Raw genomic sequence first — 57,671 nt, forward strand, 5'->3', positions numbered from 1 at the left:
TCCGCCCGACTTGCATGGCTAAGACACGCCGCCAGCGTTAGCCCTGAGCCAGGATCAAACCCTCCATAAAACAAAATAAATATCCCAACCTCAACCTCCTAAATATACCCAACCCACCCTGATTTTCAATTAGCCATCTTCTTTTATATTATAACATATAAATTTCATTTTTTCAAGTTTCATTTTAGCTTCCCTTTCCCTCTTTTATAGTTTTAACAAAGATTTTTTCGGCTATATCCCTATCAATAGAAATTATTGTCTCGTCTAATTCAATCATATATAAGGGTTTAGTCCTTAAAACCCTAATCTTTACACCTGATATTAAACCGAAACTTGCAAGCCTATGTAATACTCTTTTATCTTCACTTTTTATTGAGATAACCTTTACACATTCTCCCTCTTTAACATGGACAAGTGGAACATGAATTGGTTTAATCATATCTATTTCTTTATTAACACAGCACTTTCCCATTGGAATAGGCTTACCATGAGGGCAAAATCTTGGATGCCCTAATAATGTACAGATTTTATCAGTTACTTCTTCATTTAAAATGTGCTCAAGTTGACAGGCGGCCTCATTCGAGAAAACCTTTTCACTTTCAAAAATTTCTATAAAAAGCCATTCTGCAAGCCTTAACCTTCTTATTATTTCTGAGGCAAAATGTCTGCCCTTTAAAGTTAATTGCCATTTTCCACCCCTTTTTTCAACTAAACCATCTACCTCAAGTTTTATATAATCTTCCTCCTCTAATTTATACTTTTCAACAGGAAATAACTCCTCTTCATTTAAACCCTCTTCCTTAAACCACAAAAGTTTTAAAGCCTCCTCTACTTTTCTCTCCATTTTATTTTCTTTAATAACTTACCTAAAAAACTTACGTTTCCGTCATTAAAAATATTTATGTTTTCATAAAAACAGTAGGGACATCTAACAAATTTACAAGAGTTTTTAGAGAATTTAAAAGGGCAAATTTTACAAATGGAGTTTTCGTAGCTAACTGAAAAAAATTTCCCACACATTTTGCATTTTATTTTTAAACTGGCCATTTTTCAAGTAACATCCTAATTAAAAATCCAGCTGTTATTGAATAAGTTATAATAAATAGGGAAATATAAAAGCTTACTTTTAATCCTCTTTCTTTTATAATAACAAGTAGATTAGCAATGCAGGGCATAAAAAGAGTAATTGTTACCGAACTGACTATTATCTGTGAAACATCTAAAAGGCCCTTTTCTTTTAAAATTAAAAAACCTGCAGCTCCATAGTCTCTCCTTAAAAAACCCATGATAAAACCAATTGCAGCTTCCTTAGGTAAACCCAAGACGTTTGTCACGATCGGTTTAAAGATTTCTTCTATAAATTTTAAAAGGCCAGACAAATTGATAATAAAAAGTATAAAGGTGCCTATTATAAAAACTGGTATAACCTCCTTTAAATACCATTCCAGTCGATAAATTGTTTTATAGAGAATATTCTTAAAGCTCGGAATTCTTAGGGGGGGAATTTCCATAATAAAAAATGACTTATCTCCGGGTAAAAAACGTGAGGCTAAAAAACCTACAACAAACAAACTAAAGAGTACATTAGATCCCCAGATTATTAAAGCTAAAAAAGAAACACCTGACATTAATGCAAAAATTACCCCTAACTGAGCTGAACAAGGAACTGCTAAGGCTAAAAGCAAAGTGACAACAATTTTTTCCTTCTTTGTTTCTAGGGTTCTTGTAGTTATTGTAGCCATTGTATCACAGCCAAGACCAAGTATTATTGGTAGGATCACTTTACCGGAAAGTCCTATTTTTTTAAAGAAATTATTAAGAAGAAGGGCAAGTCTTGGAAAGTATCCCGAATCCTCAAGTATACCAAAGGCAATAAAAAAGATAAGGACAACTGGAAAAATAATGGCAAAACCATAAGTTAGAGCCATTGTAAAAATCCCAAATTCTCCTACAAATAAGTCCCTCACTATATTAGGAAGGGGTAAAAAATTAAATATTCTTATCAGAAAGGGATTTATAATCTCACCAAAAAGTTTATTCTCAAGTAAATCAACCAAAATACCTGCACCAAAATTGCCTACAAAAAGATGTAACAAAAACAGAACGATCATTATAAAAATAAAACCAAATATCGGATGGATCATAAAGTTGTTGAGGAAATCACTAAAGAGTGTAGTTTTTGGTGCAGTCTTTCCTTTGGTTACATATTTTGAAACTATTTTTTCAACATTCCTTGTAATATCTGAAAGTGCAAAAAATTCAACAGGTTCATATAAAGAATTTTCAAAGTCTTCTCTAATTCTTAAAATCTCTTTATATTCTTCTTCTTTTAAAATTTTTTTAAGTGTAATTTCGACATCTTCATCCCTTGTTAGAAAAAGTTTTATAATTCCCTCTTTGCGTTTAAACTTACCGTTAAGCCTTATTCCAATTTCTTCCCAAAAATTAGTTATCCTTTTATCCATAGCGAAATTAAAATTTGGCAAAGAGGCCTTTTCAAGATTTAACATAAGTTCTTTTATTCCTTTACCATGTATTGCAACAGTCTTTATAACAGGTATACAAAGCTCATTACTTAACCCCTTTTCATCAATTTCAATTCCCTTTGATTGAGCTTCGTCATACATGTTTAAAACTAAGATAGTCTTGAACTTTAAAATAGATATTTGATATAAAAGAACAAGTGCTCTTTTTAAATTTTTTGAATCTGATACTAAAATAACCACATCTGGTTCTTCCTCTAATAAAATTCTTAAAGTAACTTTTTCTTCATCTGTCCTGGGAAGTAAGCTTTGAACCCCAGGTGAATCAATAATTAATACATCTTTTTTTCCCTTAAGAAAACCCCTTGAGACTTCAACTGTTGTTCCTGGATAATTTGAAACATTTGCATACTCACCTGTTAAATGGTTAAATATCAAAGACTTACCTACATTAGGATTCCCAACAATAACAACCTTTTTTTTAATTTTCTTTTTAGATTTCACAGATTTAAAATCTTTATCCAATGTTAAATAATAATACAAATTTAAAAAAATTTCAAATTTTTAATTTTTCTTAAAAATTTTTAAGAGAAAGTCGTAGGCAATCGGATTTCCGGCTATTATATTACCACTTCTTAAATGGTTTCTTTCTCCTTGCATATCGCTAGTTTTTCCTCCAGCTTCTTCTACTAACAATACACCTGGTATTACATCCCAGGGAGATAATCCAAACTCAAAAAAGCCATCATATCTACCACAAGCTACATAGGCAAGATCCTGAGAAGCAGAACCAGGCCTCCTTAGATCATCAGAGTTTTCAAAAACCTCCTTTAATTTCTTATAGTAGATTTCCCAATACTCCCTCCTTCTAAACGGAAAACCCGTCCCTATTAAAAAACCACTCGTTTTATTTGAAACTTTTATTAACCTGTCATTTAAATAGGCACCCCTATTTTTTATAGCATAAAAAAGCTCATTTAAAAAAGGAATATAAATCACACTAACTAAAGGCTCACCCTCTTTAACATAAGCAATAGAAAAAGAAAAAAATGGAATTTTCTGAATAAAGTTTCTCGTCCCATCAAGAGGATCACAAATAAAACCCTCTTCTATAAAATCTTTACCCATCTCCTCACCTAAAAAAGGAATATCCCTAAACTTTTTCTCTAAAACTTTCCTCACCTCTTCCTCTACTTTTAAATCTGTTTCCGAAACAAAATCTCTCTCTATTTTCTCTCTATAACTTAAGTCATCTCTTTTAAACTCCCTCAGAAGTATACTTCCTGCCCTAAAGGCACATTCTTTAAACCCTAAAAGAATCTTATCCAGAAAATCACCCATAAATCTTAAAAATATTTTTTTGGAAGTTTCTTTTTTAACACCTCTAAAAGATCTTTTATTTTCTGGGACTCTTCCTTAGGAAAAACTAAAATTAAATCCTCTGAGTTAACGAGAGTAAGATTTTCAACTTTATAGAGTACTACCCTCTTATTTTTTGAAAAAACGATATTATTCCGAGAATCTACAGATAAAATTTTTCCAACAGAGGAATTTCCATTTTCATCTCTTGGAAAAATGTTTTCAAATGATAAAAATGAACCAAGATCTTCCCATCCAAAATCAGAAGGTATACATAAAATTTTATTAGTTTTTTCTAATAGCGCATAGTCAATAGAAGTTTTGGGAACAATTTCAAAGAATTTTTTGATGTTATTTTTTCTTAAATAAAAAAGTAATTCATCGAAAGAAGAGTTAACCTCTTTGAGTATATTAAAGAAAGAATTAGCCCTCCAAATGAACATACCTGAGTTCCATAAAAAGTTTCCCCTTTTTAAATAGTCACTAGCAAGTTCTTTATCTGGCTTTTCATGGAATTTTAAAACTTTTCTTATTTCGTAATTTTTCTCCCTTAAAAAAACATCACCAATTTCTATATAGCCATAACCTGTCTCAGGTCTTGTAGGTTTTATTCCAAAAGTTAAAATGTTATCGCTTACATTTTTAAAGGCAAAAATCATAATTTCTTTAAATTCATTTTGATCCCTAATGAGATGATCAGCAGGAAATATTCCTATAACAGCATCTTTTGATTTTTTTTGAATATAAAATGTACTAAAAAAACATGTAGCAAAAGTGTTTTTTAAAAGCGGTTCCCTTAATACTTTAACATTTCCAAGTATTTTTCTTACAAGAGAAGAAAGATAACAGGGAACAATAACTATTATGTTTTCTTTAGGAACAATCTTTTTTATTCGTTCGTATGTAATTTTAATAAGGGGTTTTCCCAAGATATTAATAAAGGGTTTAGGATTTCTTTCTCTAGAGAGAGGCCAGAGCCTTTCTCCCTTTCCCCCTGCCATTATAACAGCATAAAAATTCTTACTCATAAACCCCCTTTTTTACAAGAAACTCTCTAAACCTAAGAGCATCTTCCCACATATAGATATTATTAAACATAACAAAAACATAACTTTTTGACTTTTTTATTAAATTAAATATTTCTTCGAAATCTTTGTCTTCAAACTTATATTTATACATTTTTCTTCCATGCAATCTCAAATACATAATATCATCAGTTAATATTTCTTGATGAAAGGGGTCAAGAGCCTGATAAATCTTAAAGTCTCTATAAATTTCTCTCACAGTTTCACTTTTCCATTTCCCCCTACACTCCCAAAAGAAAAGTAAATTATTTTTATCTTTAAAAAAATTTTTTATGTTCTTTATATTTTCTTCGGTTTCGCTAAAAGATGAGGGGGTCTGAAAAACAATACCCTTAGCTCCAGATATTTCTGCAAAATTTCTTATATCTTTCCAAGCTAAATCAACTTCTATAGTATTTTTAAAAAAACCATAATTTTCTTTCTTTCCATAATCTTTCTTTGATCTTCGATAAGTTAATGAATTACAAGGATGGGTTATATGCTGAGGAGCCTTCAAAAATAAATAAAAATCTTTCAAATCTTTAATTTTTTCTCTCAGATTTTTAGCCTTTTTTTCACCTGGAACAGTATAAAAGGTTTGCTGAATTTCTACAGCATTAAAAAAATCGAAGTAGTTTTTCTTAGAGGGCGAAGAACATAAACCTATATAAATTTTCATTTATCTAATTTCTTTTTTAAGATCTTCTTAGAAATTTATTTGAAATTCTGCTAACTAAGAAACCTAAAAATAGACTTATAAGGAAAGCAGGGAAAAGTTCATAAAGATACTTCGTCAATTTAAAAACATCTTTCCACAGAATTGTTATAGTAGGACCTGTTATAAGGCAAGTTATGGCACCGTATATATTAAATTTACTATAGTAAAGAGAAAGGATAATAACTGGAGAAAAGGCTGAACCAAGGGCACTCCAGGCGTAAAGAACAAATCTATAAATAAACCTCACTTCAACCAGGGCAAAAAATAGGGCAAGTAAGGACAAAATGAGTATAACAAGTCTTGTCCCTAAAATTAAAAACTTCTGCTGTGGCCTTTTTCCCCTCAAAATAAGATATACATCATTTAAAATTGTAGTTGAGGAGTACATAAGCTGTGAATCTGCTGTTGACATAATTGCAGCCGTTACAGCCGATAAAACAATACCTGCTAAAACTGGATTTAAAAAGGTTATAACAAAGAGTGGCAAAATTTTTTCTGGATCACCTGGACTTGAAAGTTTTCCCATCTCAACAAGAACTCTTCCAGCAATTCCAAGAGTACAAGAACCAAAGTAAGCAAAAAAGCCCCATAAAATCGCTATTAATCCTGCTCTTTTACCCTCTTTTACATCCTTGACAGTAAAGTATCTTATTATAACGTGGGGCATTCCTGGATAACCGAAGGCAATACCTATTGCCTCTCCTATTAAAAAGCCTAAAACAAAAAGAGAAAACTCACTTGGACCCCAAAGGTGTGTTAAACCTAACTCTCCAGCCTTTTTAAAAAACTCAAGGGGACCTCCTATTATGAAAATGGCAATTATCGGAAATACAGCAAGAACAAAAACCATTAGAATACCTTGAATTAAGTCAGTATAGGAAACTGCAGCATAACCACCTAAAATAACATAAATAGCTATCATAAGTCCACCTATTAAAACTCCTACTTTGTATGAGGCAAGACCCATACCCTCAAGTTGTTTTCCCGAACCTGTAAATTGAGCTACCACATAGGCTGTCATGAAGAAGGTCACAATAATTGCAGAAAGTATTCTAAAAATGTGATGTTTGTCGCCAAGCTTACTTTCTATATAGTCAGAAATTGTTAGGCTGTTATACTTATCGGTATCTTTTTTTAATTGAGAAATTATAAATAGGGCATTAAACCAATAACCTAAGATTCCACCCAAAGCAATCCAGTATGAGCCAAAGCCGTAAACAAAGCCGTATCCGGAAAGACCAAGGATTAACCAAGCACTTTCGGCTGAGGCAGAAGCTGAAATCGCAGTAACCCACTTGCCAAGAGTTTTACCAGCTACAACAAAATCCTCATAGGTTTTAGAAAACCTCCTTTGTGCAAAAAATCCTACAAACAAAAGAAAAAATAGGTATAAAACAAATACTGTCCATATTATAACATGTTGGGGAATCATTACTATTCCCTCTTTGTGTTTAGATAAACAGAATAAATCATTAAAATGGACGGAATAAGTATGAAAACTACAAACAGCAATAAATCTACCAAAGGAGACATTTTGAATTTTATATTAAAAAATTTTCAAAAAGCAAAGAAAAGAGTCAAAAGATCTTCAATTCTTTTATAAATTTTGCTGTCATTTTTCACATAAATTATATCCTCTTCTTCAGTAGGTTTTTTATACTTCTCTATTTGTTTTAGATATATTTCCCATCTACCGTCAGAAACATCGCTTTTTCTTTTTTCCAATCTTTTTTTAATTAAAAGAGAGGGGGCCTCAATCCAGAGAATAAAAAGTTTAACATCTAAGGCCTTTGCAAGGGCTCTTAATCTATCTCTTTTTTCTTTATCTAAAAAAGTAGCATCAAGAATAACATTCTTTGAATTTTTTAAAGCTAACTTTGCCCTTTCGAATAGCTCAGTATATACCCTTTCTGTCATTTCTTTACTATAAATACCTTTTTCAAAATCATCATAAACATGAGTAGATAGATCAATACCTGCAAGTTCTTTTCTTATAACATCTGACCTTAAAATAACACAATCTAACTTTTCTTTTAAAAGATTTGCTACAAAGGACTTACCTACCCCAGTAAAGCCACAAACTGCAATTATAAAGGGCCTATGCATTTAAAATAGAAATCTCTTATCCTCTTATCTCATTCAGATAACTCTCTAATTTTCTAATTGGGTCTTCAGAATGGGTAATAGGTCTACCAACAACAATAAAATCTGCTCCCTTTCGCTTTGCTTCAGCTGGAGTTATTACTCTTTCGTGATCAAAAACAAAATCTTCCTTAATTCTTACTCCTGGAACAATTGTTAGAAAATCTTCTCCACATACCTTTTTAACAGCTTCAAGCTCATTACCAGAAACTACAACACCATCAAGACCTGCTGATTTTGCAAGTCTTACAAGATTTATAATCTCCTCATCAATTGACTTTTTTGTCTCAGAAATATCTCTCAAAGTAGCCTCAGACATACTCGTTAAAATTGTAACTCCTATTAAAAGAGGCCTTTTTTCTCTTTCAACTTCCCACAAACTTTTACAGGCTGACTCAAGCATCTCAAAACCTCCAAGTGTATGAAGAGTTAACATATCTACCTTTAACTTATTAACCTCTCTAACAGCCAGAGATACAACAGAAGGGATATCAAAAAATTTTAGATCAAGAAAAACTTTAGCCCCCTTTTCTTTAAGATCTTCTATAAATTTATTACTACCTGTTATATACAGTGGATAACCTACTTTAAACCATTTTACGTATGGCAAAAAAAGATTGACCCACTTTTTAGCTAACTCCACATCACTTGTATTTAAGGCAATAATAAGCTCTGTCATCTTTACTCCCCCTTTTTAACTTTTTGCATGCATCCAATTATTTTTTTTATATCATCTATTTTGTGTCTCCTCATATAATCTTTGGTATCTCTTATTATTTTATTTATTATTCCTGGTTCTACAAAAATCATAGAACCTATTTGAACAGCCTTAGCTCCTACCATTAAAAATTCAATTGCAGATCTATAATCATAGACTCCTCCAACACCAATTATCGGAATTTTAACTTCCTGATAAACCCTATAGACTATATAAAGAGAAATAGGGTGAATAGCTGGACCTGATAGGCCCGCTACACCTCTTGAAATTAAAAATTCTCTTTTTTCAACGTCAATTGCCATCCCCATGATAGTATTTATTAAAGAAAGTCCATCAGCTCCCTTTTTCTCACATACCTTGGCAACCTCTATAATATTAACAAAGTTTGGGGCCAACTTTACAAAAACAGGACCAGCTTTAAATTTTCCCTTTACTATTTCCACTATTCTACCTGTAACTTTTCTATCCTGTCCAAACTCCATCCCTCCCTTATCTACATTGGGACAAGATAAGTTAACTTCAAGAGCGTGAACCTTAGCCCTATCCAGTTCTTCTGACAAAATTTCAAATTCCTCTTCTTTCTCACCAAAAATGTTCACTATTACGGGCACGCCAATTTCTTTTAGTAGTGGCCACTTTTCCTTTAAAAATCTCTCAAGTCCAATATTTTCAAGACCTATTGAGTTAAGAAGCCCACAGGGAACCTCTGCAATTCTTTCAGGTGGATTTCCAAATCTCTCCCTTAAACTTATTCCCTTAGTAACGATGGCTCCAAACTCTGTTATATCAATTTCATCTTTACGATCTAAAAATTCAACTCCATAAGCAAAAGTTCCCGAAGCAGGCATAAAGGGATTTTTTAACCTTAAACCGGCAAGATTTACTTCAAGATTCATAGTTCTATATCTAATAATCTAAAAATAGTTCCATCAGTGCAAGTTCTTAAATATCCTTTTCCATCTCTTCTTTTTACAGCACAACCCATACAGACACCAAATCCACAAGCCATTTTCCCTTCCATCGAGACGTAGGTATTTTCAGGCGGTAAAAATTGAAAAGATTTTAACATAGCAAGAGGACCACATAATATAAAAATAGACTTTTGGGGATCAATATATCCATCCCTTATCAGCTCCTTAACGTAATCCACAACAAGACCCTTAAACCCCAAAGAACCGTCTTCAGTACTAACTAAAAAATCACCTATTATTTCTCCTAATCTTGAAATCAAGTAGTCAGGAGGACATGTTTTTGCACCATATATAAACTTAAAATTAGTTAATGAGTAATACTTAACGTAGAACATAAGAGGAGCTATCCCAGTTCCACCACCAATTAACACAGTTTCGTTATCACCAAAATTTGGCTCAGGATAGGCTCTTCCCAAAGGTCCAAGCAGATCTATCTTTCCTCTTTTTCTTTCTGAAAGTAATCTTGAGCCTAGTCCACTAACTTTTATTAGAAATTCAATCACATCCCCCTCAGCACTCCAGATGCTGTAGGGCCTTCTTATAAAGGGGCAAAGTGTGTCAAGAATTCTTATATTCACAAATTGACCTGGTTTTGCTCTCTTTGCAATTTCCTCAGCAGAAACAATAAGATGGAACATACCTTCTCCAAGATCTATGTTATTTAGTATCTCGCCTTCAATTTTTTTCAAGAAGATTTCTTGCGATAACATGATAAAAACTTCCCTTGTACTTTGTTTCTAAAATCTTATAGTAACTTTCAATTTTATTTTTATCATTAAGAAAATTTTTACAAATAAACACAATAAGATATAAAACTCTGGGGGTCTCTTTCTCATTAGGAAATCTTTTTACATAATCCTCAAGAATCTCTATGGCTTTCTTGTATAAACCAACATCGACATAATAGGATTCGCCAATCCTTAGGAGTTCTCGTTTTAAAATATCTCCGTCTATGTTTTTTAGTTTTTCTTCACTTTCGATTAAGCTGAACCAAACATTTGATTTTCTTCCAAAATCTGTTGAGGGTGAAATCTTTCTGATCTCATTTAAAATATCTTTTAAATTTTGTAAACTATCCTCCTCAAAATAGATATTTGCGAGCTCAAAACCAAGCTCCTGTCTTTTAAGATAATCCTCTCCCTTTAAAAGAAAATTCTTCAAAACTCTTTTCGTTCCCAAAGTATTTTTTTCTTTACTATATATTTCCTTTAATAGCTTTACACTTTCATAATTTTTATTCTCTGAATCAAAATTTTTTAAAATCTCCTTTGCCTTCTCAAGTTCTCCACTTTTTATATAAACCTCTGCAAGCAAAAGAGTTAATTCCTTTCTTTTTTCTAAATCACTTTTAAAATTAAGAGCAGAGTCTAACATGCCTATTTTAAGTGCTGACTTTATGTACACAGAAAGAGCCTTCTCCCTCCAAAAGGGTGAACCGGTTCTTAAAACTTTTTTTGCATAAAAAAAAGATGAATCGTAATCTTCTTTTATCTCAAATAGTTTCGCCTTAAAAAAGTAAAAATTTTGGCTTTTCTTTAACGGATATAAAGTTAAAACGTACAGATAATTTTCAAGATCTTTTTTCAGAAGAAGATAAAAAAGAATCGAATCAGAAAAAAAAGCTGTAAAAGTGCTTTTCGGAAAATACTTTACAAGCTCTTCATACTTTTTAATAGCATTCAATTTATCATCGAGCCTAATGTAAATCATTCCAGAATAAAATATAGCATCCTCAAGAAAAGGTGAATCAGGAAAATACTTTATTACCCTTAAGAATTTTTCTAGGGACTTATCATACAAAGCTCTAACATCAGAAGTAACCTTTCTTTTATTCTGGTAAAATTTTTTTTCTGCTTCCCTATAATACTTCTTTGCATTATAAAAGGTATTAAAATAGCTTCTAAAAGTGGCACAGTAAAGGAAAGTGAAAAAGATAAAAATTAAACTTTTAATCAAATATTACTACTTTATAGAGCCTGATCCAAAGTTTACTTTTCTAAATCTTGCAGGAGGAGAGGCATGACCAACATGCATAGTTTGACCCGGCTCCCCTTTTCCACAGTTTAAAAGGCCATAAAGGACTTGATTTTTTCCTATCCCATCACAGGAATTCCAAAATTCCGGTGTTATCCCATAATAAAGAGGATCCCTTACAATTTCACCCGTTAACTTTCCATTTTCTATTTTATAACCTATTTCACATACAAATTGAAAATTAAGCCTTTTTTCATCAATACTCCAAGACTTATTAACATCAATTAAAAAACCCTCCTTTATATCAGAGATAAGTTCTTCGAGATCTTTTTCTTGCGGTTCAAGGTTTATATTTGTCATCCTCACAATGGGTATCCTATTCCAACTCGAAGCTCTTGCACATCCTGAGGACTCAGAATTTATATGAATAGATGTATCTCTGGATGAAAGAAATCCACTGAGTATACCATTTTTTATTAGGTAAACTCTTTTTGCAGGTGTTCCCTCATCATCGTAACCAAAGGTACCAAGACCCCGAGGATAGGTGGCGTCTGCTACTATATTAACTATCTCTGAGGCATACTTAAAATTAAAGAGACTATCAAGAGTTAAAAAACTCGTACCTGCATAGGAGGCCTCATATCCTAAGACTCTATCAAGTTCTGTAGCATGACCTACTGATTCGTGAATCTGTAAAACCATCTGTCCTGGCATGATAATAAGATCAAAGACTCCGGCGGGTGCTGGTTTAGCAAACAGAAGCTTATCTGCCTCCTCGCTAATAACATAAGCTTTTTCTAAGAAATCTTTTTTATCTATAACCTCGAAACCACCTTGAAGATAGTTTCCTCCATGGCTTTCAGGATAGGATCTTACCTGCAAAATGCCGTCTTTGAATGTGTAAACTGAGTAGCCTCCACCTGAATGATAAATTTCTTGATAAATATCATGACCCTCTGTAGAAGCAAAGTATTTTTTTTCTTTAAAAAAAGCTAATACAACATTTCTTAAGATATGATACTTTGAGCTTTTTAGTCTTTCGTCAATTTCTCTCATAAAGTTTAATTTCTCTTCAACAGAGACTTCAAAGGGATCGATTACGATGTTAGATTTATAAGTTCCCTTACTTACTTTTTCTTGGCTTAGTTTATACTCGAAAGAAGAGTATCTATAAGAAGCTTCGCATAATTTTTTTGCTTTTTTTACGGTTTCAAAGATTTTATCTTTTGAAAAATCGTTAGATGCGGCAAAACCCATTCCCCCATTTTCAAAAATTCTTATCCCATAGCCTCTATCCTCGCTTTTTGAAAAGTTCTCTACTATTCCGTTTTTTAGAAATATGATTTCTGACTCTTTATCTACGATTCTTATTTCACCGTAGGAAACTTTTAGAATTTCAAAGGCGTTTAGGGCTTCATTTATTATTTCTCTCATGTATTTTTATTTTGGAGCCGAGGGGATTTGAACCCCTGACCTTCGGAGTGCGATTCCGACGCTCTCCCGGGCTGAGCTACGGCCCCTTCCTAAGAATTATTATAAGATCAGAGTTTAAATAAATGTAAAATATATTAAAAGAATTTCAAAAAGAACCCTAAACCTTGCCTCACCCAAAACACCAGTCGAAAAAATTAAAGGAAAAAGAATTAGGAAAATAAGAAAAAATTCCTCTCTCTTTTTTAAAGCTTTACATAAGAACAATAAAATTAAAGTTGAGTTGTAAAATAGCGAAAAAAAGAGTATTAGTAAGCCATCTAAACCGAAAAGGGCAATTCTCTCCGAAAAGAATTTACGAAAACCCTCTAAAAAATTTCCGCTAAGGAGTAATTTAAAAAATTCCTGCTGAAAAGGCTTCTTAATCTCTTCTCCCCTTAGATACACTATTAAAGGCCTAAAAGATATAGGGGAGAAAAGTGTATTAAGTGAAAAAATAGTATGAGATACTAAAAAGGAGGGAAAAGTCCCTTTTAACTCATCAAAGGATAAGCTTAACATTGCATAGTAAAGATCTTTAACTTTGTAATTAGGAGGAAGTCTTTTAGTTAGCTTTTCACTTAATTTTTCTCTTGCTTCACTAAAAGAAATTTTATCTTTAAGTGAAACAGCAAAGGGAACATAATAGGCAAAAAAGTTAACAGGAACAATACCTGAAAAGCCAAAATAACCTGTTTTTATATAAACATTTATAACCCAGAAAAAAGAAATAAAGGTAGGTAAAATTAAGACAAAAAGAGCATGTTTAAAAGATTTTTTTAAAAGAAAATAAAGAGAAATAACGGGAGGGAGTAAAAGACCAACAGGTTTTAAATAGGGTAAAAGTGAAAGAATTAAAATTATAAAAAAAAGTTTTTGCTTAATAATAGAGGCATAAAGAAAAAAAACTAATACACCAAATAAAAAATCTGCAGTTGGAAAAAGAGAGTTAAAATTCAAATTCGGCGAAAAAATAAAAAATAACGAAAAAAAATAAAACGACTTTCCCCTTAAATTATTATATGCATAAATCAAAATTAAAATTGAAAATAGGATATTTAAGTAAAAATTGATAAAAACTGATGGATTAAATTTGTAAAAAAGAGATAAAAGAAGGGGTAAAAGAGGGGTTCTTACCGTTTCAAAATCTCCATCCCTTTTAAAACCCTCCCCTAAACTTAAATTAACTGCTAATGCATGGTACTCAGCTGCATCTGGAATCGATTTCAAGAGCCTCTCACTTTCCTTTATTCCTTTAGTAGCATAAAAAAACCTAATTAAAAGAAGCAGAAACAATAGTAAAATAAATTTAAAATTCAATATCTTTGTAACCATCTTTATTTTTTAAACAAAAAGTTAAAAAAGCCTCATAGGTCCAGGGCATCTTTTCTTTAAAGATTTTTAATATAACCTTTGCATACTCTCTTATTTCGTATTGAGCACTAAGATCAAGTCTTAGTCTCAAAAAATTCATTAAACTTCTTGCATTTACTGTCCAATAAAACTCTGTGTAAAGTGATAAGGGGCAAACAATTCTTGCAAGCTCACGGGCAACATTGTTCTCAATAAGAATTTTATAAACTTCATAGGCCTTTTCCTGAATCTCACGAATCTTTTCTATTAGTTCACTCTCATTTTCTATAAATCCAAACTCACCAACCTGCTTGTTCTTTTTTGATTGAATTCTCAACTTTTCTGGTAAATAGAATTCTTCTTTATATTCTGTGTATCTACCAGAAATTTCATTAAAGGATCCCCATCTGTGTCTGAACCATTGTCTTGCAACAAATATGGGGCATTTAACATGAAATTTAAAAACTGAATGTTCAAAGGGAGTCATATGCTCATTTTCCAACAAAAAAAATAAAAGTTTTTTATCCTTTTCTTCACCCTTTAGTCCACTTCCATAAGAGACTCTTGCAGCCTGAATTACAGCTTTATCCCCACCCATAAAATCAACAAGTCTTAAAAAGCCTTTATCAAGAACTTTAAATTCCATATTTTAGAATTTATTGTGTTTTACTCTCTAAAATTTTTCTTTCAATTAAATAGGCAAAAATATGGAGAACAAGTCCATGAACCTCCTGTATTCTAGGAGTAGAATTAGATGGAACCTTTATTACTACGTCACAGAACTTATGAACAGGTGGATCCTCACTACCTGTAAGGTATATAACTTTAATCCCTAAATCTTTTGCCTTTAAACAGGCCCTATTTACGTTTTCAGATTTACCGGATGTTGAAATTGCAATTAAGACGTCTCCCTTTTTTCCTAGGGCTTCAACTTGTCTAGAGAAAATCTCTTCAAAGCCTATATCGTTAGCTATAGCAGTGATATTAGAGGTGTTAGTGGTAAGAGCTATAGCAGGAAGTCCCTTTCTTTTTTCATCTTTATATTTACCTACAAGTTCAGCCACAAAATGCTGGGCATCAGCAGCTGATCCACCGTTCCCACAAACTAATATCTTACCAGAATTAAAAAGAGTTTCTTCAAGAATTTCTAAAGCATTCTTAAGAGTCGGAGCAAAACTTAAAAAATTCTTTTTAACTTCTATTGATTCTTGAATTTCTGAAATTATTAAATCTAACATCTTTCAAAAAAATTTAAGGATTTGAACCTTTAAACAGAAAAACTTTATAAATCTCTCCCATAGCTTCAGGATTAACAAGATAATTTAATTGGCTAATGAGCTTTACTTTGTCTCGTGGGCTTAACTTTTTTTCGTAGTCCATTATAAAACAAAGATAATCTTTTAGAAAATCACCTAAGTTTTTCATTCCCAAAAAAGTATAACCAGAAATTTCAATTTTTTTTAGCAAAAATTCTATATTTAAGGTCCTTGTTATGTCTCTTTGTCCCTCTTGAGCGTATAAGTCATCAAAAACTTTGTGTCCCTTAAATGTTCTTGCTGTCCCCCTTTTTTTTCTTAATATATCCGCTAAATTCTCAGCATAGTCTATTAGAATAATATAGGCACTCTTCAACTTACCTTTTAATTTTTTTAAAAAATCTATAATATCTTCAGAGTATTCAAAAATGGAATCTTCTGTGATATCATCTGCAAAAAAATTTAGGAAATTATCTTCAAAACTTCTAAAAAATTCTTTTTTAGTTTCTAAATCAACCATTATTTCATAAAATTTATTTTTTCTTTTAAAAAGTCTTCTAAATGGAAAAGCATCAAAAACTTCTATAATAATTATAAAACCTACAAATTCTTTTATCTCATCAATGGAATTTAGAAAAATAACCTCTTTGAAGCTATTTAATCTTTTCTTTGCGAGCTCTTTTCTTGAAGACGATGGTTCAACAAAAAAATACTTAGAAACTTTATTAAACCTTAAGAAGCTTTCACAAAAAATCCCTTCACCACCCCCTATTTCCAATATATCATAATGGGGCATATCTTTACTTTTTTCTTCAATAAATCTTTTAATAGCAAGGGAAAGGGGTAAAGAAAAGTTTGAAGGTGTTACAAAATCCAAGTTTATTGAAGTTTTTTTTGTATAATAGCCATCCTCGCCGTAGAGAGCTTTTTTCATAAATTCCTTAAAAGATACTACTTTACCTTTAGATCTCTCCATATAAAATCTCTCGCTTTTTTTAAATCATATGAAGAAAAGACTTTTCCGTGTCCAGGATAAAACTTTCCCTCAAATTCAAATAAAAGTTCAAGAGTCTTTTTTAAAACATTTTTATCTTCAATTAAAAAAGAAAGTCTTGGTCTTTTTATAAAAGGATTGGGTCCTATTAAAATATCACCTATAAAATAATTATCTTTTATCTTATAGGTGCAGGATCCGTGTGTATGACCTGGAGTCTCGATTATCTCTACCTCTTCTATATTCTTTAAATCATCTTTCTCAAAATACTCAACTTTTGCAAACTTTTTTAGAAAATTTAAAGTATAAAAAAGAAAATAGGAATATAGACTTTTTCTTGGAGGAGGTACATGAATAATTCTATTTTTGATTAAAAAGAAATCTTTCTCATGGATAAAGATTTTGGCTCCCTCTTTTTTTAGAAAAAGTGCATTTCCAGCGTGATCCCAATGTCCGTGAGTTATAAAAATGTAATCAATTCTTTTAACTTCTTGTTCAATCCTTTTCCTATCAAAGGGTGAGCCACAATCGATAAGAAATCTTTTTCCTTTCCATTCAATAGCATAAAAAACAGAATAAAATGAGGAAAACCTCTTTATTTTCAATGTTTAAAGTTCTATAAATCTTTGATGATAGACCCTTAAAAAACCAAGATTTACACTCTTTCTTGCAATTGTAATAAGAAAGCCCTTAAATTTTGAGGGATTCTTTGAAAACATAACTAGTTTATCCCTTGTAAACACATAAATTATAGTTTTTTTATCATCATTAAATCCTTTAAGGAAATCTGCAATTTCTTTTTTCTCTACAGGTGATATACTAAAAATCACTTCCTCGAATACAGAGTTACCACTTTCATCTAAGACAATTACACCATGAACATCAGGATTTTTTATAATTTCTTTAAGATAATAAAAACCTTTTCTTCCTTTAGTTACTTCTTCCATCTTAATTTTTTAACTACCCAACTCAAAGTAACAAAGTTTGTATTTTTCTTGAAGATAAGAAATTTCCAATCGTTAGAAGTTCTGATTCCAACTTCAGGGAACTCAGATTCTACAATAATTTCCTGTGGATCACCCAATCCCCATTTTTTAAAATATGTGTCTAACAAGTTAAGAAAATATAAAAGCTTATCATCTTTTTCTACCCTTTCAAACCCCTCAATTCCTTTAAGAAACTCAATAAGTTCTTCCTCATATTTTTTCTTCTCTTCTTTCTTTAAGATCTCTTTCCTTTCTAATACTCTTGCTTCTTCTAAATCCGTTTTTTCACCTTTCTTTTCCCTTATCTCTCTCAACTTTTCTCTCAAATAGGCTTCTTTCTTTTCGTCCTTTTGAATCTCTGCAATTCTTATCCAGAGTAAAAGAGCTCTTTCCGAGAGAGGACTTGATCTTAAATAGTCTTTTAGGAGAGTTTCAGCCTCAGTTATTAAATTATGATCAATATATTCCTCAACAAGCTCAAGAAGTAAACTTGATCTTGGATCGTAAAAAAGTTTTTCCTCTTTCATATAGGCATTTTCTTTGTATCAATTTCAATCAAAAGGGTCCTTAAAAGTGAAATAAGCCTTTCGATCTTACTTTTCAAATCACCACTTGCATATTCAAAAGCTTTCTCCCATGCTTTTAATGCACCTTGCAAATCTCCAAGTCTTACTCTTACAAAACCCATACCATAATAGCCAAGTGGATTATGAGGATCTTTTCTTATAATCTGATAATATTGCTGGGAAGCCAGTCTATAATTTTTCTGAGAATAATAAAGTTCTGCAAGGAGCAAATGAGCCATTATGAAATCAGGGTAAAGAGATATAGATTTTGTTAGAAAAACCTCTGCTTCAAGATATTTGCCCTTTTTTAACATTTCTCTTGCTTTTAAAAATAATTCTTCAGCTTCAACCCTTGCTTTCTCTTCAAGAGTTCTATCTATTTCCTTAAACTCTATAATACCTCTTTCATAAAGTTTCACAATCTCTTTAGCAACTTCAATTGAAGGTAATTTAAATTCCTCTATTATATCCTCGATTTTTCTTTTAGAATCAACTAGTGAAAGAATTTTCCATTCAAGCGGTGAAAGATCAAGTGAAAAAATTTCTCTGTTTAACCATCTATCTGATAAAACTGGTATAAGAGAATAGGACGGAATTTTTTTTGAAATTTCCTCCCATTCATCTAATCTTCTTGAACTTTCAAGTAGAATATCCTGTATATCAAAGGAGTAAAGATCGGGTAAAATTTCATTTTCATTCTTTAGTTCTTCAAACCTAAATATACCTACTTTCCAGGAAAGAATTTCAAACATTCTTGTCTCATTTACACTTCTTAAAATTTTCTGAATAATAGAAACATCTTTACTTTTCTCGGTAGCTAATATTAAAATTTCTTTTTCATTAAACCTTAAATCTTCTTTTAATCCCCTTAAAAGACCTGTTTGCTTGATTTTTATGTATAAAAGGTCATCTCCCAAAATTGTAATTAACTGCAAGTAACCCTTTTTAATTATTATCTCTGCACTGTTTTTTTCTTTTTTTAGTTCATTTTCTACTTTTATTTTTCCTGTTTTTCTATTTAAAGCAAGAATCTGTAAAAAATCAACTAGCGAGAGTTCCTCAAGTTTCCCTTCAATTGGCATTTTAAACTTTAACCTCCCTTTCAAGCATCTTTAACCATTTTAAAGCTAAGTTTGAATATTCCTTTGCTTTTTTTGCCAAGGGAGAGTTCTCAGAAAGTTTAATAAGTTTTGACCATGACTCTATTGCTTTTGCGTATTTCCCTATCAATGCGTAACACACACCTTGATAAAAATGAAGTTCTTCTTTTAAAAATAAGTCTCTCTCGCAACTTCTAAAAAGCTCTATGGCTTCTTTATATTTACCCCTCATCGTGAACTCGATAGCTTCCAAAAGATCCGCGTGCTTTTTAAAGCCTCTATCTTTTAATTCTTTAATAGCTCTTTTAAATTCACCTTCTCTTTTTAACTTAAGGGAACACAAAGCGTAAGAGTAAATAGCTTCCTTGTTATTTCTGTCCTCCTTGATAATTCTTTCGTACTCCTTTATGGCTTCTTCATATCTTCCTAACTTTTCAAGTAACTCAGCAAACCACATAATCATCTTTAAATTAGGCTTAAATCTTTTAAAGACTTCACTTAGAATATTTAAGGCTTCCTCTAATTCACCTTTTTTATCCTTAATTTTTGCTTTCAAAATTAAAACATCAATGTATCCTTTACTTTTTGACAAAATTTTATTTACTTCCTCCTCAGCTTTTTCATACCTTTTTGTCCGATAGAATACATGAGCAAGACGAAATCTTATTTTATCATCCTCCTTTTCCTTTAAAAGTTTTAAATAAAACTGTTCAGCACTCTCATAAAGTGATAGGTTTTCGTAAACCAAAGCAATTAAATAGCCTATTTCACTATCATCTGGATACTTTTTATTAAGGGGAATAAGAATTTTAAGAGCCTCTTCAAAATTTCTGTTTTTGATTAAAATTTTCACCTTCTTCAGCTCAAGAGTTTTATCTCCCTCAAATTCAGGAATTTTTTTGTATGGAAAAAATCTTGACTCAATAGGTCTCGGTGAACCTTCTATTGAGAAAAGATACTGAAAAACATGATACTCTTTTAAATCAACCTTTACCTGGGTTTCCTCTCCAGAGAATTCAGCAAGCAATGTTGCCGCAAAAGAGAAATCAGGTTGAATTCTTAGAGCCTCCCTTAAAAGTTCTATAGCTTTGTCTTTAACTCCCCTTTCTCCTAAAATTTTTGCGTAAAGTGTTAAATAAATAGGGTTTTCCTTTTCTATTTCATTTATTTCTTTTAAATAATTTAAGGCTTTTTCTAAATCATTCTCTTCAATAGCTATTAATGAAAGATTGTAAAAAGGGACAATAAATCCTGGTTCAATCTGGGAGGCTCTTAAGAAGTAATCCTTTGCTTTCTCCTTATCATCATTTGCTATTAGACACCCCAAATTATTTAAAGCATAGGGATAATTTTTTATACTTTCAAGAATTCTACGTGCCTTTTCAGTTTCCCCCTTTCTTAAAAGAGAAATAGCATACATATTCCAGGTATGAAAATCTTTTTCTTTAATTGTCTCTATTATACTTATAGCACTATCCCACTTTTCCTCCAAAATTAATAACTCAGCTTCGATCTTTTTTAGTTCTAGCCTACTTTCTTCCATCCTTTTAAGCTCCTCAAGAATACTTCTTGCTTCTCTTATAAAAAACTTATTTTTGTAAGCTTTGAGAAGGTGCAACTTTGACTCAAAGGGATCTGCCTTTATCTCTGAAACACCTATAGATTCTTGCAATAACTCCTCAACTGAGGGAACTTCCTCCTCAATTCCAAGAGCTCCTTGAATTCTTGAAATTCTGGGATCAAGCTCTTTTGCTTTTAAAGCTTCCTCTAAAGCCTCTTCTAGATAACCCTTTTCACCATACGCAAAAGAAAGAAATAAATGAGCCTTTGCATTCTTAGGATCCTTAGAAATTACCTCTTTAAGAACCTTAATAGCTGCATCGTAGTTACCCTGATTGTAAAGAACTTCTGCAAGATCCAAGCTAATTTCAACATCATCAGGCAAAATTTTTTGAGCCCTCTTAATTGCTGCTGTTGCCTCTTGAAATTTTCCCATTTTTTTATAACTTTTTATCATTCCCTTGAGAGCTTCTTTATTTTGTGACTCTCTTGAAAGTACCTCTCTATATTCCCTCAGAGCATCAGCATATTTACCTAGCTGATATAACGTTTTAGCAAACTCTAATCTTGAATTAATATCGTCTGGATTTTTCTCCACAACTCTATAATATTTTTCAAGCAGATCTTCTCTTTTTTTTGTCTTTTTTAAGATTATCTCAAGATTAATCCGTGCAATATTAAAATCAGGGTCAATATCAAGTGCCTTTTTAAGCTCACTAATAGCTTCATCATACAAACCCCTATTAAAATAAACAACCGCCAAGTTATTATGGGCAGCTGGATCATTTGGATCAATTCTACTTGCAAAAGATCTTAAAATTTTAATCTCTTCTTGAGTTGGCAATTTCATTCAAAAAATGCCCTTAATCTTTCTTGAATGGTGCCAATTGCATGTTCATCAGGCAAAAAGAAAAAGGTTGCTTTAATTTGTACCCCGTCTTCAATCTTTAAAATAGATTTTATACATAGAGCAAAACCCCTCTCAACCTCAATCTGAAGAAAGGCGTCTGAAAGTATCACTCTCATACTATCATTTTTAAAATAAGGAACTGTTGGTAAAGCTAAAAGTCCAAGAAAATCAGATAGTGCTGTCATGTAAGCACCTGTTATTATATTACCAACCTCCTTTAAAGCAGACTCCTCATGTTCTTTTATTTCTGTAATCCTTTCACCAATCAAAATAGAAAGCAACGTAAGAGCCTCGTTTTTAGAAAGTAAAAGTAAAGTAAGTCCAGTAAGATCTCCAACAAAATACAAAAGAATACCAATTGCATCTTCTTCGTCCTTATTTACAACCTTCTCAAAAACATCCTCAATTTTGCCAATAAACACCTCTGGAACAGTCATGAGTACTTTTCTGTTTAGAAGTTCTGAAAGAGCTGTAGCTGCATGTCCGCAACCTATATTTGCTACCTCCCTTAAACCATCCATTCCGAAGATTTCACCCTTTTTCATTTTAACTTTCTAAAAATTTTGAAGGATCAATTATAATAGCTACAGTTCCATCACCAAGAATTGTTCCTCCAGAAACATAAGGAATTCTCATCAAATATATATCAAGAGGTTTAACTACAACATCCATCTGAGTTAAAACTTTATCAACTAAAAGTAAAGCTCTTTTTCTTTCACTTTCTACTAAAAGAGCTGAAAATCTCTCAGATTTTTTTCCGTTCAAATTAAGCTTTTTATTCATCCATATACAGGGAAGAACTTCATCCCTTACTAACATGTAGTCTTTTCCCATCATCTTTTTTATATCCTCATATTTACCCTCTATAATTTCTTGAACAAAAATTAAAGGAATAACGAATTTGTGTTCAGCCACACTAACAACGACACCCTTTGTAATAGCTAAGGAAAGAGGTAACTTAAGCTTTATTGTTGTTCCTTTTGTAAATTTACTCTCTATTTCAAAAACTCCACCCATCTTAGTAACAAACTGTTTAACGATATCAAGTCCAATACCTCTTCCTGACATTTTAGTTGTATCCTCCCTAGTTGTAAATCCTGGTATGGCTATAAGTTCTAATATCTCTTTATCTGTCAAAACTTTAGCCCTTTCCTCAGAAATTATACCTCTCTCAATTGCCTTTCTTAAAACACTTTTTTTGTCAATACCTCTCCCGTCATCAATAACAAAAATTGTAACGGAATTTTTTTCTCTCTCAAGCTTTATTACTATTTTCCCTCTAGAGGGCTTTCCCTGTCTAATTCTTTCTTCAGGAGGTTCTATACCGTGATCAATTGAGTTTCTTATCATATGTAAAAGAGGTTCCCTCATTTCCTCAAGTAAAACTCTATCAAGCTCGATGTTTCCACCTTCCACTATAAATTCTATTTCCTTTCCCATTTCCTTAGCCTTATCTCTAACAAATCTTTTAAACCTTTCAAGGATCTGTATTGCTGGAATTAAACGAATTGACATTACTTCATCCTGTAGATGAGAAATTATTCTCTCAAGATTTTCAATCAAATCTTCAAACTCCCTATCTTTTTGCTCCCGTAATTTAGAGAAAAGCCTTTCCTTCTCGATGACCAATTCTCCAACTATATCCATCAACCTATCAATTTTTTCAGATCTAACCTTTATTTCTTCCAGAGGTTTTATTGTGATTTCCTTTTCTTCAATCTCAGACTCTCTTTTTTCCTCTATAAAATAATGCATAATATCCGTGAAACTCTCAAGAATTTCATTTATGTACTTATCCTTTTCATCTGTTTTAATAACTACTTTCAGAACATTTTCAACCTCCCCCTTTAACATTTCTTCCTCTAAAGGTTCGGATGAAAGAATCTCAAATTTATCTTTAAGAGTTTTAAGAATAACAAGCATTCTTGCAGCCAAAAACTGCGTTTCTGGATCAAGATATATTTTTATTTCATAGATTCTTTCTGTTTTTTGAATTTCTTTAGACGACTTTATTTCCTCAAAAGTGAATTTTTTTTCTTCTTTTAACATTATCTTTAGAGAGTCAAGAGCTCTAAAGAGAAAATCAAAATCTAAATCCTTCCTTTTACCTTTTCTTAACTCATCAAATTCATCTTCAAGTTTATGACAAAACTCTTCTATATCTTTTCTTTCAACAGCTGCTGCCATTCCCTTTAAGGTGTGTGCATATCTAAAAATTTCGTTTATTAACCTTTGTGTCCACCCCTTTTTCTCAAGCTCAAGTATTGTCTTTTCTAAATTATTTATAATTTCCTCAGCTTCACTTTTAAAGAGCTCTATATACTTTTTATCAATCATTTCGACTTTATCACCCTCTCTACTGCTTCAAGAACTCTTGAGGGCTGAAAGGGCTTTACAATGTAATCTTTTGCCCCAGCCTGTATAGCCTCCAAAACAAGTGGTTGTTGACCCATTGCTGAGACCATAATTATTTTAGCATTTGGATCAAAAGAGATTATCTCCCTTACCGCATCTATTCCACTTTTGTCAGGCATTACAATATCCATTGTAACAACATCGGGTTTTAACTCCCTATATAGTCTAACAGCTTCCTCTCCGTTTGATGCCTCACCACAAATTTCGTATCCCCCCTTTTTTAAAATATCTGCAAGTAACTTCCTCATAAACTGAGCATCATCTACTATCAAAACTCTCGGATTCATTAAAAGCTAAAGTTACCTAAATTGGACTTGAACCTCCCCTGGAATTTTTCTAGGATCTATTATTAAATACCTTTTTTTCCCTACTATTGCTTGACCCGACAAAAGTGACTTATCTAAGTCTTTTTTTAAAGTATCGGGCAATTCTCCTATCTTTACCTCCTCACAATCAAAAACACCAAGGATCATATCAACTTCACAGGAGTATATTCTCTTAGGCTCAGGTGAGAGTATAATAAAGAACTTATCTTTATTTTCTTCGTTTTCTTCAATACCCATTCTTTTTTTTAAGTTAAAAAGTGGTATTATGTTTCCTCTTAAATTAAAGACTCCCTTTAAATAGGAAGGAGAAAGAGGAACAGGAAAGACTGGTTTAGGTTCTGAAATTTCAAGAACACTTTCCATCAAAAATGAAAATTCCTTCTGAGAGAGCCTAAAAGCAATTATTTTCTTTTTTTCCATATATTAATTACACTTTTCTACCATCCCAAAACCCATGGAGGTTTTCTCTCCGATACCCGAATCAAAGACAAATCTTAAAACTTGTACATCTCCCTTTAAGTATAAATTTGCCATATAGCCTCTAACATTTATATTTTTTATTTTTAAAAGTTTTGACCTATAAGACTCACAAACTATCTCAAAATCATCATTTGAAAGAACCTCGCCTGTAAAACATTCAAACTTATTTTTTACTATATTTTTTAATTTTTTATAGAAATTTTCTTGATCGGGTGATAAATACAAAGTAATTTTTTTGTCTCCCTCTCTTTTATTTTCAGAAACTACAAGTGGAGAAAGTGTCCTAACTTTGAAAATATTACCCAATTTTTCAACTTCATAAACACTAGTCTTTAAAACAGGTAAAAGGTAATTTAAAATTCTCAAAAATTTCTCTCTTTTTATTATATTTTCCAGAATTTCGATAAACACAGAATCTGGTGAAGATATAATGAGAGTTAAAGGCCCGATCATAATTATATGGTTCTTATCAGAGATAAATTTTTTTGGAAATAAAGGTGAAAAGGAAAAGAGTTTTAAATTTTTATTTTTGTATCGCCAACCATACGAATGAATTGTATAAGAAAATCGTTCATTATATTTACTTAGTAAAAAGTAAATTGAAGAGGCAACAAAATAATTATAGAACCACGGAATTTTATATTCTTTTTCTTCTCCAAGTATAACTTTTAATCTCAATATTTTAATTTCCGCCCCCGGCAGGACTCGAACCTGCAACCACCGGATTAGAAATCCGATGCTCTATCCATTTGAGCTACGGGGGCTTTTTTTCTATAAAATTATAAAATTTTCATAACTAAAATTCAAATAATTTCTATTCAATTTTTCGCTCTAGAACATTTTAAATTGAAAAAATTTACTAATAAATTTATAATATTTAGAAGGGTTCAATTCCCAATTTAAGGAAATTATAATAAAATGCCCACATTTATTTGGAAAGGCAGAACACCAGAGGGTAAAAAAGTAGAGGGAGAAATGACTGCTGATACACAACAAGAAGTCATCTCAGCTTTAAGAAAAAGGAACATAATCCCTGTTTCTGTAACAATAAAAGAAAAAAAGAAAATCCCAACACTTGAAGAGTTATTTCCACAAAAAGTAAAAATAACAGACATGGCAATATTCACAAAACAGTTTGCCACAATGCTTGAAGCTGGACTTCCTCTAATGGACACATTAAATACCCTATACGTTCAAACAAACAATAAAACTCTAAAAAGAACAATTGGAAAAATTTCAGAGGACTTGGAAGGTGGCTATACGTTGGCAGATGCGATGAGAAAACACAAAAATGTCTTCCCTGATCTATACGTTAACATGGTAGAAGCTGGAGAAAAGGGAGGTGCTCTAGGTGAAATTCTTACACGACTTGCTGAATACCTCGAAAAAACTGCCGATCTTCAAAGAAAAATAAAAGGTGCAATGATTTACCCAGTAATAGTTATTTTTGTAGCTATTGCAGCAACAGCAGCCTTACTTATCTTTGTCATACCAACTTTTAAAGGTTTATACGAAGGCTTTGGGGCTGAACTTCCCCTTTTAACAAAAATTGTAATTGGACTTTCAAACTTTGTCCAAAGGTATATTCTTTTTATAATACTTTTATTCGTCGGAATCATCGTGGGGCTTAGAGTTTGGTACGGAACTGATCCAGGAAGAGAAGTCATTGATAGAGTATTATTAAGACTCCCCATAATAGGGAATCTAGTTCATAAACAGGCTCTATCAAGATTTTCACGCACCCTTTCAACACTTTTAAGAAGTGGTGTTCCACTTATTGACTCTATGGATATAACATCAAAAACAACAGGTAATAGAGTCGTTCAACATGCTATAGAAAGGGCAAGAAATTCAATAAGGGAAGGCTCAACAATTTCCTTACCTTTACAAAAGTCAGGGGTATTCCCACCTCTTGTAGTTCAGATGGTTCATATAGGTGAACAATCAGGAAACCTAGACGAAATGTTACTTAAGGTATCTGAATTTTATGATAAAGAAGTTGACGCTGCTGTAGAGGCTCTTACCTCTGCTCTTGAACCACTCATAATGGTTGTACTTGGAGGGGTGGTTGGAACTATGGTTGTTTCAATGTATCTTCCGATATTCAAGTTAATACCAACTCTAATGCAAACTCTCTCTCACTAAAAAGAAAGGTATTGATAACGAAAAAGCACGAACATCTTTTAAAGTTAACTTTACTTATAAGACCTTTTATAGTTTTTTTTTCTTTATCTATAAGTTATTTCTTTCTGCGAGAAATTTTCGAATTAGAACCCTTTCCTTTTTTATGGATATTTGTTTCATCAGTAATCTTATCTTTTCTTTTCTACTTTTCATTAAAAAGGGGAAAGAAAATACCCTTTGTATATCTTATTGCTGATACTTTTTTAATAATTTCAATTATGCACTTTTCCGGTGGTCCTGAAAGTGTCTTTTCTATACTATTTTTCCTTGTTATAATAACCTCTTCATTTTATCTTGAAAGAGAAAATTTTTTTTATTTTTTGATTACTCTACTTTTCATTTATAACTTATTTCTTTTTCTCTGGACTAAGGAAATAATCAAAGTTCCCCTTAAAATTGAATTTCAAACTCATCAAGTCTTATTAAGAGGCTATATCTCTACGCTATCTTTTATTTTATCCTCATTTATAGCTTATTTTTTGTCTGAAAAAGCAAGAAGGGGAGAAAGAGAAGCTGAAAAAACTGACATTTTAGCAAGAGAAATACTTAATAATCTTGGCGAAATTGTTTTAGTTAAGGATGAAAAAAATAACGTAATATATAAAAACTCTGACATCTTTGAGCATATTCTAAGTGAAACTAATAGAAGAGAGATCTCATTTAATGGTAAAGTATTTTCTCTAAACTTCTCTTCATTTGAATTATTTAATGAAAGATACAAAATCTATGTCTTAAGAGATGTCACAAAAGAAAAAGAAATTGAGCATATTCTAAAACAAAAAGAAAAGGAGAAATTTCTAACAGAACTTTCTCATGGTCTTGCCCATGAAATTAAAAATCCCCTCACTGTAATCAAAGGAGCAATAACAACACTATCAAGAATTAATGACGAAGAAAAGAAGAAAAAATTAATTGACTTAATAAAAAAAGAGTCAGAAAGAATCGATTTAATAGTTAAAACTTTCTACGAATATGCAAAATTAAAAGAAATAAAACGTGAAAGAGTACACTTAAAGGGACTTATAAAAAACATAGCAAACGAATTTGGGATCCAAAATTTAGTATTTCAAAGTGAAAGGGAATTTATTGAAGCAGAGCCACATCTAATTCAGATAGCAATAAAAAACCTTTTAATAAACGCCATTGAGGCTGTCAAAAATGACTTAAACAAAGTTAAAATTAAATTGATAGAAAACAAGATCATCATAGAAGACAGCGGGGAGGGAATGAGTGAGGAAGAACTTGAAAAAGTAAAATATCCTTTTTACACAACAAAACCGGGGGGCCTGGGAATGGGACTACCCCTTGCAGAAAGAATCTGTGAATTACACGGCTTTAAACTTACACTAAAAAGCCAAAAAGGCAAAGGAACCGAAGCTATAATAGAAATAAGTTGAAAAGAAAAATACTTATTGTTGACGATGAAAAGTCAATCTTAGACTGGATGAAAATTGCTCTTGAAGATAAATACGAAGTTTTAACGTACCAAGATCCCCTACTTGCCTTAGACTATATAAAGAAAGAAAAAGTTGACTTAGTTATAACAGATATTAGAATGCCAGGAATATCTGGTCTTGAATTACTCGAAGAAATTAAGAAAACAAACTCTATTTTGCCTGTTATAATTATTACAGCTTATGCATCAATAGAATCTGCAATAACTGCCTTCAGAAAAGGAGTCTCTGATTACTTAATTAAACCTTTTTCAGAAGAAGAACTTATTTATAGGGTTGAAAAACACTTACCTGAGTTAGAGAAATATGAAGAATTTATTGCTGTTGATGAAAAAATGCTTGAGGTAAAAAAGATTGCCTTAAAATCTGCAAAAACTGACTTACCCGTACTTATATACGGTGAAACTGGAGTAGGAAAAGAGGTTTTAGCAAGATTAATTCATAAAAACTCAAACAGAAAAGATAAGAGCCTTGTTGCTGTTAACTGTGCAGCTTTGCCCTCTGAACTTCTGGAATCAGAACTTTTTGGATACAAAAAAGGAGCTTTTACAGGTGCCTTTGGAGATAAAAAGGGGCTTCTTGAAATAGCCGACGGAGGTACAATCTTTCTCGATGAAATTTCAGAAATGCCGCTTCACCTTCAATCTAAACTTCTAAGAGTTATAGAGAATAAAGAAATAATACCTTTAGGATCAGTTAGTGCGAAAAAAATAGATATAAGGATAATAAGTGCAACAAATAGAGATCCAAAAGAAAGTATAAAAGAGGGTAAACTGAGAGAAGATCTTTATTACAGAATCTCTGCTTTTCCAATTTATATTCCACCTTTAAGAGAAAGAAAAAAGGATATTCCGGCTCTTGTTGAGTACTTTATAAAAAGAATATCAAAAAGATTAAAAAAAGATTTTACAGTTGAAGAAGAAGTTATCGATGTACTCTTAGACTATAGCTGGAAGGGGAACGTGAGGGAACTTGAAAACGCTATTGAAAGAGCATGTGCGATATGTGAGGGTACTGTTATTAAAAAAGAACATATACCTTCTGAAATAATCGAGGAATCAGCAAAAGCAAAAAATTTAAGAGAGCTTGAGGAAAAATTAATTCTTGAAGTTTTGAGAGAGTCAAATGGAAACGTAAAGAAAGCAGCTCAAAAACTTGGAATTCATCCCTCAACTATATATAGAAGACTAAAAAAGATGAATAAAAAAAATGAGTGAGAAACTGGAAAATAACGAAAAGTTAGCTAAGATCTTTAACAAAATGGCCGATGCTCTTGAATATTTAGGCGAAATACCGTACAAAGTCTCTGCCTATAGAAAAGCCGCAAGAACCCTTGAGAACCTCGACAGAGATGTTTCAGAAATTGAAGATCTTGAGTCGTTACCAGGGATCGGTGAAGGAATAGCAAAAAAAATAAAAGAGTTTCTTGAAACAGGAAAAATAGAAAAAGCAGAAGAGATATTCTCTAAGGTACCAGAAGGAATTTTAGATCTTATGCAGATACCCAATTTAGGGCCAAAAACTCTTGCCCTACTTCATAAAGAATTTGGAGTTAAAGACCTTGAAACTCTAAAGGCGGCTCTTGAAAATAAAAAAGTATTGACTCTTTTCGGAATGGGGGAAAAAAAAGTTGAAAATATAAAAAAGGGAATAGAACTTTTTCTAAAAAGTAAAGGAAGATACCTCTTAGGCGAAGTCTATCCACTGGTAAATCAAATAATTGAATTTTTAAAGGAACATAAAGACACAGATAAGGTAATCGCTGCTGGATCCTTTAGAAGATTTAAAGAAACTGTAGGAGATGTGGACATTTTGGTAACTACAAAAACAGAAAGTAACATAACGGATTATTCAACACAATTTCCAAAGATTGAAAAAGTGCTTGTCTGTGGACCAACAAAATCGTCCTTTGTCTTAAAGAATGGTCTTCAGGTCGACATAAGAGTAATACCAGTAGAATCAATGGGTGCTGCAATGCAATACTTTACTGGCTCAAAACAGCACAATATACACTTAAGGAAAATAGCAAAAGAAATGGGTCTTAAAATAAGTGAATACGGAGTTTTTAAAGACGAAAAATTTGTAGCTGGAAGAACAGAGGAAGAAGTTTATGGAATTCTTAATATGCAATGGATACCACCTGAAATAAGAGAGGACGAAGGAGAAATAGAGCTTGCACTTGAGGGCAAAATTCCAGAACTTGTAAAAAGAGAAGATGTACTAGGTGATTTGCATGTCCATTCTGATTATTCAGATGGACAGAGTTCAATTTTAGAAATAAAGGAAGAAGGTAAAAAAAGAGGATATTCCTATGTTGCCATCTGTGATCATTCCCAATCCGCAAAATACGCAAAGGGCTTATCAATAGAAAGACTCTTAAAGAAAAGGGAAGAAATAAAGAAAATTAATGAAAGGGGCGATCCACCCTATTTAATATTTGGAGCAGAAGTGGATATCTTACCTGATGGAAGATTAGATTATCCTGACGAGGTGCTTAAAGAAATTGATTTTGTAGTTGTCTCAATACATACAGGTTTTAGAAGGGATAACACAGATAGAATAGTTAGGGCCTTTGAAAATCCCTTTGTACATGCCTTTTCCCATCCAACAGGAAGGCTAATTGGATCAAGGGAACCCTATGAAGCAAACTGGGATTTGGTATTTAAAAAAGCAAAAGAAAGGGGGATTTGGATGGAAATTAATTCTTACTATGAAAGATTAGATTTATCACCGCCTCTCATAAAGAAGGCAAAAAAATATGGATTAAAGTTTATAATAGGAACCGATGCTCACCACTATAATCAAATGTGGATGCTAGAACTTGGAGTTGGTACAGCAAGAAGGGGCTACTTAACAAAAGATGATATAATAAATACTTTAGAACTTGAAAAACTGTTAAATCTTTTGAAAAGTAAAAGAACTGTTTAAAAATTCTATAAAACTAGCAATACCCTTATAAACCTCAAATAATCTTTTATAATCTATAGTTTCGGGCAAATCAAACTTAGTATGATAGTTTGGATTTCTTAAAAAAGCGGTATCAGTTACTAAAAGTGCTTTTGTGCCTCTTTTCCAGAAGGGATAATGATCAGAAAAGTTCATTTCTGGTATAATAGGGGGAAAAGCTAAATATTGAACTTGAATTGATGTATTATTTTTAAAAATTTCAGAGAGCTTTTTCATGTAAAATCTTGATCTTAAATTACTAACAATTCCGATGAAATTTGCTGTATCGGGATAAAGGAAGTTTAATGGGAATGGATATTTTTGGGAGTTTTTTTCATCACTGTAATAGCCAATAGATTCAAGGGAAATCATAAGTTCAACTTTTTCTTTTCTTTTAGTAAGAATTTCCGCATAAACTTCTGAACCCATTCCTTTTGAGGCAAAAAAGGGCGGTTCTTCATTTGGAAAAAAGAGAAATCTTATATCTTTTTTAAAATTAAAGTTAGAGAAAGATTTAGCAATTTCAATCAAAAGAGAAACACCAGTTGCGTTATCATCTGCTCCAGGGGAATCATAGAAGCTATCATAGTGGGCACCTATTATAAAAATTTCCAAAGAACTAAAAATTTTCCCCACCTCAATAATAAACACGTCGTATCCATACGATCTATACTTTATTTCTCTTATCTCATAATTTAAATTCCTTAGATTTTCCAGGATATACTCCTTAGTCTTTAAGTAGTTTTTGTAATAAAAAACGTTGCGTTTTCCAATATCTAGTGATAAAACCTCAACGTGCCTTTTTAAACCCTCTATCAAAGTAAGGTTTCGCTAAAAATCTTTATAAGATCCCTCTCCTCTATCCTTTCAGGGAAAAATCTTTTAAACTTTTCAGTTAAAAAATTATATTCCCTCAAAAAATCTTCAATATCATTTTCTTTAATCCCATATTTTTTAAAACTTCTCGGTAAATTTAAATCATTATAAAGCTCATCTAGATATGCCAAGATATCATTTAAGTTAACCTCATCCTTTTCCATTAAATATGAGAAAAGTTCTTTTAAATTAAAACTATTTTTATTCCACCTATATTTTATCCAAGGTATAAGAAGAATTGATAAACCTGCGGGATGAGGAACGTTATCATAAAATCCGGAAACAATGTGTTCAAGCCAATGCATCTCATGAAATCCTCCGATACCTCTTGTAGCTATTCCTGTTAGGGCAAGACCAGATAAAAGGTGTAAATTTTCTCTTGCAGTTATATTTTTTGGATCCCTTACTAGCGTCTTTATTGACTCTATTGTTTTTTTGGTATAAAACTTCGCAACACCCTTTATTATCTCACCCTCTACCGTAGAAGTAACAAAGGGTTCAAGCATGTGAGTAATTATATCAATTGAACAAAGTGAAAGATATTCCATATCGAGTGTACTTGAAAGTAAGGGATCTACAATAGAAAACTTTGGGAAAATTTTTTCATCAAAGATACCCCATTTTCTTTTTTCTTCTAAATTTGATACTATTGAAGTAGAATTTAGTTCAGAGCCGGTTGCAAAAGTTGTTGGAACTAAGCAGAAATTGAGAACTTCATTTTTTGGACTTTTTTGCATCATTGTATAATCCCAGATACTCCCCTCATTTTTAACAAGAAGTGAAATAGCCTTTACTGCATCCATTACACTACCACCACCAAAACCAAGCACGCTATCTACATTTAAAAACCTTGCAAGCTTTGCCGCCTCCTCTATTTCAAAAGTTTTTGGATTCGGTGATATTTTGTCAAAATGAATAAAATCTAATTTTAACTCTTCAAATATATTTTTAATCTTCTCTAAATACCCATATTTTCTTGCAAAATTTTTTCCAGTAACAACTAAAGTTTTTTTACCTAAAATGGGTATAATTTCCTTAAGTTTTTCCTCAAAAATTCCTTTACCAAAAAAGTATTTAACAGGTAGAAATAAGTTTAAAGGTCTCAAAAAATTATTCTACAGTTACACTCTTTGCAAGGTTCCTAGGTTTATCCACATCACAACCACGCAAAAGGGCTACATGATAGGCAAAAAGTTGTAAAGGTACTATAGAAATAAGGGGTTGTAAAAGATAAGTCGTATCGGGTATAGGTAAAAAGTCTTCCACCATTTCTTTGAGGTTATTATCACCTAGTGTTCCAATTGCAATAACAGGTGCATCCCTTGCTCTCACTTCCTCAATATTTGATATCATTTTTTCATAGAGATCGTTTTTAGGTGAAATTGCCACAACTGGGAATTCTTTGTCTAAAAGGGCAATTGGACCATGTTTCATTTCCCCAGCTGCATAGCCTGTTGCATGAATATAAGAAATCTCCTTTAGCTTTAGAGCACCCTCAAGAGCTGTAGGATAGAGTAAACCTCTTCCAAGAAACATCATATTTTTAACATTATAGTATTTCTTTGCAACCTGTGAAATTTCCTCCTCTCTACCAAGAATAAATCTCATCTTATCCGGAATCTTTTTTAAGTTTTCAATTATTTCCTTAGCCTCCCTCTCTGTAACGTAGCCCTTTAAAAGTCCAACTTCAATTGAAATTAAAAGTAAATAAAAAAGTTGAGATGTATAGGCCTTTGTTGAGGCAACACCGATCTCAGGTCCTGCATTTAAATAAACTGTATAATCAGATTCCCTATCAATAGTGCTATTTTTAACGTTAACAAGTGAAATAATCGGTATTCCAAATTCCTTTGCTTTTCTAATACCGGCAAGAGTATCAGCTGTCTCTCCTGACTGAGATATGCCGATACAGACAGTTCTTTTACTCGAAACCAGTTCACCATATCTAAACTCAGATGAAAGTTCACACTCTGTAAAAGTTTTTAAAAACTTCTGAAAAAGGCTTTTTCCATAAAGCCCGGCATGGAAACTTGTTCCTGCTGCTTGAATAATAACTTGTTCTGCTTTAAGGAGTATATCTTTTGCTTCATTCTGTAAAACTCTAACTCTTTCATTCTCATCTAAAACTCTCATCAGATTTTCTTCAATAATCCTAGGTTGTTCATGAATCTCTTTAAGCATGAAGTGAGGATAACCCCTTTTTTCAACCATATCCTCTTCCCACTCCACAACGATATATCTTCTTTTCTTTCTTCTTCCATTAAAATCATAAAACTCTACCCTTTTTTCACCTAAAACGGCGATTTCGTTATCATCCATACTTATTACTTTCCTTGTGTGAGATAAAATAGCAGGTATGTCAGAGGCAATAATATTTTCATTCTTACCGATACCTACAATTAAAGGAGACCCTTTTTTTACACCTATTAGGATATCAGGATGAAACACGTTTATAATAGCGAGGGCGAAGCTACCTTTTAACTTATTAACGCTTTTTATAACACTTTCTAAAAAATCTCCCCTATAGTTTTCTTCAAGTAAATGAGGAATAACTTCTGTATCGGTGTTTGAGATAAATCTGTGTTTTTTTTCAAGTTTCTTCTTTAGGTCTCTAAAATTTTCTATAATACCATTATGTACTACTGCAAAAATTCCCTTACAGTCAACATGAGGGTGGGCATTTTCTTCTGTTGGTTTTCCATGAGTTGCCCATCTTGTGTGTCCAATTCCCACTTTAGAGGGTATCGGGACACCATTTAATAGCTTAGATAGCTCGTTAATTCTACCTACTTTTTTTCTAACAAAAAGCTTACCGTTTACTATACTGGCAAAACCAGCAGAATCGTAACCCCTATACTCTAATTTTTCTAATCCAACTAAAATAACACTATTTATATCTTTATTACCGATATAACCAACAATACCGCACACTACTCAATTTTCTCCCTCTTTAACTCGTATTTAACTGTAATAGGTACACCATAGGCGGTTATTTCCACTATTACTTCCTTATCACCTATACTTTTTACGTAACCGTTTCTCACAGCATCCCCCTGTCTTATTATGTAACTTCTTCCGTCAGGAGCTTCAAAAAGAGCTACATTTCCTTTTTGACCCCTCATTATTCCAACTAACTTTAAGTTAGATAGATCAACAACTTCCTCCTCTTCTCTTTTATAGCCCTTACCTATCAAAGAGGCAAAGGGATCTCTTCTTCCAGCAGGATCGTAGCTATAACCTTTGGGTAGGAATTCTTCCTTTAGCTTAACGGTGTCAATCTCTTGACCAAGAACAAAACCAGGTTTTGGAACGGTTTCGGTCACCTCTATTTTTCTTTCTCCCCCCTTGCACCCTAATATTAATCCATTAAAAAAAATTAATAAAAAAATAATCAAAAAATTTTTCATCTTGACGCTCCTTTTGCCCTTACAGGTCTCGGTTCTCTTGTTGGGCTGGGGGCAGAAGCACCAGGTAAGGTGCCTGCACTATAGAACTTGGCGACAAATGAAGCTTTACAGGTTCTTTCTTCATCCTTAGTTTGAGTTATTGTGATTCCCTCAACTGTTACAAGTCTTGATAAAGTAGAAAGTTCTGAGATAAATTTAACAAGATCATGGAAATTCGCATTTACCTCGAGTGAATAAGGAAGTTCTGTATATTCGCCCATTGAGACAGGTGGGTTTCTAGTTAGATTAATAATTTTAACGTTGTTTTGGGATCCCCTCTGTTGAAGCAGTGTAATTACTTCTTCAGGTTTTTCTTCAGGAGGCAAAAGCCTCAAGGCCTTTTCCCAAAGATACTGAAGTTTTTTAATCTCTATTTCAAGTTGAGGAAGTCTAGAAGCTGCCATTCTTGCCGCACTTAAATCTTTCGAAATTTCACTATGTTTTGCTTCAAGACTTTTGATGTACTCTCTATCTTTAGTGTGGATCAAAAAATAATAAACTAAAGATAAAAAGACTCCGATACCAGCTGTAATTAAAAAGAACCTTAATTTTTTATCCATTATTTCCCTCCCCCACTAGAAACTCCAATAAAGCTTGTTACGGGCACTTGAAGCGTAAATGTTAAATACTCAGTTTCACTTTCTTTTTTTACATCTATTTTCTCAAGTATTATATCCTCACCAAAAAGGGGGGAAGACTTTAAGTTCTGGATAAAGTCCGCGATAAATATATTTGAAAAAGAATTACCCTCAATTCTAATTATACTCCCTGTATGCTGAAAGAAAGTTACCCATACATAATCAGGAAGAGCCTTAGAAAATTCATCTAAAATCATTACTTCTGTATTAATAGTTGAAAGCAATCTCTTCGCAATATTTACTTTGTTTTCAAAATCACTCTTTTTTATCTCAAGCTCCTTTACTTTTTCTTGAATCTCTCTCAGTGTATAAAGTTCTGTACTGTCCCTTCTTATTTTTTCCTTTAAAATCGCAATTTTTGCTCTTGAAGTGGAAAAACTAGTGAAAATCCAGAGAAGAGAAAGAGAAAGTATAAGTATACCGGCAACTTCATAGATACCAATGGGTGGTAAAGTAATTTTAATCCCCCTTTCTACTTTTTCTTCAGGTGGTAATAGATTAATTCTTATCATAGTATCCCCCTTAATGATAAACCAAAAGAAGGAGCAAATAATGCTCCTATGACTTCTTTAGAACCAAGTTCAAGAAATGACTCGGGAAGGTCGATTCTTTCAAAGGGATTTAATCTCTCAACTTTAACTCCAAGGGATTCTGAAAGATTTGTTGTAAAGTCCTTTATAAGAGTACCTCCTCCTGAGACATAAATAACATCAGGAAAGTCCTTTTTCTCTAAGTAAGGGAAAATTCTTCTAATTTCATCAGATAATGCAGAAACATAATCTCTATAAACTTCATAAACAAATGTTGAAGAAACTTCTTTTTCTCCCTTTAGTATGAGTAAGCTATCAGTATATGACAAATCAAGCTTTTCTTGCATTAAATTAATAAGGCTTTTTAAATTTGTCCTTATATCTCTAATTAAATAGGGGCCTGTATCTATGAAAAAAAACATTGTAGCAAAGTTTTTACCAATGTGCAAAATTCCTTTTAAATCATTATTTTTAGCAATCTCAGGATAGTTAAATTCAAAGAGATTATACAAGGCTAATACTTTAACATCGATAATTCTAGGAATAAAACCTGCTGATTTAATTAGATGTACATAATCTGTAACAGCATCATTTCTTGCTGCTACAATAAGAACCTCAACTTCTGTCTCGCTTACTTCAGGATTGACTATATCTCCATCAACTGATATTTCAGTAGGATCGACTCCAAAATACTGCTCAGCCTGCCATTTTATCTGCTCCTTTAATTCATCTAATGGAAGTTTATCCATCTTTACTCTCTTTATGCTTATAGCTCTTGGATTTGGTATAAAAGTAGCTATATTCTTTATAGGTGGCTTTCTTTCCTGAATAAACCTTTGTAAAACCTCAATAACTACATCTCTCTCAATAATCTCCCCTTCTGCTATAGCTTCCTCAGGCAAATCCGTTTTCCATATCTCCTTAACTTTAACATTACCTTTAGATCCTTCTAAAAGTGATATTTTAATACTTGAAGATCCTATATCAATACCTAAGAGCCCTCTTTTTTTACCTATCATCCGTAGCACTTTCTCTTGTAAGGGTTGAACTTTTATTCACAATTTTCATTATAATATAAAATGCTCAAAATGTCAATAAAAGGGTGAATTAAAATGGTAGAACTAATTTTTGTTATTATTCTTATATGGGTTTTTCTTTATTTACTTTATAGATTTGCTTTCAAAACTGTATTAACTGAAAAGTCCGGTGAAATTTTACCAGTTAGAAAGATTGAAATAACACCAATTATTATCTTAATTATCTTGTCTTTTTTTATTACTATTTACGTAGTATTAAGTTTCAGACAAGTCCCCCTCGGTTACGTTCTTATTACCTTTAACATACTCACAAAGGAATACGGACTAAAAACAGAGGGTTTACAGTTTGTACCAAGGATAATATATAAAACACACCTTTACAATATAAGAAGACAAGAGTATACAATGACTGCAAGAAAGGGAGAGAGTGAAAAAAAGGACATCGATGACTCTCTATGGTCTCCAACAAAAGAGGGCCTTCAAATAGGTCTTGATCTTACCTGTTGGTTTAGAATACCACCCGAAAATGTGATAAAAATTCACAAGGAAATAGGCCCAGATTACAACGAAAAAGTTATAAGACCAGCAATAAGATCTGAAGTAAGACACACTATATCCTCTTACTCAGTTATCGAGATATATTCTTCAAGAAGAGAAGAAATACAAAGAGAAATTGAAGAAAAAGTGAGAAAGAGATTGGAAAAGGATGGTTTCCTTATTGAAGCTGTTTTTTTAAGAGATGTTCATTTTACACCAGACTTTGCTAAGGCCATAGAGGAAAAACAGATAGCCCAGCAGGAGGCTGAAAGAATGGAGTATCTCCTTGAAAAGGAAAGAAAGGAGGCTGAAAGAAAAAGAATCGAAGCAAAAGGAAAAGCAGATGCTATAAAGATTATAAGTGAAGAACTTAGAAAAAATCCCCTATACATAAATTATCTATTTGTTGATAAACTTTCTGATAAAGTCAAAGTGGTAATATCTGATAAGGGAACAATTCTTAATTTACAATCCCTTGATGAAAAGTAAAATAGAGGATCTGCCTGGAACACCACTTAAAGTATTGATCAAAAATAATAGATTTTTAAGTTTCTATTTAGAAAAAAGAGGGGATTACTTTCATATATACTTTCCCTTTGGATCCTTTATGCTTACAAGAATCAAAAAACAGGAGGAAAAGGAAAGGAAAGAGGAAATAGGTAAGATAATTTCACCCATGTCAGGAAAAATTATCAAAGTTTTTAAAAAAGAAAAGGAAGAAGTAAAGGAGAACGAACCATTATGTGTAATAGAGGCAATGAAAATGCAAAATGAGATTAAATCTAAAAGAGAAGGAAAAATCAAAAAAATTTTTGTAGAAGAGGGCAAAATCGTTAAAAAAGGCGACATTTTGTTTGTAATAGAATGAATAACAAAATTTTTTATACTAAAGAAGATCTTAAGAAATACGAATTTTTAGAGGGCGATTTAAAGCCCGGGAAGTATCCATTTACAAGAGCTATCTATGAGGAAATGTACACAAAAAAGCTCTGGACAATGAGACAGTACTCTGGATTTGGGACTCCGGAGGAAACAAACGAAAGGTTTAAAAAAATGATAAAGGAGGGACAAACAGGACTATCTCTTGCCTTTGATTTACCAACTCAACTTGGTCTTGACCCTGACCATACTCTTTCAAAGGGAGAAGTGGGAAGAGTGGGAGTCTCCGTTTGGAGCGTTGATTCAATGAGAAGAGTTTTAAAAGACATTGAGATTGATAAGATCTCACTTTCTATGACCATAAACGCTACAGCCGGCATTTTGTTAGCCTTTTACTTGGCAATCGCTGAAGAAAGAGGTATTCCAAAGGATAAACTCAGAGGAACAATTCAAAACGACATTTTAAAGGAATTTGCTGCAAGAGGAAATTATATCTATCCCGTAAAGGAATCTATGAGACTTAATATCGATGTTATCGAATTTTCACTGAAAAATCTTCCCAATTTTTATCCTATATCAGTAAGTGGATACCACTTTAGAGAAAAGGGAGCAAGTGCTGTACAAGAGGTTGCCTTTACTATAGCTGATGCTATTGAGTATGTAAAGGGGACTGTTGAAAGAGGAATTGATCCAGATACCATAGGAAGAAGGATAACCTTCTTTTTTTCTTCCCACAATAATTTCTTTGAGGAAATTGCAAAATTCAGAGCTGCAAGGAGAGTATGGGCTATTATAATGAAGGAAAAGTTCGGAGCAAAAGATGAAAAGGCAATGCATATGAGATTCCACACCCAGACAGCTGGCTCTACACTGCAGGCACAGTCCCCTATTTTAAATATAATAAGAGTGACTTCTCAGGCAATGGCTGCTATTTTAGGAGGAACACAGAGCCTTCATACAAACAGTTTCGACGAGGCACTTTCCTTACCGACAGAAGAGTCTGCCTTAATTGCCTTAAGAACACAACAAATTCTTGCCTATGAAACAGGCATTGCCGAAGTAACAGACCCACTTGGAGGCTCTTTTTATGTAGAGGCTTTAACAAGAAAAATTGAAGAAGAAGTTTTTTCTCTTTTGAAAGAAATTGAGGAAAGAGGGGGAGCAGCAGAGTGTGTTGAAAAGGGTCTTTTTCAAAAATGGATTGAGGAAAATGCTTACTTAGAACAAAAAAGTATAGAAGAAAAAAAGAAGATAATAGTTGGCTTAAATGCCTTCAGATCTGAAAAAGATCAAAAAGTTAAGATATTTAAGATTAAAAGTAGGGGGGAAAGAGATGAAATGAGAAGGATAAAAGAGTTTAGGAAAAAGAGAGATAAAAAACTTGTAGAGGAAAAATTAGAGATGTTAAAAGAAAAGGCACAGAGTAAGGAGAATCTCATGGAGGCTATAATAGATTGTGTTAAGGCAAATTGTACGTTAGGAGAAATTTCTTATGAACTTGAAAAGATCTGGAAAAGGGTCTAAATCCCTCTAAAGTTTTTCTTAAAAATGAACCAAAAAAAATTTGAAACAATATGTGTTCATACAAAAAAAATAAATTATGAAATTAGGGATATTTCAACACCCTTACATTTTTCATCAACTTTTTACTTTGAGTCAGCTGAAGAAGGAGGTGAGCTTTTTCTTGGTACTAAAGAAGGATTTATCTACACAAGGCTCTCAAACCCTACAATAAAAATTCTTGAGGAAACTCTTGCTGAACTTGAGATGGGTGAGAAAGCTCTTGCCTTCTCTTCTGGTATGGGTGCAATATCAGCTCTAATATTTTCTGTTTTAAAAAGGGGAGACAAAGTAATATACTCAGATCCAGTTTACGGTGGAACCTATTCCCTTTTTAAAAGATTAGAACAAAAGGAACTTTTTACCTTTATAGGTATCCCAGCTAGAGATTTTTTAAAAAATTTAAGAAGGGAGATTGACGATAAAACAAAAATTATATATATAGAAACACCTACAAATCCCACTTTGGACATCATTGACATAGAGGAAACATCAAAAATTGCCAAAGAGTATAACATTATTTTAGCTGTTGACAATACCTTTGCAACACCCTACCATCAAAAACCCTTAAAACTTGGAGCTAATGTCGTAATACACTCTCTCACAAAGTATCTTGGAGGACATACTGATTTAATCGGTGGAGCTCTTGTTGGAGAAAAGAAGATTATAGATGAAATCGAAAAGGAAGAAAGAGCCCATATCGGAAGTTGTATTTCTCCATTTAATGCATGGCTTGCTTTAAGAGGAATAAAAACCCTTGCAGTTAGAATGAAAGCACATTCTGATAATGCTCTTTTACTAGCAAAGTTTTTAAGAGAACACCCTAAAGTGGAAAAGGTACTCTATCCTGGGCTTGAAGACTTTGAAATGCACGAGATAGCTAAAAAACAGATGACTAACGGTTTCTCTGGAATGCTCTCTTTTATTCATAAGAACGGAAAAGAAGGGGCAATAAAGTTTATCAATTCACTTGAACTTTGTGTAAAAGCAGTAAGTCTTGGAGCAGTTGAAACCTTAATAGAACACCCTGCTTCAATGACACACTCTTCAATGAATGAGGAGGAACTTTTAAAAGCTGGTATCCATCCAGGTCTTGTTCGAATTTCAGTAGGCATAGAGCATATTGAGGATATAATTAGAGATATAGATAAGGCTTTAAAAAATTCTTGAAAGATAGCAAAATCTGTGTAATTGGCTCGGGAATTTCCGGCATAATGACCCTCTTTTTCTTAGATAAATTTGGTTCCCAAAAATTAACAATATTTGAAAGAGAGTTACTTGCCTCAGGAACAACTGGTAAAAGTGCTGGAATTGTTGTTACTCATCTTTTTGATGAATTAGATATTGAACTTTCAAAGAGAACAATAAAAATATTAGAGGAAATAAATGAGAAAAGCAAATATAAATTTTTAAGGAAATATAGCACAGTAACGGGAACTATAAGGGATAAAGAAAAAGATAAACTTGAGGGTTTGCTGAAGAAAAAATTTATTGAATTTGAAACACTTTCTTTAAAAGAGATTAGAAAAATTTATCCTCTTTTTAAAGAAGAGAAAACTTATATAGTTTCTCATGATGGATTTTATGTTGATGTAGGAGAACTTCTTTATTCAATCTATGTTTATTTAAAAAGTAAAAATCATGAGTTTAGATTCTTTAATGAAGTTGAGGATTTTGAAATAAAAAATAGTAAAGTTAAAAATCTTGTTACAAAAAAGGGAAAATTTTATTTTGATAAATATATAGTTGCGACTGGTATATGGTCAAAGGAAATACTAAAAAGACATGATATAAATATAAACGTAAAGCCCTACAGAACCCAAGTAGCAATCTTAGAGTTTAAAAGGGAAATTAATTTACCAATATATAACGATCTCGATTACGGTATTTATTTAAGAAAAGAGCAGGCAAAAGATATTTTAATTGGAGACGGTACCGAAAGAAAGGAATCTAACATTTATAATTTTAAAAGCTATAACGATGAAGAGTTTTTCTTTGATATTTCAGAGAAGTTACCAAAAATTTTAGATGGGGCAGAGGAATTTCTTTTAAAGGGGGGATGGGCTTTTCTATGCCTAGCAACACCAGATAGAAGGCCAATTGTTTCTAAGGTCGAGGACATTGAGAATTTGTTCTTATTTTGCGGATTTAATGGATTAGGTATTATGAGAGCTCCAGCTCTCTCAGAAATCCTCGCTGAGTGTGTTACTGATGACTTACCGTTGCCAAAAGAATTTAATTTAGATAGATTCAAAGGCCTTAAGGATTTTGAAATTAAAGAGGGATTTTATCCAGATTGAAAAGAGTGCTTTTTGCGACTCATTCTCCCTACTTTATTGGTGGTGAAAAAAGTATGTGGGACTTAATTTTAGGACTGAGGGAACATTTTGAAATAGCACTTCTTGCTCCAGATGGAGAGCTTGCTGAGAAAGCAAGAAAGGAAAAGCTTAAAGTTTTCATTTTACCTCTACAAAACTCAACAATATGGAAAACAAAAAGAAAAATAGTTTTATCTATATTTAAAAGTCAGTTACCTAAAATTTTAAAAAAATTAAGGAAAATTGTAATAAAGTTTGATCCACACCTTATATACACGCATTCTATGAAGATGCATTTACTTTTTTCACTATTTTTTTTAAGAAATAGAAAGAAGCTTGTATGGCACTTTAGAGAAATACCTTCTGGCATTTCAAAGTATATTTTTAAATTTTTTTCAATTTTTCCTGATAGAATAATTGCTGTTTCAAACGCCGTTAAAAAATTTTTCCCCTTTAAAAATAAAGTAACGGTGATATATAATGGAATAGAGGTTCCGGAAAAGTTAGAGGAAGGTAAGATTAAGAAGAAAAGATTTACAGTATTAACGGTTGGAAATATCCAGTACTTAAAATCTCAAGATATTGTTCTTGAATGTGCTAAAAAATTAAAAGATTTTGATTTTTGGGTTGTGGGCGATGCAATCCATCCGGGTGAGATTAATTTCAAAAAAAGGCTTATAAAAAAAATAAAAGATGAAAATATAAAAAATGTTACTTTATGGGGAAAAAGAGAGGATGTTTTTTCCTTTTATAGCGAGTGTGATATTTTTCTTCATATACCCAGAGCAAGAGAGGGATTTGGAAGAGTTGTTGTAGAAGCTATGGCTATGAAAAAACCTGTAATAATAAGTAACATAGAAGCTCTACCAGAAATATTAGGAGAGGCAGGATTAGTTACAAATTTAAATATCAAGGATATTTGTGATAAAATACTTTTATATTACAATAACAGAGACCTAATGAAAGAAATGAGTGAAAGGGGTTACCAAAGGTACAAGAGATTATTTACAGTTAACAGAATGGTTGAAGAGACATTAAAATGCCTGATAGAGATCATATAAAAGTTTTATTTAACCCTCTTTTAGTTTTCATTTTAACAATTTCTTTTATCTATTTTTCCGGTAAAAGTATATCTGAGGGCAACATAAGAATTCCTTTTTCAATTTTTCTATTTTTATTTTCAGCAGCAATAGCAACCTCAATAAGATTTGGAGTTTTTTATCTTTTCTTTTATATTGTTTTTATGGCCTTTTTAAAAAGAGTACTATTTGCAGTCCAAGGTTTTACCTTCTTTGAACCTGCATATCTTGTTACAGATGTTGTTACTATTGTTATGTTTCTTGTCGTTATAAATAGATATAGAGAAAAAATTTTAGCTGCCTATAAAAAAAGCTTTGCCTTTAAAGTTTTACTTTTTCTCCAAATAATTTTCTTTGTTCAGATATTTAATCCCTTACAAGGGAGCTTAATGATTGGTTTAACAGGGTCAAAGTTTCTTTTGATTCCCTCTCTTTTGGCTTATGTTGCTTTTGGAGTAGATAGGAGAGCTTTAAAAATCCTTTTTACTACTCTAACATGGCTTGCCTTAGTTTCTTCTCTTTATGCTATCTATCAGTTTCATAAGGGTTTTTTTGATTTTGAGATTCTTTGGGCAAAAAAATCTGGTATGCATTCACTTTTTCTTGGTGACAGAATAAGACCCTTTTCTTTCTTTCCAAGTCCAAATGAGTTTTCTCTTTTTATAGCAACAGTTGCGTTGATAGAGATTGCAATGAGTAGTTTATCTCCCGGTATTTTATTTACTCTAATAAGGCTTTTCATATACGCCTTAGCCAGTTTCTACGTTAATGTTAGGGCTGGTCCCTTTATATTTCTTTTTCTCTTTCCTCTTCTAATTATTTTTAAGATTTCAAGGAGAGCACTGCCCACTTTATTTTTATACTATTTTGTTTTATTAATCCTCATAAACTTCATTTCAGGAACATCACTTCGAGATTTAAATTTGAAGATAGTAGGTGTAAATCCTGTGTATGTGGAGCATTTTCTTCAAGGAATTATAGATCCTGCAGCTAGGGGGTCATCTTTTATTCATCGTTTAAAGTTATGGAGAAATGCCTTTATAAATGTGCTAAAAAATCCATTCGGACATGGAATCGGAGTTTCAACTTTAGCGGCAAGAAGATTCGGGGGATATGCCTTACATGTAGAAAGTACATTTGTTTCAATGCTTTATTCATGTGGAATTTTTGGATTTTTAAGTCTCATGTTTTTAGTTTTTTATGTGAGTATTAAAGGATTTTTAAAGTTAGTAACTTATAGACACGATAAAATTATGCTCGCTCTTTGGATAGGTTTTGTTTCAATATTTATGGGACAGTGGTTAGTTACATACTTTCAAGGTGCCTTTTTCTGGCTTTCAATGGGCGTTTTATTAAGATGGATAGATTTAAAAGAAGAAATTTAGAAAGTTTTAGTTTACTTTTAATCATTATAACAACCGTTGTTTCTCTTATAGAAATTAGTCTTTTAATTAACCTAAACATAAGAATTTTTCTCTTTATTTTTTTCACCTTCATAGGAATCGCATTAATAATTTTAAATTTTTCTATAGGCTTTTTTTATATTCTTACTTATATTTTTTTAATGCCCTTTTTGAGAAGATTCATTTTGATTTATGAAAAATACGAGCCGATCGAACTTTTGTATCTTGTACCAGATATTCTTACTTTATTCCTGTTTACCTATCTTTTTATTTTAAAAATCCAAGAGTTTAAAAAATTACTTTCCTATACTGAATTTAAAATTCTATTTTTTTTACAAGTTCTAATGTTTATACAAATCTTTAATCCTATACAGGGTTCTTTATACGCCGGTTTTGGGGGAACAAAATTTTTACTTATTCCTTCTCTTTTTTCTTATTTTGCCTATATGATCGAAAACAGTAATTTTAGAAGGATAAGGAATTTTATTATATTTGCAGGTCTTGCTTCACTAGTTTATTCTTACTTTCAATTAAAGTCAAAATTCTTTTTTTTCGAGAGAAATTGGATTTTAATAGTTAGTAGCGAATATAAACAGGTTCTTGAAATGTTAAGCGGAAATATAAGGCCCTTTTCTTTTTTCTCAAGTATTTCAGAGTTTGGTCAGTTTATGGGTATTTCTGCTATTGTGAGTCTTTTCTTCATAAAAAATAAATTAAAATATCTACTTACCTTTCTTTTTATAACGGGAATTATCATATCGGGGGTAAGATCTTCAATTTATGCTTTCCTAATTTGTTCCCTATTTCTTATATTTTTTAAAAGAAGCAATAACTTAAAAGATTTCATAAAATTTTCTATTATCTCCATAGTTTGCTTTACCATTATTGTATCTGCCATAGATATTCCTTCAACTTATGGCACAAAAACCTATGTAGGAAGATTTTTACAAGGAGTCTTTGATCCATTAAGGGAGGGTTCTTCAGTTTATCCAAGATTAGAGACCTGGAAGAAAGTAATAATACATGTCTTTACTAAGAATCCCTTTGGAGCCGGTCTTGGAGTCGCAACGAGAGCCTCTGTGAGACTAGGAGGAATACCTGCAATGCATGACTCAACTTTCTTTGGTATGTTCTCAGCATGTGGAATAGTGGGAGGTTTTTTACTTATTTATCTTGTCTTATCTATTATTTTTAAAAGTATAAACTCAACAGCTGATATAAAGGAGACTGTGAAATTTCCTTTAATTTTAATACTTTTTATAAGTATAGGACAACTTTTAACTCAGTACCTGATAGGTGCCCTATTTTGGGGTTCTATTGGAATGTGGATCAGGGGTTTTTATTTTTATAAACACGGAAAATATAAAGATAATCATTATGAAACAAAAGATAATTCCTGGGGAAAACCTTTAAAAGGGAATCAGCATAAACTTTAACAAAATAAAGATCCTTTTCTGCTGATTTTAAAACATAAACTAGCAAAAAAGAGTCAGGTAAACTTATCTTTCTTCTATCTAAATTTTCAAAAAATGTAAACTTTCTAAAATCAGTAAAGTGTATATTCTCTCTTTTACCCCAAAGTGGTAAAAATAATTTAGAAATCTCAAGGTGAGTAACAATTAGATCATCTTCTTTTGTGTACTTATAGATAAGATTCTTTGTTTCTTTAAAATTTAATAAATATTCTTGATGTTTTCTCATCATTAAATATGTCAAGATCAAACATATGAAAAAAGTAGAAAAGATAAAGGGTTTTTCTAATTTGCCTTTAAAAATTGTATTGAAAACTTTCGCATATCCAATTAGAATAAAAATCACAAAAGGTAAAAAAAATCTTAAACCTGGAATTGATGACAAGATAATATTTTCTTGTATTTCATAATGATAAACATAAAAAAGAAAAATTAAAATAGAGGGTAAAAAGCCAAATAATAAATTTTTCAAATTTTTAATCAACAGGATTCCAAGTAAACCAATAGTTAAAAGCAAAGGATAGTTTATGTTAAGATAAAAGAGATAAATCTTTAAATTTCCCCAAAGATAATTAATAGAAAAATCAAAACCTGGATGTTTACCTCCATATACAAAAAAAATGTAAATGAAAATTAAAGAGCCAGCAAAAAAAGTTAAAATAAAATAACAAATCAAGTTCTTATATCTTCTTTTAATTAAAGAGTCGTAAACGAATAAAAAAGAGTAAAGGAAATTTGTAGGTTTTAAAAGAGTAAAAACAAAAACTGTCATATAAGAAAAAAAATATTTTTGCCTTAAATGAAAATAAAAAGTTAATAAAAACCAAAAAGAAGAAATAAAATCAGGCATAATTGTTCTTGAAAATAAAACGAAAGAGGGATGAAAAATATAAAAAATGAAGTATAAAGGATTAATTTTATATATCTCCAAAATTTTGTAAAAAAGAAAACTAGAAGCTATGTGAAAAAAAAGGGAGACTAAAAAAATATACTCAAAACCAAAATGTAAGGGAATCGCAAGAAAAAAAAGAGAATAATAAGGGGGATACCTTGTAGTAACTCCAATTTTACCATGATGTATAGCAAAACCTAAGGTCCATTCTGGAAGATCTAATTTCAACTCTAAAAGTCTTTGAGCCTGTATTATGTAAACCCTCTCATCAGCAAAAGAATAAAATACAGGATAAAATAAAAAATAAAGTGAAATAAAAGAAATTATTGAAAGAAGAAAAAACAATTTCTCACTTCTCATGAAGAAGAGAATCTTTTTTTATTATAAAATTCTCAAGCACAAGTACATCTAAACCACTTCTAATAAAAGTTGAAAAGGCATCTTCTGGTGAATTTACAATAGGCTCTCCCTTTAGATTAAAAGAAGTGTTAAGTATCATAGGAATACCAGTTTCTTTGTAAAACTTCAAAATAAGCTTATAATATCTGGGATTTTCCTCCTTATATACAAATTGGGGTCTAGCTGAAAAATCTACATGAGTAACTGCCTTAATTTTTTCCCACTTTTCTTTCTTAACAGGTACTACATAAAGCATAAACCTAAAAGGATGCTGCTCCTTTTCTTTTTCAGTTATTTCAAACCAATCTTCAGCATGCTCTATAAGCACTGAAGGTGCAAAAGGCCTATAAGGTTCTCTAAATTTAATTTTTGTATTAACAATATCTTTCATCTCCTTTATTCTCGGATCCGCAAGAATTGACCTATTGCCAAGCGCTCTTGGACCCCACTCAAACTTTCCATGAAACCATCCTATCACTTTCCCATTTAAAAGCTCCTCAACTACCTTTTCGATCAACCTGTCTTCATCCTCATAATAAACTGCAATATCTTTTATGTTATTCTTTGACAAAAAAAGATTTATTTCCTCTGCTGAGTAACTTTTTCCAAAGGAAGCATTTTTCATAACAAAGTTTCTTTTTGAACCAAGCATCATATGTTCAACACAAAGTGCTGCTCCTAAAGCCCCTCCAGCATCTCCAGCTGCAGGCTGAATAAACACCTCCTCAAAGGGAAGACTTTTATAAATCTTCCAATTGGCCACTGAATTTAGAGCAACTCCACCTCCCAAACATAGGTATTTAAGATTTGTCATTCTATAGGCTTCTTTTGCCAAGTTTATAAGAGCCTCCTCCAAGACACTTTGAATTGATGCTGCAATGTTTGCGTAATTCTCCTGTTCCATTGCCATTTTCTCATATTCAAATTTATCCGGCTTTTCACCAAAGTAACTCGGCCAACCAGTTTCACGAGTAAAAAACTTAGACGCTGGATTGCGAGGTTTGCCAAATAACTTTAAAAACTTTTCTGAATAAGTTCTGTCAAGGGATTTATGAAAGGAAAAATAATCAAGATTTAAACTAAAAGAGCCATCATCATAAAGATTTATAAGTTTTTTCACCTCCTCAACATGCTTAGGATAACCGTAAGGAGCCATTCCCATAACCTTATACTCACCTTCATTTACTTCAAATCCTAAAAAAGCTGTAAAGGTTGAGTAAAGTAAACCCAGTGAGTGGGGAAAATAAATTTCCTTAATCATTTCAATGTTATTTCCACGCCCAACACTTATTGCTGTTGTAGTCCACTCACCCACCCCGTCTACTGTGAGAATAACAGCCTCCTCAAAAGGAGAAGGGAAAAAAGCAGAAGAAGCATGAGACAAGTGGTGTGAACAAAAGAGTACCTTTTTTGGTGATATCTTTAATTTGTTACATATAATCTCTCTTATCCAGAGCTTTTCTCCTAAAAGATTTCTCATTGAAGCAGCAAAAACAAAGGGATGAAAGGGAAAATTTAAAAATTGAGTCTTAATAACTCTTTCAAACTTTAAAAAGGGTTTTTCGTAAAAGACAACATAATCAAGATCTTTACTTAAAAGCCCAGCCTCTTTTAATACAAATTCAATGGACTTTTCAGGGAAACTTGCATCTCCTTTTTTTCTTGAGAAACGTTCTTCCTGAGCTAGGGCAACTGGTACCCCATCTATGGTTAAAGCTGCAGCTGAATCATGATAAAAAAAAGAAAGACCAAGAATTTTTGCCATTTTTAATATCCCTCACTTTCAAAATCTTTTAAACTATAACCAATTCTTTTACTCTTGAGCCACATAGAACTTTCCCTTTTAAATTTAAGATTTGATAGTAAACGATAAAATATCGCAATTATACCAAAAATTGAGTAATAAAAAATTAAAAGAAAAAATATTGTAATTGCTTCTAAGAGAATTACAAATATATCTTTTAAAATCTTAAAAAAGATACTAAAAATTTTTTTCATTAGTAAGTTCTAAAATAAAGTGTATATAAAAGGACCAAGTGGGCTTGATTGTAAGAAAATAACAAAGAAGAAGAAAATAAGTAATACTAAAACAATTGGAATTAACCACCACATTTTATTTCTCCACAAAAAAAACAAAAGATCCCTTGCTATTTTAAATCGAATAGAAAAAGACCAGAAGAAGTTATAAAAATTTTGAAAAAAATTTTTCATATGCTTATTTTAAAAAAAGAGAATCTATAATTTCCAATACTTTTGCTGTTACAAGTTTATGCCCCTTTTCTGTAAAGTGACTATCCCATTTTCTATAAGATCTTTCCTTACCATCTAAGATCTCTTTTAAGTCTATCACGTTTATCCCCTTATTTTTAAGTAAATCAAAAAGTCTCTCTCTTAAAATTCTCTGAGGTTTAAAATCTTCTTCAGTTATAAATGCCTTAAAATATTCCCTATAAGAAGGATCCACATCTATAGCAAAGGGAATTAAAAAAACATATAGAACTATATTTTTTTTCTTTAACTCCTCATCCATTTTTAAAATCCAACTTGCTGTTGCTTCTAACATTTTAATATCAACTTTCGTATCAGTTTTATCTTTCTTTTCTTTCTTTAAGGCATATTTTATCAAGCTTTCAACCCACTTTCCGCTTAAGTACTCCTGATCCTCCTTTTTTTCATTTAGCTCATCCCACATCCTTTTTCCCCCTTTACGTAAAATTTTCTCTATTTTTTCCGGAGAAATACTTGGAAGATAGTGTTTACTCATATACTCTGAAAGTAACTTTATACCATCTTCATAGGGTAATCCTGCAATACTTTTTAAATACTCAAATTCATCTTTTACTCTTTTTGCTTTTGAAATAAAAATGGGGAATTGAGTTCTGTTTATAACTAGCCAAGTAAAACGCGGCATTAACTTTCCAAGTGCTGAAGGCAATGGATGTTCAGCTATAAGCGGAATAGGTTTATTACCGTAACCTACTTTAACAAAATCATTCTGAGAAGCAAAAAATAAAAAGACTGCATCAGGAGACATTTTAAGTCCTATCTCTTTTAACCTATAAAAGTAATGTCTAATATCAGTGTTACTAACACCCAAATTTATACATTCAATAAAATCAATACCTCGATTTAGTAGAGATTCTTCACAATATCCTGAAAGAGTATTTTTACAAAAGATACCCTCTAGAAATGAATCTCCTAAAAAAATGATTCTTTTTTTTCCAGGGGGTTTTAAAATCTCTCTTTCCTTATCTCTTAGACCAAAGGAGTTAAAATTTCCTCCTATTCTTTGAGCCCACTCTTTTGTAACTATGATTGGCCTTAGTTTATAGTAAGGCCAAGGTGGAACATAAAAGGAACCTAAAAACTCAAGTATTAATCCAGAAAAAAAGATAAGTAAAATTGTATATAAGTGTAAAAACAAGAAGGACTTTGTATAGAGTCTATTTTTTAATATTAATCTGAGGGAAAAAAGGGTAAAGAAAAGGAAAAGACAGAAAATAGAGAAAATTATTAAAGTAGCTAAAACTACCCATAATTTATGGAAAAAGCCATACAGAGCTGGATTAAATCTTTCTTCTGCAGTAATATACCAGTAACCTACAAGAAGAGAAAAAATTGAAAATATTAATGAAAGGGCGTATAGTTTTTTTATTTCTTTTATTAAAAAAAGGGAGATTAAATAATTTAAAATTATAAGCATTATTCCTGAAATAAAAAGAAGTGGCTGAACTGGTTCAAATCCTGAGGGTTTTAGATTTAAAAAAGTTATACTAAGGGATGTAATAATTAAAAAAATACTTAAAATTAAAAGAAAGATTCTTAAAAACCACATAGCTAAATTAATGTGTCTCAACTTTTATAATAATACAAATCTGACTTTTTTTCAAATTAGTTTTACTGACTTATAATTAAAGATTTAAAATGAAGAAAAAATTTACAAGGGGTGAATCTTTCTTAGATAACTTTCTTGCAATTTTAAGATCAAAAAAGGCTGACTCTTTAATACCGGATGATAAAAGAAAAGGGACTATACTTGATATTGGTTGTGGACTTTTTCCCTATTTTTTAACTAAAACTAAATTTAAAACAAAAGTAGGTGTTGATAAAATAAAGATAGAAAATGTTGAGGGAATAAAGATTATAAATATAAACATCGAGAAAATTAATTATCTTCCATTTAAGGATGAAACCTTTGATGTTGTTACCTCCTTGGCAGTTTTTGAACACATAGAAAGAGCAAAGATTTTAAAAATTTTTAAAGAAATAAAAAGAATATTAAAAAAGGGAGGATTTTTGATTTTAACAACACCAAATTATTTTTCTGACTTTTTACTTAAAGCTATGGCGAAATTAAGAATTGTAAGCCATGAGGAGATATTAGAACATAAAAAACTATTTAAAAAAAAAGAGTTAATAGAACTTCTTGTAAGGGCAGGTTTTGAAAGAAAAAACATTGAAGCAGGCTACTTTGAATTGGGATTTAATATATACGTAAGGGCGAAAAAGTAAGTTTGATTTTTTTATAAACTTAATTTATAATAATCTATAATTTTAAAAAGGCGGGTGTAGCTCAGGTGGTAGAGCTCCAGCTTCCCAAGCTGGATGTCGCGGGTTCGAGTCCCGTCACCCGCTTTTAAACAATTTTTATATCTAAAATTTTTTTTCACCATAGAACAAAGCTTGGCCAGCTTATAAGAGTGCCATTTAAATTAATTCCACCAAAAACTAAAGTAAGAATTCTATCAGGACCAATAAAGAATTCAAAAATTATTTATGGTTCAGGTCTTATTTCCCAATGGCTTGGAATTTACGAAAAAGAAATCATTAAGAAAATAATAAAAGAATTAAAACCTAACAAAATATACTACGACATAGGTGCTCACGTAGGTTACTACACCATTTTATTTTCTAAATTTGCAAAACTTGTATACTCCTTTGAACCTGAACCAACTAACTTTTACTTTTTAAAAGAAAATTTAAAATTAAACAGAATTAAAAACGTTAAAATCTTAAATATAGCAATTTATTCTGAAAACAGAGAGTTTAATTTTGACATTAAAGATGACAGAACAGAGGGCAAAATTAAAGATAACGGAATCTTAAAAGTTTGTGCTTTCACTATTGACTATCTTTGCCTGATGAAAAATTTATACTTTCCAGATTTGATGAAAATAGATGTTGAGGGCGCGGAACTCGAGGTATTAAAGGGAGCAATAAAAATTTTAAACCTTAAAAAGCCAAAAATTTTAATAAGTTTTCACAGTGAAGATTTAAAGAAAGATACTATTCTTTTTCTTTCTAATATAGGTTATAATGTAAAAAAAATCAAAGAAGATATTTTCTTATTCAAATGAGGGTTCTTTATTTTCTAAAATCGAAGTCAAGGGGCGGACTTGAGATTTACTTTCTTAAAACTGCGCAAAAACTGAAAGAAAAAAATATCGATGTCCATCTTTTTTTCCCTAAATCATCAAGTCTTTTCACAAATTTAAAAGTTTTAAAATTAAGAGAAACACTTTTTAAAAGTTGGGACATAGTTCATTTTTTCAAATCTTCAGATCTTGTATACTCTCTTTTATTGAAAGCAAAAAAATTTTTTCATACAAACATGATGGGACTCTCTGTTTCAAAAAAAGATTTATACCACAAAATTTTATATAGTAAGATTGATAAGATTTTTGCAATTTCAGAGGCAGTTAAAAGGGAACTATGTGAAAATTTACCTGTAAATGAAGACAAAGTAATTTTGATTTATCCAGGAATAGATACAGAATTTTTTAAGAAAGACAAGAATTTGAGAAAGCAATTTAGAAACAAGTTTAAAATAAAAGAAGAAGATATAGTAATATCAAATACTTCAAGAATAGAGGAAAAAAAGGGACAAAGAGAATTATTGATAGTTTTCAACGAATTATCTAAAAAGTTTGATAATATAAAGCTTTTTTTTCAAGGTCACGCTGAGGATAAAAAATATTTCAATGATTTAAAAAAAATCGCAGGAGAAAATGTTTTTTTTCTTAAGTTTAGTGAGGATATAAGGCCTCTTCTTTTCGCCTCAGACATTTACGTTTTTCCTTCTCATGGTGAGGCACTCGGTTTTTCTTTAATTGAGGCAATGAGCTCAGAACTAGCATGTGTTGCTTTTAGCGAAAGAGCAATCCCCGAAATAATAGAAGATGGAATATCAGGTTTTTTAGTTAAAAATAAAAATCTACTAGATTTGAAAAATAAAATTGAAATTCTTATTAAAAATAAAGATTTAAGATTAGAAATGGGAAAAAGGGCAAGAAAAGTGGTTATTGAAAAGTTCAATTTTGAAAATTATATAAACAAACTTTTGTCGTTTTATTCTTTATAAGCGTAAATTAATATATTCGCATCTCCCTTTAAATTTTCTAAGAGGCTTTTTTTATCATAATTTTTTATCTCAAACAGAATCTCTTTTATCAATTCTTCTCTATTTTTAAAAGCCCCCCTCAGTAATATTTTAAACTTGTCAAAGAGTGTGTTGACTTTAAAGAGATATAAAAGATTTCTAAATCTCTCCTTAAAAATATCTATTCTTCCTGAACCGTAATAAAAATAATTAAGGATAGAAAAATTATAAGCTCTAAGAAGATGAGTAAGAGAATTTAAACTGTAAAGTCTTATATGATAAGGATTAAAACCTATAAATTTTTCTTTATAAATCTCTATATCGCGTGATTCAGAGTTAGGGGTATCTATTACTAATTTAGTGCCTTTTTTAGATATAAGAGACAAAGAATTCATAAAGGAGTGGGGATCCTTAATATGCTCAATTAAATCAATTAAAAGGATAAGATCGTACCTTTCATCAGTTAGTTTTGCATATTCTTCAAGAGTTCCATTGAAAACCTCAACATTAAATTTTCTTTGGGCATAAAGACAAGCCTCTTTCGATATTTCCACTCCCTTAGCAGAATAACCCATTTGTTTAAGAATATATAGAAGATAACCTCTACCCGAACCTATTTCAATAATTTTTGAATTAGGGGATAACTCGAGATTTGAAAAAACTCTTTTATATTGAAGAGAGACTCTTTTTAATTCAGAAATTTCATCTCTTAAAAAAAAGTAATAGCTTTTACCGTATAGTCTTTTTAAATCCCTATTGCTGTATGTTGGAAAATTAAAAAGAAGTGAGCAATCTTTGCACTTATAAATATAGAATAAAGATTTAACGGTAAAAAACTTAATTTTAATAAAAAGGGCCGAATTTTGAGAAAAACACACTGGACATTTTATTTGCATGACAAAAGTATTATTTCTCATTTATAATTTTATGATGATTTTGAAAATAATTATAACCTATTACATATGGGCGCAGAGCAGCTGGGAGGGGGGAGCTAATCAGTTCTACTTTTATGATACAACTAAATACTTAAATATAGAAAACTTAGATCCGTATAAGCCCCGCGGCAGTTTATCTCTCAGCTATAAAGGTTTTCTTCAAATTTTTCAATTAGACACCTCTTCCCTCTCAAGAGTTACAAAAATAAAAGAAATTGATAACGTTTACTATTTTTTAAAGTCTTATCCTACAGCGAAGATCTTTTTTAGCCTTGACCTTGTAAATCTTCAGAGTTTTCCAGATTTTCCCTATCCTCAATACTTTCTAGTTGAATCTGTCCATGATATATTAAAAAAGGGTAATTTTTTTATTGTCTGCGGAAAAAAATACTGGGCTGAGGTTGGATTTATCTACAAGTTTGATAGAAATCAAAACAGTTGGTTATGGCCTCCCTTACAGATTGGTGGTGTTCAAAACATTTATGGTTTTATCGACAACTTTCCACCTACTTACATAACTGCCTTCTCAAAAGGGACCTATCAATTAATAAAATCAAATGACCTTTTTTCTACCTTTTCAACCTTTCAAATCTCCCCTGGCTTAGCAGCTGAAAAAATTGTTCTTGCACCTGACAATTCTATTCAAGATACACTCCTTGTTGGTATATTTTTCCTGAGTGGACTCAGAAATATATATTATTCAGATTACAATCCTCCTGAAGGAAGTTGGTATAATTATTATCCTACTTGGAAATCCTTTGAAGCTGGTGAAATCACCTATAGACCAAATCCAGATTATGTTTATATACCTATCAGTAAGGCTGAAAGTAGCTTAATTAGACTTTTTAACGTAAGAACAAAAACTATTGATACAACTATATATATTGATAATTCTGCTAGTTTTAAAGGTTTAACTCTTGGTGTAGATAAAAATCTTTATGCAGCAACCATTAATAAGATTTATAGGAGCCATGATGGTAAAAAATTTGAAGTTTTAGGTTCTGTTCCAAAAGCTTTTACAATACTTCAAACATCTGATTATGAACTTCTCATCGGAACAACTAATCCTGCAAAAATTTTCAAATCCTTTTACTCTGACTCAGGAGTTATAGAATCTTCAATCTTTATTTCTCGCGACAAAAAAGAGGGTAAAACATTGTTTAAAAGAATATACATAGAGGGTGAGAATATAAATTACGTGAAAATACAAATAAGAGGGGATACTCTAGATTCACTTAAGTCGGCAAGCCCGTGGGATCACATTCCTTATCTTCAAAGTGGCGATACAATTACACACCTTAATCCTAAATTTATTTATTTTCAGTACAGAATAAAGATGTATAAAACAGAAAATAATAAGACACCAATTGTTGATAAGATTTACTTTGTCTATGATCTTGATACTACAGGCCCCTACATACTAAGCTCTTATATAAGTGATGGAAACTTTTCACAAGATGGGGTTGATTTTGACGATAGACTCGTAATAGTTTTCAGTGAAGAAACTAATACACCCCGTATTAGCCTATCTGGAATTGATACATTGTTTTATATTTCTGGCGGAAAAACACTAGTTGGGAGCGATTCAATAAGATGGAAAAGTTCTGATACTTTAGAAGTTTTTATATATAATTCTCTTGCACCACCGCAAAATGGTGATACCATAAAAATTTTAAAGAGATTTATAAGTGATGAGTGGGGCAATAAAAGGCTTTCTTTCGCGGTGATTAATGGCTCCTATGACGACTTTGTTCCACCTAAGCTAAAAAAAGTCTTACTCTCGGATGGAACCTTTCATAGTGACGGTGTTGAAAATGGGGACAGTGTAATAATGATTTTTTCGGAGAAAACAAACACACCTT

General features: G+C 31.7%; 55 protein-coding genes, 3 tRNA genes and 1 rRNA gene (1 of these 59 running past the window's edge). 17 read left to right on the forward strand and 42 right to left on the reverse strand.

The annotated features are described in order from the left end of the window. The 29 genes from ABDH49_05665 to ABDH49_05805 form a co-directional block, all read right to left on the reverse strand. Positions 1-70: ribosomal RNA gene (locus ABDH49_05665) — 16S ribosomal RNA — on the reverse strand; the annotation flags it as partial. 114 nt (positions 71-184) lie between these two features. Beyond that, positions 185-844, reverse strand: a complete 660-nt coding sequence (locus tag ABDH49_05670) for a metal-dependent transcriptional regulator (GenBank protein MEN3046450.1) — start codon at positions 842-844, stop codon at positions 185-187. Positions 845-1,034: 190 nt separating this feature from the next. After that, complete coding sequence (gene feoB, locus ABDH49_05675) at positions 1,035-2,987, reverse strand: ferrous iron transport protein B (GenBank protein MEN3046451.1); 1,953 nt, start codon at positions 2,985-2,987, stop codon at positions 1,035-1,037. Between the two features lie 60 nt (positions 2,988-3,047). Further along, positions 3,048-3,824, reverse strand: a complete 777-nt coding sequence (locus ABDH49_05680; protein MEN3046452.1) for an inositol monophosphatase family protein — start codon at positions 3,822-3,824, stop codon at positions 3,048-3,050. Between the two features lie 5 nt (positions 3,825-3,829). Next, positions 3,830-4,870: a sugar phosphate nucleotidyltransferase gene (locus ABDH49_05685; GenBank protein ID MEN3046453.1), complete on the reverse strand. Its 1,041-nt coding sequence runs from the start codon at positions 4,868-4,870 to the stop codon at positions 3,830-3,832. Further along, complete coding sequence (locus ABDH49_05690) at positions 4,863-5,585, reverse strand: DUF72 domain-containing protein (protein MEN3046454.1); 723 nt, start codon at positions 5,583-5,585, stop codon at positions 4,863-4,865. Before ABDH49_05690 ends, ABDH49_05685 begins: the two co-directional genes overlap by 8 nt. A gap of 16 nt (positions 5,586-5,601) precedes the next feature. Next, positions 5,602-7,056, reverse strand: coding sequence for a sodium/proline symporter (locus tag ABDH49_05695; GenBank protein MEN3046455.1), 1,455 nt, complete (start codon positions 7,054-7,056; stop codon positions 5,602-5,604). Between the two features lie 125 nt (positions 7,057-7,181). Continuing rightward, positions 7,182-7,730, reverse strand: a complete 549-nt coding sequence (locus ABDH49_05700; GenBank protein ID MEN3046456.1) for an AAA family ATPase — start codon at positions 7,728-7,730, stop codon at positions 7,182-7,184. Between the two features lie 16 nt (positions 7,731-7,746). Beyond that, positions 7,747-8,445 (reverse strand): orotidine-5'-phosphate decarboxylase, encoded by a 699-nt coding sequence (gene pyrF / locus ABDH49_05705; GenBank protein ID MEN3046457.1) that lies wholly within the window; start codon positions 8,443-8,445, stop codon positions 7,747-7,749. Positions 8,446-8,447: 2 nt separating this feature from the next. After that, positions 8,448-9,380, reverse strand: coding sequence for a dihydroorotate dehydrogenase (locus ABDH49_05710; GenBank protein MEN3046458.1), 933 nt, complete (start codon positions 9,378-9,380; stop codon positions 8,448-8,450). Further along, complete coding sequence (locus ABDH49_05715; GenBank protein MEN3046459.1) at positions 9,377-10,144, reverse strand: dihydroorotate dehydrogenase electron transfer subunit; 768 nt, start codon at positions 10,142-10,144, stop codon at positions 9,377-9,379. The genes ABDH49_05710 and ABDH49_05715 overlap by 4 nt, the downstream gene beginning before the upstream one ends. Further along, positions 10,131-11,411 (reverse strand): tetratricopeptide repeat protein, encoded by a 1,281-nt coding sequence (locus ABDH49_05720; GenBank protein MEN3046460.1) that lies wholly within the window; start codon positions 11,409-11,411, stop codon positions 10,131-10,133. Before ABDH49_05720 ends, ABDH49_05715 begins: the two co-directional genes overlap by 14 nt. A 6-nt stretch (positions 11,412-11,417) precedes the next feature. Further along, on the reverse strand, positions 11,418-12,863 hold the full coding sequence (locus ABDH49_05725) for a TldD/PmbA family protein (protein ID MEN3046461.1): 1,446 nt from the start codon (positions 12,861-12,863) through the stop codon (positions 11,418-11,420). 12 nt (positions 12,864-12,875) lie between these two features. Beyond that, positions 12,876-12,949 (reverse strand) — tRNA-Ala (locus tag ABDH49_05730). A gap of 28 nt (positions 12,950-12,977) precedes the next feature. Further along, the gene (locus ABDH49_05735) at positions 12,978-14,234 is read right to left on the reverse strand and encodes a hypothetical protein (GenBank protein ID MEN3046462.1); all 1,257 of its coding nucleotides are present in this window, start codon (positions 14,232-14,234) and stop codon (positions 12,978-12,980) included. Beyond that, positions 14,209-14,898, reverse strand: coding sequence for an FAD-dependent thymidylate synthase (gene thyX / locus ABDH49_05740; protein MEN3046463.1), 690 nt, complete (start codon positions 14,896-14,898; stop codon positions 14,209-14,211). The genes ABDH49_05735 and thyX overlap by 26 nt, the downstream gene beginning before the upstream one ends. Before the next feature lie 10 nt (positions 14,899-14,908). Then, on the reverse strand, positions 14,909-15,490 hold the full coding sequence (locus ABDH49_05745; GenBank protein ID MEN3046464.1) for an SIS domain-containing protein: 582 nt from the start codon (positions 15,488-15,490) through the stop codon (positions 14,909-14,911). A gap of 13 nt (positions 15,491-15,503) precedes the next feature. Beyond that, complete coding sequence (locus ABDH49_05750; GenBank protein ID MEN3046465.1) at positions 15,504-16,484, reverse strand: SAM-dependent methyltransferase; 981 nt, start codon at positions 16,482-16,484, stop codon at positions 15,504-15,506. Then, complete coding sequence (locus ABDH49_05755) at positions 16,460-17,107, reverse strand: MBL fold metallo-hydrolase (protein ID MEN3046466.1); 648 nt, start codon at positions 17,105-17,107, stop codon at positions 16,460-16,462. The genes ABDH49_05750 and ABDH49_05755 overlap by 25 nt, the downstream gene beginning before the upstream one ends. Before the next feature lie 3 nt (positions 17,108-17,110). Further along, positions 17,111-17,449: a hypothetical protein gene (locus ABDH49_05760; GenBank protein ID MEN3046467.1), complete on the reverse strand. Its 339-nt coding sequence runs from the start codon at positions 17,447-17,449 to the stop codon at positions 17,111-17,113. Then, entirely contained in the window at positions 17,437-18,015 is a 579-nt protein-coding gene (locus ABDH49_05765; GenBank protein ID MEN3046468.1) for a hypothetical protein, read from the reverse strand. Before ABDH49_05765 ends, ABDH49_05760 begins: the two co-directional genes overlap by 13 nt. Next, positions 18,012-19,136 (reverse strand): DUF4388 domain-containing protein, encoded by a 1,125-nt coding sequence (locus ABDH49_05770; GenBank protein ID MEN3046469.1) that lies wholly within the window; start codon positions 19,134-19,136, stop codon positions 18,012-18,014. Before ABDH49_05770 ends, ABDH49_05765 begins: the two co-directional genes overlap by 4 nt. 1 nt (position 19,137) lies before the next feature. Then, entirely contained in the window at positions 19,138-21,564 is a 2,427-nt protein-coding gene (locus ABDH49_05775) for a tetratricopeptide repeat protein (protein ID MEN3046470.1), read from the reverse strand. Further along, entirely contained in the window at positions 21,561-22,169 is a 609-nt protein-coding gene (locus ABDH49_05780; protein ID MEN3046471.1) for a chemotaxis protein CheC, read from the reverse strand. The genes ABDH49_05775 and ABDH49_05780 overlap by 4 nt, the downstream gene beginning before the upstream one ends. 1 nt (position 22,170) lies before the next feature. Continuing rightward, positions 22,171-23,961: a chemotaxis protein CheA gene (locus tag ABDH49_05785; protein MEN3046472.1), complete on the reverse strand. Its 1,791-nt coding sequence runs from the start codon at positions 23,959-23,961 to the stop codon at positions 22,171-22,173. After that, entirely contained in the window at positions 23,958-24,326 is a 369-nt protein-coding gene (locus tag ABDH49_05790) for a response regulator (GenBank protein MEN3046473.1), read from the reverse strand. The genes ABDH49_05785 and ABDH49_05790 overlap by 4 nt, the downstream gene beginning before the upstream one ends. A 12-nt stretch (positions 24,327-24,338) precedes the next feature. Next, positions 24,339-24,785, reverse strand: coding sequence for a chemotaxis protein CheW (locus tag ABDH49_05795; protein ID MEN3046474.1), 447 nt, complete (start codon positions 24,783-24,785; stop codon positions 24,339-24,341). Positions 24,786-24,788: 3 nt separating this feature from the next. Next, positions 24,789-25,523, reverse strand: a complete 735-nt coding sequence (gene cas6, locus ABDH49_05800; protein MEN3046475.1) for a CRISPR-associated endoribonuclease Cas6 — start codon at positions 25,521-25,523, stop codon at positions 24,789-24,791. 12 nt (positions 25,524-25,535) lie between these two features. Then, positions 25,536-25,609: transfer RNA gene (locus tag ABDH49_05805), tRNA-Arg, on the reverse strand. A gap of 154 nt (positions 25,610-25,763) precedes the next feature. Here ABDH49_05805 and ABDH49_05810 point away from each other — a divergent pair. Genes ABDH49_05810 through polX form a run of 4 tightly spaced genes read left to right on the forward strand, consistent with a single transcriptional unit; the run spans position 25,764 to position 31,411 of the window. Continuing rightward, positions 25,764-26,990 (forward strand): type II secretion system F family protein, encoded by a 1,227-nt coding sequence (locus ABDH49_05810; protein ID MEN3046476.1) that lies wholly within the window; start codon positions 25,764-25,766, stop codon positions 26,988-26,990. An 11-nt stretch (positions 26,991-27,001) separates the two neighbouring features. Next, positions 27,002-28,426, forward strand: a complete 1,425-nt coding sequence (locus ABDH49_05815) for an ATP-binding protein (GenBank protein MEN3046477.1) — start codon at positions 27,002-27,004, stop codon at positions 28,424-28,426. Beyond that, the gene (locus ABDH49_05820) at positions 28,423-29,700 is read left to right on the forward strand and encodes a sigma-54 dependent transcriptional regulator (GenBank protein MEN3046478.1); all 1,278 of its coding nucleotides are present in this window, start codon (positions 28,423-28,425) and stop codon (positions 29,698-29,700) included. The genes ABDH49_05815 and ABDH49_05820 overlap by 4 nt, the downstream gene beginning before the upstream one ends. After that, positions 29,693-31,411 (forward strand): DNA polymerase/3'-5' exonuclease PolX, encoded by a 1,719-nt coding sequence (gene polX, locus ABDH49_05825; GenBank protein MEN3046479.1) that lies wholly within the window; start codon positions 29,693-29,695, stop codon positions 31,409-31,411. The genes ABDH49_05820 and polX overlap by 8 nt, the downstream gene beginning before the upstream one ends. Here the strand turns inward: polX and ABDH49_05830 are convergent. From ABDH49_05830 to pilM, 7 genes are read right to left on the reverse strand one after another with little or no spacing between them, the layout of a single operon-like run. After that, positions 31,379-32,248 carry a M20/M25/M40 family metallo-hydrolase gene (locus ABDH49_05830; protein MEN3046480.1) on the reverse strand — a complete coding sequence of 290 codons (870 nt, stop codon included), beginning with the start codon at positions 32,246-32,248 and terminating at the stop codon, positions 31,379-31,381. The two genes, polX and ABDH49_05830, sit on opposite strands and share 33 nt — an antisense overlap. Next, positions 32,245-33,411 carry an iron-containing alcohol dehydrogenase gene (locus tag ABDH49_05835; protein MEN3046481.1) on the reverse strand — a complete coding sequence of 389 codons (1,167 nt, stop codon included), beginning with the start codon at positions 33,409-33,411 and terminating at the stop codon, positions 32,245-32,247. Before ABDH49_05835 ends, ABDH49_05830 begins: the two co-directional genes overlap by 4 nt. 4 nt (positions 33,412-33,415) lie before the next feature. Beyond that, on the reverse strand, positions 33,416-35,236 hold the full coding sequence (glmS, locus tag ABDH49_05840) for a glutamine--fructose-6-phosphate transaminase (isomerizing) (protein MEN3046482.1): 1,821 nt from the start codon (positions 35,234-35,236) through the stop codon (positions 33,416-33,418). Then, positions 35,236-35,712, reverse strand: a complete 477-nt coding sequence (locus tag ABDH49_05845; protein ID MEN3046483.1) for a pilus assembly protein PilP — start codon at positions 35,710-35,712, stop codon at positions 35,236-35,238. The genes glmS and ABDH49_05845 overlap by 1 nt, the downstream gene beginning before the upstream one ends. Next, positions 35,709-36,311, reverse strand: a complete 603-nt coding sequence (pilO, locus tag ABDH49_05850) for a type 4a pilus biogenesis protein PilO (GenBank protein ID MEN3046484.1) — start codon at positions 36,309-36,311, stop codon at positions 35,709-35,711. Before pilO ends, ABDH49_05845 begins: the two co-directional genes overlap by 4 nt. Further along, positions 36,311-36,901 carry a PilN domain-containing protein gene (locus ABDH49_05855; GenBank protein MEN3046485.1) on the reverse strand — a complete coding sequence of 197 codons (591 nt, stop codon included), beginning with the start codon at positions 36,899-36,901 and terminating at the stop codon, positions 36,311-36,313. The genes pilO and ABDH49_05855 overlap by 1 nt, the downstream gene beginning before the upstream one ends. Continuing rightward, the gene (pilM, locus tag ABDH49_05860) at positions 36,898-37,938 is read right to left on the reverse strand and encodes a type IV pilus assembly protein PilM (GenBank protein MEN3046486.1); all 1,041 of its coding nucleotides are present in this window, start codon (positions 37,936-37,938) and stop codon (positions 36,898-36,900) included. Before pilM ends, ABDH49_05855 begins: the two co-directional genes overlap by 4 nt. Positions 37,939-38,031: 93 nt before the next feature. On the opposite strand from pilM, the gene ABDH49_05865 reads away from it, so the two are divergent. From ABDH49_05865 to ABDH49_05900, 8 genes are read left to right on the forward strand one after another with little or no spacing between them, the layout of a single operon-like run. Continuing rightward, the gene (locus ABDH49_05865; protein ID MEN3046487.1) at positions 38,032-38,982 is read left to right on the forward strand and encodes a prohibitin family protein; all 951 of its coding nucleotides are present in this window, start codon (positions 38,032-38,034) and stop codon (positions 38,980-38,982) included. Beyond that, positions 38,972-39,361, forward strand: a complete 390-nt coding sequence (locus tag ABDH49_05870) for an acetyl-CoA carboxylase biotin carboxyl carrier protein subunit (GenBank protein MEN3046488.1) — start codon at positions 38,972-38,974, stop codon at positions 39,359-39,361. Before ABDH49_05865 ends, ABDH49_05870 begins: the two co-directional genes overlap by 11 nt. Then, on the forward strand, positions 39,358-40,896 hold the full coding sequence (locus ABDH49_05875; protein MEN3046489.1) for a methylmalonyl-CoA mutase family protein: 1,539 nt from the start codon (positions 39,358-39,360) through the stop codon (positions 40,894-40,896). The genes ABDH49_05870 and ABDH49_05875 overlap by 4 nt, the downstream gene beginning before the upstream one ends. Positions 40,897-40,920: 24 nt before the next feature. Beyond that, a complete protein-coding gene (locus tag ABDH49_05880; protein MEN3046490.1) occupies positions 40,921-42,102 on the forward strand; it encodes an aminotransferase class I/II-fold pyridoxal phosphate-dependent enzyme in 1,182 nt (393 codons plus the stop codon). Next, a complete protein-coding gene (locus ABDH49_05885) occupies positions 42,099-43,232 on the forward strand; it encodes an FAD-binding oxidoreductase (GenBank protein ID MEN3046491.1) in 1,134 nt (377 codons plus the stop codon). Before ABDH49_05880 ends, ABDH49_05885 begins: the two co-directional genes overlap by 4 nt. Before the next feature lie 5 nt (positions 43,233-43,237). After that, entirely contained in the window at positions 43,238-44,311 is a 1,074-nt protein-coding gene (locus ABDH49_05890) for a glycosyltransferase family 4 protein (GenBank protein MEN3046492.1), read from the forward strand. Then, a complete protein-coding gene (locus ABDH49_05895) occupies positions 44,290-45,714 on the forward strand; it encodes a hypothetical protein (protein ID MEN3046493.1) in 1,425 nt (474 codons plus the stop codon). The genes ABDH49_05890 and ABDH49_05895 overlap by 22 nt, the downstream gene beginning before the upstream one ends. After that, a complete protein-coding gene (locus ABDH49_05900) occupies positions 45,687-47,168 on the forward strand; it encodes a hypothetical protein (GenBank protein MEN3046494.1) in 1,482 nt (493 codons plus the stop codon). Before ABDH49_05895 ends, ABDH49_05900 begins: the two co-directional genes overlap by 28 nt. On the opposite strand, the gene ABDH49_05905 is transcribed toward ABDH49_05900, so the two are convergent. From ABDH49_05905 to ABDH49_05925, 5 genes are read right to left on the reverse strand one after another with little or no spacing between them, the layout of a single operon-like run. Beyond that, complete coding sequence (locus ABDH49_05905; GenBank protein ID MEN3046495.1) at positions 47,062-48,441, reverse strand: hypothetical protein; 1,380 nt, start codon at positions 48,439-48,441, stop codon at positions 47,062-47,064. The two genes, ABDH49_05900 and ABDH49_05905, sit on opposite strands and share 107 nt — an antisense overlap. Before the next feature lie 4 nt (positions 48,442-48,445). Beyond that, a complete protein-coding gene (locus tag ABDH49_05910; GenBank protein ID MEN3046496.1) occupies positions 48,446-50,260 on the reverse strand; it encodes a carbamoyltransferase N-terminal domain-containing protein in 1,815 nt (604 codons plus the stop codon). A gap of 2 nt (positions 50,261-50,262) precedes the next feature. Next, a complete protein-coding gene (locus ABDH49_05915; protein ID MEN3046497.1) occupies positions 50,263-50,493 on the reverse strand; it encodes a hypothetical protein in 231 nt (76 codons plus the stop codon). Positions 50,494-50,502: 9 nt separating this feature from the next. After that, a complete protein-coding gene (locus ABDH49_05920; protein ID MEN3046498.1) occupies positions 50,503-50,706 on the reverse strand; it encodes a DUF5989 family protein in 204 nt (67 codons plus the stop codon). Between the two features lie 4 nt (positions 50,707-50,710). Next, positions 50,711-52,351 (reverse strand): hypothetical protein, encoded by a 1,641-nt coding sequence (locus ABDH49_05925; protein ID MEN3046499.1) that lies wholly within the window; start codon positions 52,349-52,351, stop codon positions 50,711-50,713. 68 nt (positions 52,352-52,419) lie between these two features. Here ABDH49_05925 and ABDH49_05930 point away from each other — a divergent pair, with 68 nt between their 5' ends. The 4 genes from ABDH49_05930 to ABDH49_05945 all read left to right on the forward strand — a co-directional run bounded on the left by ABDH49_05930 (position 52,420) and on the right by ABDH49_05945 (position 54,856). Next, complete coding sequence (locus tag ABDH49_05930) at positions 52,420-53,007, forward strand: methyltransferase domain-containing protein (protein MEN3046500.1); 588 nt, start codon at positions 52,420-52,422, stop codon at positions 53,005-53,007. Positions 53,008-53,057: 50 nt separating this feature from the next. Then, a tRNA-Gly gene (locus ABDH49_05935) sits at positions 53,058-53,130 on the forward strand. A 65-nt stretch (positions 53,131-53,195) separates the two neighbouring features. Beyond that, a complete protein-coding gene (locus ABDH49_05940; protein MEN3046501.1) occupies positions 53,196-53,852 on the forward strand; it encodes an FkbM family methyltransferase in 657 nt (218 codons plus the stop codon). Beyond that, on the forward strand, positions 53,849-54,856 hold the full coding sequence (locus ABDH49_05945; protein ID MEN3046502.1) for a glycosyltransferase family 4 protein: 1,008 nt from the start codon (positions 53,849-53,851) through the stop codon (positions 54,854-54,856). The genes ABDH49_05940 and ABDH49_05945 overlap by 4 nt, the downstream gene beginning before the upstream one ends. Here the strand turns inward: ABDH49_05945 and ABDH49_05950 are convergent. After that, positions 54,844-55,791, reverse strand: a complete 948-nt coding sequence (locus ABDH49_05950; protein ID MEN3046503.1) for a class I SAM-dependent methyltransferase — start codon at positions 55,789-55,791, stop codon at positions 54,844-54,846. The two genes, ABDH49_05945 and ABDH49_05950, sit on opposite strands and share 13 nt — an antisense overlap. Before the next feature lie 19 nt (positions 55,792-55,810). Between ABDH49_05950 and ABDH49_05955 the strand changes: the two genes are divergently transcribed. Then, positions 55,811-57,671: the 5' portion of a hypothetical protein gene (locus tag ABDH49_05955; protein MEN3046504.1), read on the forward strand. It continues 875 nt past the right edge of the window; the window shows 1,861 of its 2,736 coding nt (coding positions 1-1,861); its start codon is at positions 55,811-55,813; its stop codon lies off the right edge, out of view.

The sequence above is a fragment of the Candidatus Hydrothermales bacterium genome (assembly GCA_039630235.1).
Classification (GTDB): Bacteria; Hydrothermota; Hydrothermia; order Hydrothermales; family JAJRUZ01; genus JBCNVI01.

Coding starts and splice junctions, on each gene's coding strand:
- ABDH49_05670 (MEN3046450.1), bottom strand. CDS start 844: ATGGAGAGAAAAGTAGAGGAGGCTTTAAAACTTTTGTGGTTTAAGGAA.
- ABDH49_05680 (MEN3046452.1), bottom strand. CDS start 3,824: ATGGGTGATTTTCTGGATAAGATTCTTTTAGGGTTTAAAGAATGTGCC.
- ABDH49_05685 (MEN3046453.1), bottom strand. CDS start 4,870: ATGAGTAAGAATTTTTATGCTGTTATAATGGCAGGGGGAAAGGGAGAA.
- ABDH49_05690 (MEN3046454.1), bottom strand. CDS start 5,585: ATGAAAATTTATATAGGTTTATGTTCTTCGCCCTCTAAGAAAAACTAC.
- ABDH49_05695 (MEN3046455.1), bottom strand. CDS start 7,056: ATGATTCCCCAACATGTTATAATATGGACAGTATTTGTTTTATACCTA.
- ABDH49_05700 (MEN3046456.1), bottom strand. CDS start 7,730: ATGCATAGGCCCTTTATAATTGCAGTTTGTGGCTTTACTGGGGTAGGT.
- pyrF (MEN3046457.1), bottom strand. CDS start 8,445: ATGACAGAGCTTATTATTGCCTTAAATACAAGTGATGTGGAGTTAGCT.
- ABDH49_05710 (MEN3046458.1), bottom strand. CDS start 9,380: ATGAATCTTGAAGTAAATCTTGCCGGTTTAAGGTTAAAAAATCCCTTT.
- ABDH49_05725 (MEN3046461.1), bottom strand. CDS start 12,863: ATGAGAGAAATAATAAATGAAGCCCTAAACGCCTTTGAAATTCTAAAA.
- ABDH49_05735 (MEN3046462.1), bottom strand. CDS start 14,234: ATGGTTACAAAGATATTGAATTTTAAATTTATTTTACTATTGTTTCTG.
- thyX (MEN3046463.1), bottom strand. CDS start 14,898: ATGGAATTTAAAGTTCTTGATAAAGGCTTTTTAAGACTTGTTGATTTT.
- ABDH49_05745 (MEN3046464.1), bottom strand. CDS start 15,490: ATGTTAGATTTAATAATTTCAGAAATTCAAGAATCAATAGAAGTTAAA.
- ABDH49_05750 (MEN3046465.1), bottom strand. CDS start 16,484: ATGGAGAGATCTAAAGGTAAAGTAGTATCTTTTAAGGAATTTATGAAA.
- ABDH49_05760 (MEN3046467.1), bottom strand. CDS start 17,449: ATGGAAGAAGTAACTAAAGGAAGAAAAGGTTTTTATTATCTTAAAGAA.
- ABDH49_05765 (MEN3046468.1), bottom strand. CDS start 18,015: ATGAAAGAGGAAAAACTTTTTTACGATCCAAGATCAAGTTTACTTCTT.
- ABDH49_05770 (MEN3046469.1), bottom strand. CDS start 19,136: ATGCCAATTGAAGGGAAACTTGAGGAACTCTCGCTAGTTGATTTTTTA.
- ABDH49_05775 (MEN3046470.1), bottom strand. CDS start 21,564: ATGAAATTGCCAACTCAAGAAGAGATTAAAATTTTAAGATCTTTTGCA.
- ABDH49_05780 (MEN3046471.1), bottom strand. CDS start 22,169: ATGAAAAAGGGTGAAATCTTCGGAATGGATGGTTTAAGGGAGGTAGCA.
- ABDH49_05785 (MEN3046472.1), bottom strand. CDS start 23,961: ATGATTGATAAAAAGTATATAGAGCTCTTTAAAAGTGAAGCTGAGGAA.
- ABDH49_05790 (MEN3046473.1), bottom strand. CDS start 24,326: ATGAATCCGAGAGTTTTGATAGTAGATGATGCTCAGTTTATGAGGAAG.
- ABDH49_05795 (MEN3046474.1), bottom strand. CDS start 24,785: ATGGAAAAAAAGAAAATAATTGCTTTTAGGCTCTCTCAGAAGGAATTT.
- ABDH49_05810 (MEN3046476.1), top strand. CDS start 25,764: ATGCCCACATTTATTTGGAAAGGCAGAACACCAGAGGGTAAAAAAGTA.
- polX (MEN3046479.1), top strand. CDS start 29,693: ATGAGTGAGAAACTGGAAAATAACGAAAAGTTAGCTAAGATCTTTAAC.
- ABDH49_05845 (MEN3046483.1), bottom strand. CDS start 35,712: ATGAAAAATTTTTTGATTATTTTTTTATTAATTTTTTTTAATGGATTA.
- pilO (MEN3046484.1), bottom strand. CDS start 36,311: ATGGATAAAAAATTAAGGTTCTTTTTAATTACAGCTGGTATCGGAGTC.
- ABDH49_05855 (MEN3046485.1), bottom strand. CDS start 36,901: ATGATAAGAATTAATCTATTACCACCTGAAGAAAAAGTAGAAAGGGGG.
- pilM (MEN3046486.1), bottom strand. CDS start 37,938: ATGATAGGTAAAAAAAGAGGGCTCTTAGGTATTGATATAGGATCTTCA.
- ABDH49_05865 (MEN3046487.1), top strand. CDS start 38,032: ATGGTAGAACTAATTTTTGTTATTATTCTTATATGGGTTTTTCTTTAT.
- ABDH49_05870 (MEN3046488.1), top strand. CDS start 38,972: ATGAAAAGTAAAATAGAGGATCTGCCTGGAACACCACTTAAAGTATTG.
- ABDH49_05875 (MEN3046489.1), top strand. CDS start 39,358: ATGAATAACAAAATTTTTTATACTAAAGAAGATCTTAAGAAATACGAA.
- ABDH49_05880 (MEN3046490.1), top strand. CDS start 40,921: ATGAACCAAAAAAAATTTGAAACAATATGTGTTCATACAAAAAAAATA.
- ABDH49_05895 (MEN3046493.1), top strand. CDS start 44,290: ATGCCTGATAGAGATCATATAAAAGTTTTATTTAACCCTCTTTTAGTT.
- ABDH49_05900 (MEN3046494.1), top strand. CDS start 45,687: ATGGATAGATTTAAAAGAAGAAATTTAGAAAGTTTTAGTTTACTTTTA.
- ABDH49_05910 (MEN3046496.1), bottom strand. CDS start 50,260: ATGGCAAAAATTCTTGGTCTTTCTTTTTTTTATCATGATTCAGCTGCA.
- ABDH49_05915 (MEN3046497.1), bottom strand. CDS start 50,493: ATGAAAAAAATTTTTAGTATCTTTTTTAAGATTTTAAAAGATATATTT.
- ABDH49_05920 (MEN3046498.1), bottom strand. CDS start 50,706: ATGAAAAATTTTTTTCAAAATTTTTATAACTTCTTCTGGTCTTTTTCT.
- ABDH49_05930 (MEN3046500.1), top strand. CDS start 52,420: ATGAAGAAAAAATTTACAAGGGGTGAATCTTTCTTAGATAACTTTCTT.
- ABDH49_05945 (MEN3046502.1), top strand. CDS start 53,849: ATGAGGGTTCTTTATTTTCTAAAATCGAAGTCAAGGGGCGGACTTGAG.
- ABDH49_05950 (MEN3046503.1), bottom strand. CDS start 55,791: ATGAGAAATAATACTTTTGTCATGCAAATAAAATGTCCAGTGTGTTTT.